This window comes from Lactobacillus sp. OTU4228 (genome assembly GCF_001006945.1).
Classification (GTDB): Bacteria; Bacillota; Bacilli; order Lactobacillales; family Lactobacillaceae; genus Lactobacillus; species Lactobacillus amylovorus.
In genome coordinates, this window is sequence record NZ_CDLD01000033.1 from 115,343 (window position 1) to 158,006 (window position 42,664).

Annotated in this window: 47 protein-coding genes and 3 pseudogenes (1 of these 50 only partly in view); 20 read left to right on the top strand and 30 right to left on the bottom strand. The window is 39.6% G+C overall.

Features of this window, described 5'->3' with window-relative positions; translation table 11 throughout:
• A protein-coding gene (locus BN1206_RS06405; RefSeq protein ID WP_052543081.1) for a Xaa-Pro dipeptidyl-peptidase crosses the window boundary here: on the top strand, window positions 1-924 show its 3' end. The gene continues 1,458 nt to the left of window position 1, outside the view; the window shows 924 of its 2,382 coding nt (coding positions 1,459-2,382); the start codon falls outside the window, past its left edge; the stop codon is at window positions 922-924.
• Between the two features lie 59 nt (window positions 925-983).
• On the opposite strand, the gene msrB is transcribed toward BN1206_RS06405, so the two are convergent.
• The 11 genes from msrB to BN1206_RS06460 all read right to left on the bottom strand — a co-directional run bounded on the left by msrB (window position 984) and on the right by BN1206_RS06460 (window position 12,465).
• Window positions 984-1,421, bottom strand: coding sequence for a peptide-methionine (R)-S-oxide reductase MsrB (msrB, locus tag BN1206_RS06410; RefSeq protein WP_013438288.1), 438 nt, complete (start codon window positions 1,419-1,421; stop codon window positions 984-986).
• A gap of 49 nt (window positions 1,422-1,470) precedes the next feature.
• Complete coding sequence (locus tag BN1206_RS06415; protein ID WP_013438289.1) at window positions 1,471-1,752, bottom strand: hypothetical protein; 282 nt, start codon at window positions 1,750-1,752, stop codon at window positions 1,471-1,473.
• Window positions 1,753-1,878: 126 nt separating this feature from the next.
• Entirely contained in the window at window positions 1,879-2,742 is an 864-nt protein-coding gene (locus BN1206_RS06420) for a GRP family sugar transporter (protein ID WP_022087367.1), read from the bottom strand.
• 374 nt (window positions 2,743-3,116) lie between these two features.
• Window positions 3,117-3,485 (bottom strand): hypothetical protein, encoded by a 369-nt coding sequence (locus BN1206_RS06425; RefSeq protein ID WP_052543082.1) that lies wholly within the window; start codon window positions 3,483-3,485, stop codon window positions 3,117-3,119.
• Complete coding sequence (locus BN1206_RS06430; protein ID WP_052543083.1) at window positions 3,482-4,048, bottom strand: hypothetical protein; 567 nt, start codon at window positions 4,046-4,048, stop codon at window positions 3,482-3,484. Before BN1206_RS06430 ends, BN1206_RS06425 begins: the two co-directional genes overlap by 4 nt.
• A gap of 118 nt (window positions 4,049-4,166) precedes the next feature.
• The gene (carB, locus tag BN1206_RS06435; protein WP_052543084.1) at window positions 4,167-7,355 is read right to left on the bottom strand and encodes a carbamoyl-phosphate synthase large subunit; all 3,189 of its coding nucleotides are present in this window, start codon (window positions 7,353-7,355) and stop codon (window positions 4,167-4,169) included.
• Window positions 7,348-8,439, bottom strand: a complete 1,092-nt coding sequence (locus tag BN1206_RS06440; protein ID WP_156172740.1) for a carbamoyl phosphate synthase small subunit — start codon at window positions 8,437-8,439, stop codon at window positions 7,348-7,350. The genes carB and BN1206_RS06440 overlap by 8 nt, the downstream gene beginning before the upstream one ends.
• 6 nt (window positions 8,440-8,445) lie before the next feature.
• Window positions 8,446-9,723 carry a dihydroorotase gene (locus tag BN1206_RS06445; RefSeq protein WP_013438296.1) on the bottom strand — a complete coding sequence of 426 codons (1,278 nt, stop codon included), beginning with the start codon at window positions 9,721-9,723 and terminating at the stop codon, window positions 8,446-8,448.
• On the bottom strand, window positions 9,723-10,679 hold the full coding sequence (locus BN1206_RS06450; RefSeq protein ID WP_052543086.1) for an aspartate carbamoyltransferase catalytic subunit: 957 nt from the start codon (window positions 10,677-10,679) through the stop codon (window positions 9,723-9,725). The genes BN1206_RS06445 and BN1206_RS06450 overlap by 1 nt, the downstream gene beginning before the upstream one ends.
• Before the next feature lie 145 nt (window positions 10,680-10,824).
• The gene (pyrR, locus tag BN1206_RS06455) at window positions 10,825-11,367 is read right to left on the bottom strand and encodes a bifunctional pyr operon transcriptional regulator/uracil phosphoribosyltransferase PyrR (RefSeq protein WP_013438298.1); all 543 of its coding nucleotides are present in this window, start codon (window positions 11,365-11,367) and stop codon (window positions 10,825-10,827) included.
• A gap of 174 nt (window positions 11,368-11,541) precedes the next feature.
• Entirely contained in the window at window positions 11,542-12,465 is a 924-nt protein-coding gene (locus BN1206_RS06460) for a dihydroorotate dehydrogenase (RefSeq protein WP_013438299.1), read from the bottom strand.
• Window positions 12,466-12,719: 254 nt separating this feature from the next.
• Between BN1206_RS06460 and pyrF the strand changes: the two genes are divergently transcribed.
• The 6 genes from pyrF to BN1206_RS09785 all read left to right on the top strand — a co-directional run bounded on the left by pyrF (window position 12,720) and on the right by BN1206_RS09785 (window position 19,044).
• On the top strand, window positions 12,720-13,427 hold the full coding sequence (gene pyrF, locus BN1206_RS06465) for an orotidine-5'-phosphate decarboxylase (RefSeq protein ID WP_013438300.1): 708 nt from the start codon (window positions 12,720-12,722) through the stop codon (window positions 13,425-13,427).
• 1 nt (window position 13,428) lies between these two features.
• A complete protein-coding gene (gene pyrE / locus BN1206_RS06470; protein WP_013642214.1) occupies window positions 13,429-14,067 on the top strand; it encodes an orotate phosphoribosyltransferase in 639 nt (212 codons plus the stop codon).
• Between the two features lie 522 nt (window positions 14,068-14,589).
• Window positions 14,590-17,211 (top strand): cation-translocating P-type ATPase, encoded by a 2,622-nt coding sequence (locus tag BN1206_RS06475; RefSeq protein ID WP_052543087.1) that lies wholly within the window; start codon window positions 14,590-14,592, stop codon window positions 17,209-17,211.
• A gap of 96 nt (window positions 17,212-17,307) precedes the next feature.
• On the top strand, window positions 17,308-18,642 hold the full coding sequence (locus tag BN1206_RS06480; RefSeq protein WP_013642217.1) for a ClC family H(+)/Cl(-) exchange transporter: 1,335 nt from the start codon (window positions 17,308-17,310) through the stop codon (window positions 18,640-18,642).
• 40 nt (window positions 18,643-18,682) lie between these two features.
• Window positions 18,683-18,961: a hypothetical protein gene (locus BN1206_RS06485; RefSeq protein WP_014565993.1), complete on the top strand. Its 279-nt coding sequence runs from the start codon at window positions 18,683-18,685 to the stop codon at window positions 18,959-18,961.
• Entirely contained in the window at window positions 18,928-19,044 is a 117-nt protein-coding gene (locus BN1206_RS09785; RefSeq protein ID WP_271885159.1) for a hypothetical protein, read from the top strand. Before BN1206_RS06485 ends, BN1206_RS09785 begins: the two co-directional genes overlap by 34 nt.
• Before the next feature lie 50 nt (window positions 19,045-19,094).
• Here the strand turns inward: BN1206_RS09785 and BN1206_RS06490 are convergent, their stop codons facing one another.
• The 3 genes from BN1206_RS06490 to BN1206_RS06500 all read right to left on the bottom strand — a co-directional run bounded on the left by BN1206_RS06490 (window position 19,095) and on the right by BN1206_RS06500 (window position 20,370).
• On the bottom strand, window positions 19,095-19,613 hold the full coding sequence (locus BN1206_RS06490) for a GNAT family N-acetyltransferase (RefSeq protein WP_013642219.1): 519 nt from the start codon (window positions 19,611-19,613) through the stop codon (window positions 19,095-19,097).
• Between the two features lie 65 nt (window positions 19,614-19,678).
• Complete coding sequence (locus BN1206_RS06495; protein ID WP_014565994.1) at window positions 19,679-19,975, bottom strand: hypothetical protein; 297 nt, start codon at window positions 19,973-19,975, stop codon at window positions 19,679-19,681.
• Window positions 19,976-20,076: 101 nt separating this feature from the next.
• Complete coding sequence (locus BN1206_RS06500; protein WP_013438308.1) at window positions 20,077-20,370, bottom strand: hypothetical protein; 294 nt, start codon at window positions 20,368-20,370, stop codon at window positions 20,077-20,079.
• Window positions 20,371-20,581: 211 nt separating this feature from the next.
• Here BN1206_RS06500 and BN1206_RS06505 point away from each other — a divergent pair, with 211 nt between their 5' ends.
• The 4 genes from BN1206_RS06505 to BN1206_RS09550 are packed head-to-tail and all read left to right on the top strand — an operon-like array spanning window position 20,582 to window position 22,710.
• Window positions 20,582-21,244 (top strand): serine dehydratase beta chain, encoded by a 663-nt coding sequence (locus BN1206_RS06505; RefSeq protein WP_013438309.1) that lies wholly within the window; start codon window positions 20,582-20,584, stop codon window positions 21,242-21,244.
• 13 nt (window positions 21,245-21,257) lie between these two features.
• Window positions 21,258-22,139, top strand: a complete 882-nt coding sequence (gene sdaAA, locus BN1206_RS06510; RefSeq protein ID WP_013438310.1) for an L-serine ammonia-lyase, iron-sulfur-dependent, subunit alpha — start codon at window positions 21,258-21,260, stop codon at window positions 22,137-22,139.
• Window positions 22,139-22,462, top strand: a complete 324-nt coding sequence (locus BN1206_RS06515) for a metal-sulfur cluster assembly factor (RefSeq protein ID WP_013642220.1) — start codon at window positions 22,139-22,141, stop codon at window positions 22,460-22,462. The genes sdaAA and BN1206_RS06515 overlap by 1 nt, the downstream gene beginning before the upstream one ends.
• Before the next feature lie 14 nt (window positions 22,463-22,476).
• The gene (locus tag BN1206_RS09550; protein WP_082104760.1) at window positions 22,477-22,710 is read left to right on the top strand and encodes a hypothetical protein; all 234 of its coding nucleotides are present in this window, start codon (window positions 22,477-22,479) and stop codon (window positions 22,708-22,710) included.
• A 94-nt stretch (window positions 22,711-22,804) separates the two neighbouring features.
• On the opposite strand, the gene BN1206_RS06520 is transcribed toward BN1206_RS09550, so the two are convergent.
• Window positions 22,805-23,614 carry an IS30 family transposase gene (locus tag BN1206_RS06520; RefSeq protein ID WP_052543088.1) on the bottom strand — a complete coding sequence of 270 codons (810 nt, stop codon included), beginning with the start codon at window positions 23,612-23,614 and terminating at the stop codon, window positions 22,805-22,807.
• Window positions 23,615-23,745: 131 nt separating this feature from the next.
• Here BN1206_RS06520 and BN1206_RS06525 point away from each other — a divergent pair.
• Window positions 23,746-23,850 (top strand): annotated as a pseudogene (locus BN1206_RS06525) (DNA methyltransferase); the annotation flags it as partial.
• A gap of 46 nt (window positions 23,851-23,896) precedes the next feature.
• Here BN1206_RS06525 and BN1206_RS06530 read toward each other — a convergent pair.
• From BN1206_RS06530 to BN1206_RS06545, 4 genes are read right to left on the bottom strand one after another with little or no spacing between them, the layout of a single operon-like run.
• On the bottom strand, window positions 23,897-24,757 hold the full coding sequence (locus BN1206_RS06530) for a transporter substrate-binding domain-containing protein (RefSeq protein WP_052543089.1): 861 nt from the start codon (window positions 24,755-24,757) through the stop codon (window positions 23,897-23,899).
• A 12-nt stretch (window positions 24,758-24,769) separates the two neighbouring features.
• A complete protein-coding gene (locus BN1206_RS06535; RefSeq protein ID WP_013642224.1) occupies window positions 24,770-25,510 on the bottom strand; it encodes an amino acid ABC transporter ATP-binding protein in 741 nt (246 codons plus the stop codon).
• A 9-nt stretch (window positions 25,511-25,519) separates the two neighbouring features.
• Entirely contained in the window at window positions 25,520-26,194 is a 675-nt protein-coding gene (locus BN1206_RS06540; RefSeq protein WP_014566016.1) for an amino acid ABC transporter permease, read from the bottom strand.
• Complete coding sequence (locus BN1206_RS06545) at window positions 26,175-26,834, bottom strand: amino acid ABC transporter permease (RefSeq protein ID WP_052543090.1); 660 nt, start codon at window positions 26,832-26,834, stop codon at window positions 26,175-26,177. The genes BN1206_RS06540 and BN1206_RS06545 overlap by 20 nt, the downstream gene beginning before the upstream one ends.
• Window positions 26,835-26,982: 148 nt before the next feature.
• Here BN1206_RS06545 and BN1206_RS06550 point away from each other — a divergent pair, with 148 nt between their 5' ends.
• A complete protein-coding gene (locus tag BN1206_RS06550) occupies window positions 26,983-27,213 on the top strand; it encodes a hypothetical protein (RefSeq protein WP_052543091.1) in 231 nt (76 codons plus the stop codon).
• 90 nt (window positions 27,214-27,303) lie between these two features.
• On the opposite strand, the gene BN1206_RS06555 is transcribed toward BN1206_RS06550, so the two are convergent.
• The 3 genes from BN1206_RS06555 to BN1206_RS06570 all read right to left on the bottom strand — a co-directional run bounded on the left by BN1206_RS06555 (window position 27,304) and on the right by BN1206_RS06570 (window position 30,582).
• Window positions 27,304-29,070, bottom strand: coding sequence for an oligopeptide ABC transporter substrate-binding protein (locus BN1206_RS06555; RefSeq protein WP_052543092.1), 1,767 nt, complete (start codon window positions 29,068-29,070; stop codon window positions 27,304-27,306).
• Window positions 29,071-29,391: 321 nt separating this feature from the next.
• The gene (locus BN1206_RS09555; RefSeq protein ID WP_082104761.1) at window positions 29,392-30,315 is read right to left on the bottom strand and encodes an SLAP domain-containing protein; all 924 of its coding nucleotides are present in this window, start codon (window positions 30,313-30,315) and stop codon (window positions 29,392-29,394) included.
• 6 nt (window positions 30,316-30,321) lie between these two features.
• Window positions 30,322-30,582 carry an SLAP domain-containing protein gene (locus tag BN1206_RS06570; protein WP_052543093.1) on the bottom strand — a complete coding sequence of 87 codons (261 nt, stop codon included), beginning with the start codon at window positions 30,580-30,582 and terminating at the stop codon, window positions 30,322-30,324.
• Window positions 30,583-30,802: 220 nt separating this feature from the next.
• Between BN1206_RS06570 and BN1206_RS06575 the strand changes: the two genes are divergently transcribed.
• From BN1206_RS06575 to BN1206_RS06585, 3 genes are all read left to right on the top strand, one after another.
• On the top strand, window positions 30,803-31,006 hold the full coding sequence (locus BN1206_RS06575; RefSeq protein WP_052543094.1) for a hypothetical protein: 204 nt from the start codon (window positions 30,803-30,805) through the stop codon (window positions 31,004-31,006).
• Window positions 31,007-31,130: 124 nt separating this feature from the next.
• On the top strand, window positions 31,131-31,439 hold the full coding sequence (locus BN1206_RS06580) for a hypothetical protein (RefSeq protein WP_014566022.1): 309 nt from the start codon (window positions 31,131-31,133) through the stop codon (window positions 31,437-31,439).
• 11 nt (window positions 31,440-31,450) lie between these two features.
• Window positions 31,451-31,867 (top strand): hypothetical protein, encoded by a 417-nt coding sequence (locus BN1206_RS06585; RefSeq protein ID WP_014566023.1) that lies wholly within the window; start codon window positions 31,451-31,453, stop codon window positions 31,865-31,867.
• Between the two features lie 39 nt (window positions 31,868-31,906).
• On the opposite strand, the gene BN1206_RS06590 is transcribed toward BN1206_RS06585, so the two are convergent.
• The 4 genes from BN1206_RS06590 to BN1206_RS06605 all read right to left on the bottom strand — a co-directional run bounded on the left by BN1206_RS06590 (window position 31,907) and on the right by BN1206_RS06605 (window position 34,865).
• Window positions 31,907-33,145 carry a protein NO VEIN domain-containing protein gene (locus tag BN1206_RS06590; RefSeq protein WP_014566024.1) on the bottom strand — a complete coding sequence of 413 codons (1,239 nt, stop codon included), beginning with the start codon at window positions 33,143-33,145 and terminating at the stop codon, window positions 31,907-31,909.
• 169 nt (window positions 33,146-33,314) lie between these two features.
• Entirely contained in the window at window positions 33,315-33,653 is a 339-nt protein-coding gene (locus BN1206_RS06595) for a hypothetical protein (RefSeq protein ID WP_014566025.1), read from the bottom strand.
• A gap of 58 nt (window positions 33,654-33,711) precedes the next feature.
• On the bottom strand, window positions 33,712-34,188 hold the full coding sequence (locus tag BN1206_RS06600; protein ID WP_231575988.1) for an SLAP domain-containing protein: 477 nt from the start codon (window positions 34,186-34,188) through the stop codon (window positions 33,712-33,714).
• Window positions 34,189-34,361: 173 nt separating this feature from the next.
• Window positions 34,362-34,865, bottom strand: coding sequence for a nucleoside 2-deoxyribosyltransferase (locus tag BN1206_RS06605; protein WP_014566027.1), 504 nt, complete (start codon window positions 34,863-34,865; stop codon window positions 34,362-34,364).
• A gap of 176 nt (window positions 34,866-35,041) precedes the next feature.
• On the opposite strand from BN1206_RS06605, the gene BN1206_RS06610 reads away from it, so the two are divergent.
• The 4 genes from BN1206_RS06610 to BN1206_RS06625 all read left to right on the top strand — a co-directional run bounded on the left by BN1206_RS06610 (window position 35,042) and on the right by BN1206_RS06625 (window position 39,812).
• On the top strand, window positions 35,042-36,127 hold the full coding sequence (locus BN1206_RS06610; RefSeq protein ID WP_052543095.1) for a BMP family lipoprotein: 1,086 nt from the start codon (window positions 35,042-35,044) through the stop codon (window positions 36,125-36,127).
• Window positions 36,128-36,188: 61 nt separating this feature from the next.
• Entirely contained in the window at window positions 36,189-37,736 is a 1,548-nt protein-coding gene (locus BN1206_RS06615) for an ABC transporter ATP-binding protein (RefSeq protein WP_052543096.1), read from the top strand.
• Entirely contained in the window at window positions 37,717-38,859 is a 1,143-nt protein-coding gene (locus BN1206_RS06620; RefSeq protein WP_013642238.1) for an ABC transporter permease, read from the top strand. Before BN1206_RS06615 ends, BN1206_RS06620 begins: the two co-directional genes overlap by 20 nt.
• Window positions 38,856-39,812: an ABC transporter permease gene (locus BN1206_RS06625; RefSeq protein ID WP_013642239.1), complete on the top strand. Its 957-nt coding sequence runs from the start codon at window positions 38,856-38,858 to the stop codon at window positions 39,810-39,812. Before BN1206_RS06620 ends, BN1206_RS06625 begins: the two co-directional genes overlap by 4 nt.
• A 67-nt stretch (window positions 39,813-39,879) precedes the next feature.
• On the opposite strand, the gene BN1206_RS06630 is transcribed toward BN1206_RS06625, so the two are convergent.
• The 4 genes and pseudogenes from BN1206_RS06630 to BN1206_RS09560 form a co-directional block, all read right to left on the bottom strand.
• Window positions 39,880-40,245, bottom strand: a complete 366-nt coding sequence (locus tag BN1206_RS06630; protein ID WP_013438333.1) for a pyridoxamine 5'-phosphate oxidase family protein — start codon at window positions 40,243-40,245, stop codon at window positions 39,880-39,882.
• 67 nt (window positions 40,246-40,312) lie between these two features.
• Window positions 40,313-41,812, bottom strand: coding sequence for a glutamate/gamma-aminobutyrate family transporter YjeM (yjeM, locus tag BN1206_RS06635; RefSeq protein ID WP_052543097.1), 1,500 nt, complete (start codon window positions 41,810-41,812; stop codon window positions 40,313-40,315).
• Window positions 41,813-41,946: 134 nt separating this feature from the next.
• Window positions 41,947-42,372: pseudogene (locus BN1206_RS06640) on the bottom strand (cysteine hydrolase family protein); the annotation flags it as partial.
• Between the two features lie 180 nt (window positions 42,373-42,552).
• A pseudogene (locus BN1206_RS09560) lies at window positions 42,553-42,664 on the bottom strand (RNA-guided endonuclease TnpB family protein); the annotation flags it as partial.

Consider the following 42,664-nt stretch of genomic DNA (forward strand, 5'->3'; position numbering starts at 1 on the left):
AAGCCAAAGAACGTCTACAAGATTTGGCAACTCGTTTCTAAGATGCCAATGAAGCACCACCTCTTCTTGCACCAAGGTCCGCACTATAACATGAACAACTTCGTTTCCATCGACTTTACTGACTTGATGAACCTCTGGTTTGTTCATGAACTCCTTGGCGTAGAAAACAATGCCTACAACCAATGGCCAACAGTCATGATTCAAGACAACTTGCAAGCTGACAAGTGGCATGAAGAAAAGGACTGGAACGACGATTTAGGTCAAGAAAAGAGCTACTACCCTACTGACGAAGGCGATCTTTACGCAGATGGCAATGGTCAAGCTAAGAAGTCATTCACTGACGTAGGTGGCATCGAATTCAAGAAGGCTGGTATTTCTGAAAGCGACTGGCAATACAAGTTTATCTGTGGTGATGAAAAGTGGGCTAAGCCAAGCTTACGCTTTGTCACAGATGAATTTATCCACCCAACTACAATCGTAGGTCGTCCTGAAGTTAAGGTCAGAGTCAAAGGTTCTCTTCCTAAGGGTCAAATTTCTGTTGCTTTGGTTGAACTTGGCGAAAGACAACGTTTGACTGCAACACCTAAGTTCTTGATGCGTGGTGGCCAAGAATTGGGTTATAGATTTGGCACTGACACTTTGCAAGAATTTGTTCCAGACAAGAAGACCAAGGCTAAGTTGATCACTAAGGCCCACATGAACATGCAAAACTACAAGGACATGAAGAAGCCTGAAGCAATTGAAGCTGACAAGTTCTACGATTTGGACTTCTTGCTTCAACCTACCTACTACACTATTCCATCAGGCAGCAAGTTAGCTTTGATCATTTACTCAACTGATGAAGGCATGACTAAGCGTCCACTTGAGGAAGAAACTTACACAGTTGATTTGGCTAATACTGAAATCAAGTTTTATGAAAAATAGAATTTAAACAAAACATCATCAAAAAAGACTACTAAGCGAAAACTTAGCAGTCTTATTTTTTACTCAAACAACTTCTTATACTCGCCATAACCTGCTTCATCTAGCTTCTCATATGGAATAAAACGCAATGCTGCAGAATTAATGCAATAGCGCAAACCGCCACGATCCACAGGCCCATCAGTAAAAACATGACCCAAATGTGACTGCGCCTCTGGACTTACCACTTCGGTACGCTCCATGCCATGTGACTGATCGCGGTGATACTTCAGTTTCTCAATCGGCTTAGTAAAACTAGGCCAGCCGCATCCCGCATCATACTTATCCTGGCTAGAAAACAACGGCTCACCTGACACCACATCAACGTAAATGCCTTTTTCATAAAAATCGTCGTACTTACCAGTGAAAGGATACTCCGTCGCCGCATTCTGAGTGACCTCGTATTCTTCCTTAGTCAACTTCTTCAAAGCTTCTTTTTTCTTATTTTCGTCTAAAACCATCTTTTCACCTCATCAAAAAAGAGCGACAGAATCTATCTGCCACCCCAATCTAGATATGTTCAGTCGTTTTTGGAAAGAAATTATCGATCTGTTTTTCATAGATGTCGAATTTATATTTCGTCACAAATTCATTCGTCGGATCGAATATTCTCACTTGCAACATTTCATTTTTACCATTCATGTGTACTTCTTTATTTGGCACTTTAAAAAATGACTCAAACGCTGCAATGACATTTTGATATGAACTATAAACGTGGACATTATGCTCTATTATTTCGCCATTACGAGAATATCTTCGTGCATCAATTACATATACAGTATTGTCATTCATAATTTCAATCTGCTCCTTTGATAGACTCTTCCTACTACTTATATTTTAATCCAAAATGGTCTAGAACATATTTCTTTTGCTTAAAAAAACAAAAAACGTCGGATGAAATTCATCCAACGTTCTCCATTAAAATACTGAAGTTAAGACTGCACCAGCGACGATTAATACCAAACCGATTGCAGTGTAAATGTAGCCCTTCTTGGTCTTTTGTTCGTGTAAGAATACGATACCACCAAGAGTTGAAATAACTACGCAAAGTTGTGACATAACGAAGGCCAAGTTAACACCGTTCATTTGAACTGAAATGATGTATGAAAGTGCGGCGATCGCAAAAATCACGCCGGCCGGAATAACTTGATAGCTCTCCTTTTCCTTCAAAACCTTAAGTTGCTTAGTGGCCACAATGTAAATAAAGGTGGCGATCATCATCCCGATTGTTTGACCCAAGAAAATCATGACGCCATCGCCCTTCAAAGCCTTAGGAATTGAGCTTGAAGTGATGTAACCCAAAGTGGTCAAAGCCAAGATGATCATTGTACTGGTTTGGTTTTGCTTGTTACCTTCGGCAGTACCCTTATCAGTCAAAGAGGTAAAGGCAACACCGACAACCAAAGCAAGAATGCCAAGGAAACCAAACAACTTAGCTTGTGTACTTGCCCATTCGCCAAAGATTAAAACCCCAACAAGTGGCACACCGATCAATTGTAAACCGGTTGAGAGTGGCATGGTTTCAGAAACACCGATCTTTGAGTAACTGTAGTATTGACCACACTGACCAACTACCCATGCGGCACCTGCAACCATAGCCAATAAAAATGAAGTCATATTAAATGCTGGACGCTTGATTAAAGTAACGACTACGCCGAACAAAAATGCACCTAATACTGAACCTACGATTTGGTGGTAAATATTACTCTTTTTAACCCCGGCAACGAATAGAGGCATAAGTCCCCATCCGATTGCAGGAATAAATAGAAATAAATAATTCATCAACAATTTCTCCCCTATTTTCTGTAAAAAAGTTACAAAAAGCATTCTATCAATGAAATCGCTTACGGTGCAAACAAAAAATAAGGAAAATTAAAAATGCTTTCATAGGCATAAGAAAAAGGATCAAACGATCCTGAAAAATGAATTGTTCGATCCTTTTTTCTCTATTTAATTATTTTTCTTTTTGCGGTCCACGCCAACAAATGAAGCCAAACCAGCAAATGCGAGAGCGATTAAGCCAAATGCGGCAGCATCTGATTACTTCTCGCCAGTTTGTGGCAAAGTGTTTACTTTGGTGCCATTCACAGTATCGCCATTAGCACCGACAGTTGTGTTGTCGACCAAACCTGCTGGCTTTCCACTAGTTTGATCGATTACTTCTGACTTTGCTTGGCTTGTTTAGTCTTATTGGACTTGGTTGGGCTCTTCTTAGTAGACTTCTTTGAAGGATTCTTCTTTTGAGGAGTCTTCTTGTTAGATTTCTTCTCTTCAGGTTTCTTGGTGTTGTCCTTCTTTGGCTCGTCAGGTTTATTTTCGTCTGGTTTGCCTGGAGTCTTAGAACCTTTATTACCTGGTTGACCTGATGGTTTACCACTTGGTTGGTCACCTGGTTCATCGCCGGTATCACCGCCCGGTTGTACTTCCTTCTCGTAAACCAATTGAACGTCCTTAGGATTTGAAGAACTTGGAGTTAAATCAATTGCGTCAGCCTTACCACTAACTAGCTTCCAAGTACCAATCATACTATCTGAAGTTGTGTATCTATCACCACTATTTGAGTAGTTGCATCCTTTAATGTGGCACCATCGGTAGTATTTGCCTTGTAGTAAATGGTATGAGTGAAGGTCTTACTCAAAGTATTCTTATCAACACTTGAGTTGGTTGGATTTGATGGATCCTTGGGAATATCACTATCTGAAGTCTCTGGAGTAATTTCTTCAACTGCGTGCTTCAAGTAAACGTATTGGTCATGGTCGTTATTATCACCCATGCCCTCAATAAACTCTTGTTTACCAAGTTTACTGATATCAACGTTACCATCTGCACCTTTAACATTACCTGATGCATCGACTAAAACATAACCATCATCGGTAAAGTTCCATAAATTCAACTTAGTAGGATCTGAACTTTCCCCTACATAACCACTGACATTACTAATTTCATGGTTAGTAAGTTCTGTACCATCATTAGCAGTAAATCCATTAGACTTAGTTGATCCATTAACATCAATATAGTGAAGCTTGTATGAAGCTGTCTCTCGGTTGTAAACAAGGTAAAAGAAAAATCGACGCAGAATTATCGGCAAAATTAGGCCAATACTTTAACATGTCTGAAGGATTTTTCTTCCGTCTTCAAAACAACGTAGATAAGCAAAAAGGAACTAGTCTTCTCATCTAGTTCCTTTTACTTTATCTTCCCATTTCCTACTTTAAAGCATCAGTCGCAAATGATCTATTCTCAAGTGCAGTAAGAAGTGCATCCGCAGTATCAAGTGCAGTAAGAAGTGGTACATTTTGCTGAATAGCCATCTGTCTGATAATAAAGCCATCAGAGTTCTTCTCAATATCATGACCCATCGTGTTGATTACCAAGTCGATCTTATCATCCCTCAATTCATTCAAGATGTTGTCATCCGCATTTTCATCTTCATGAACCTTAGTTACCAAGTCAACGTGTAAGTCATGCTTCTTCAAGAAGTCTGCCGTACCCTTCGTCGCAAAGATTCGGTAACCGATTCTGGCGAATCTCTTCGCAATTGGCAAGATCTTTTCCTTATCTCTATCTTCGATTGTGAGCAAGACGTTACCATTTTCTGGCAATTGCATCTTAGCCCCGGCAAAGGCTTTGTACAATGCCTTAGCAAAGGTATGGTCACTACCCATTACCTCACCAGTTGATTTCATTTCTGGTCCTAAGTATGAGTCAACATCAGCTAACTTACTGAAACTGAAGACTGGTGCCTTAACTGAAATCATGTCAGGTTCTGGTGCCAAACCGTCGCTGTAGCCTTGTTCAGCCAAACTTTCACCCATAATTACGCGTGTAGCCACTTGGGCCATTTCGATACCCGTAATCTTGCTCAAGAATGGGACAGTTCTACTTGCACGTGGGTTTACTTCGATGACATAAACTTCACCGTCACGCACGATGAACTGAATATTCATGATGCCGACACAGTGCAAGGTCAAAGCTAACTTTCTCGTGACGTCGGTAATCTTTTCCTTAACTTCTTCAGTAAAGGTTTGTGGTGGGTAAACAGCCATTGAGTCACCTGAGTGAACCCCAGCGTGTTCGATGTGTTCCATAATACCAGGTAAAAGAACATCCTTGCCGTCACAGATCGCATCGACATCACATTCACGACCATCCAAGTAATCATCAACCAAGATTGGGTGATCTGCCGCAATATCAACGTGGTCTTGCAAGTATTCTTCCAATTCGTCCTTGTTGTAGACAATCTCCATTGCCTTACCACCCAAGACGTAACTTGGACGAACCAAGACTGGGTAACCTAATTTATCTGCTGCTTCAAGCACGCCTTCGTGAGTCGTTGCAGTTAAGCCATTTGGTTGGTTAAGTTGCAAATTCTTGATAATTTCATCAAAGAGTTCACGGTCTTCTGCACGGTTAACATCCTTAACCTTAGTACCCAAAATCTTTACACCGTGCTTTTCAAGACCAGCTGCCAAGTTAATTGAAGTTTGGCCACCGAATTGGACAATTGCACCTACTGGCTTTTCCAAATCGCAGACGTTTAAAACATCTTCAAGGGTCAATGGTTCAAAGTAAAGCTTGTCAGAAACCGAGAAGTCAGTTGAAACAGTTTCTGGGTTTGAGTTAATGACGATTGCTTCATACCCCATCTTTTGCAAGGCCTTAACACAGTGCACAGTTGCGTAGTCGAATTCGACACCTTGACCAATTCTGATTGGGCCTGAACCAATTACAACCACTGATTTCTTACCTGACTTATGTGATTCGTTTTCTGTATCATAAGTTGAGTAGAAGTATGGCGTCTTTGATTCAAATTCGGCTGCACAGGTATCAACCATCTTGTAAACTGGTATGATGCCGTTGGCTTTTCTAAAGTTTCTTACTTCATCTTCGCTTTCACACCATAAATGAGCAATTGTTGGATCGCTGAAGCCATATTTCTTAGCAAGGTGCAATGTGTCGACATCGTACTTGTTTTCTTCAAGTGTCTTCTCCATTTCGACCATGTGCTTGACGATATCCAAGAAGTAGAAGTTGATCTTAGTTAATTCATGCACATCTTCTAAGCTGTACCCACGTCTGAATGCTTCTGCTAAGTAGAATAAGCGATCGTCTTGCGCCTTAACTAATTTTTGTTCAAGCTTATCATCGCTAGCTTCATGAGCTTCTTCAGAATAAAGATCCCTTTCATCGATTTCAAGTGATCTGACAGCCTTTTGCATTGCTTCTTCTGCAGTTCTACCGATCGCCATAACCTCACCGGTAGCCTTCATTTGCGTACCTAAAACTCTGTCCGCCTTAGGGAACTTATCGAATGGCCAGCGTGGAAGCTTGCAGACAACGTAGTCAAGAGCTGGTTCAAATTCGGCATAAGTCGTACCAGTTACTGGGTTCTTGATTTCATCCAAAGTCATGCCCACCGCAATCTTAGCGGCCATCTTGGCAATTGGATAACCAGTAGCCTTTGAAGCCAAGGCACTTGATCTAGAAACTCTTGGGTTAACTTCGATAACGTCGTAGTTAAAGCTGGTTGGATCAAGGGCAAGCTGTACGTTACATCCCCCTTCGATCTTAAGTGCTCTAATCAAACGCAGTGAACAGTCACGCAGCATTTGGTATTCCTTGTCTGACAAGGTTTGACTTGGTGAGAAAACGATTGAGTCACCGGTGTGGATACCAACTGGATCGAAGTTTTCCATACAGCAGACGATCATCGCATTATCGTCGTGGTCGCGCATTACTTCGAATTCGATTTCCTTGTAACCAGCAATGGATTTTTCAATCAAACATTCAGTTACGGGTGAAAGTTCCAAACCATTTTTGGCAATTTCAGCTAATTCTTCACGGTTGTGGCAGATACCACCACCGGTACCACCCATTGTGAAGGCAGGACGTACGATGATTGGATAGCCGATTTCATCACCAAAGGCCAAAGCATCTTCAACTGTATTAACCGTCTTGGATGGTGGCACAGGTTCGCCCAACTTTTTACATAATTCCTTGAACTTTTCACGGTCTTCAGCTTGTTCGATTGAATCAAGCTTAGTACCCAAAAGTTCAATGTGCAGTTCATCCAAGATACCAGTCTTTGCAAGAGCCAAAGCCATGTTCAAACCTACTTGGCCACCCAAGGTTGGCAAGATGGCATCTGGATATTCTTGACGAATGATTCTTGAAATTGATTCAACGGTCAAAGGTTCAATGTAGACCTTGTCAGCAATTGTCGTATCGGTCATGATGGTTGCTGGGTTGGAGTTAACCAACACAACTTCGTAACCTTCTTCGCGAAGAGCTAAACAAGCCTGAGTACCAGAATAGTCAAATTCTGCAGCCTGACCAATAATAATTGGACCAGAACCAATCACCATAATCTTATGAATATCTTTTCTCTTAGGCATGACGCTCTTCTTCCTTTCTTTGATCAATCATTGACATAAAGTCATCAAATAGTGAAACCTCATCGTGTGGTCCTGGAGTTGCATCTGGGTGGAACTGGACTGAGAAGGCTGGGTACTTCTTATGACGCAATCCTTCAACAGTGCCATCGTTTACTTCAACGTGGGTAATCATCAAGTTATCTTTATCAACTGAATCTGCATCTACAGCGTAGCCGTGGTTTTGTGAAGTAAAACCGATGTTGCCAGTAGCAATTTCACGGACTGGGTGGTTAAAACCACGGTGGCCGAACTTCATCTTGTGGGTCTTAGCACCGTTGGCTAAAGCAAAGACTTGGTGTCCCATACAAATACCCATCAATGGTACATGCTTTTCAACTTCACGAACCATGTCTGTAGCACCATTTGCGGCCATTTCTTCTGGGTCACCAGGGCCGTTTGAAAGAAGGACACCATCTGGATGAAGGTTTAACACTTCTTCAGCGGTTGCGGTATATGGCAAAACAATACAGTTGCAGTCACGCTCGGCGAGTTCACGCAAGATACTGTGCTTGATCCCGAAGTCGATAACCACAATGTTGCGCTTTGAACCGGGAACTGGGTATGGACTCTTAGTTGAGACGCAGCTGATCACGCCTTGAGTTACATTTTCAGTTTGTAAAATCTTGGCAATCTTGTCTGCATCTTCCTTTGAATCTGCGATCTTACCTCTTAAGGTACCGTGGACACGAAGCTTTTTAACTAAGGCACGGGTATCAATTCCTTGAATGCCTGGGATATCCAAATGCTCTAAGAACTTAGGCAAAGTCGTTTGCATTCTCCAGTTGTCCGGATGGCGGGCAACTTGGTGGCAAATCACGCCCTTGATCTTTGGTTCAAGTGATTCATAGTCAGCTAAAGTAATCCCGTAGTTACCAATCAATGGGTTAGTGAAAACCAAGATTTGATCTGCGTAACTTTGATCAGTGATTGCTTCTTGATAACCGGTCATCCCTGTTGTGAAAACAACTTCACCGGTTGTTTCGCGATCGGCGCCGAAGCCTTCACCGGCATAGATACTGCCGTCTTCTAAAATTAAATAGCGCATTGACATTTACTCTGCTCCTTCCTGGTAGACAACTTTACCGTCAACCATTGTCATCACTGTTGAACCATAAACCTTGTGGCCGGTAAATGGTGTATTGACACCCTTAGACTTAAAGTCTGCTTCCTTGATTTCTTTTTCATGCTCAAGATCAAAGATAGCAATATCAGCAGGCCTTCCTGGTTCGAGCACACCGGCGTTTTTAAGGCCGAAGGTCTTAGCTGGCTTATCGCTGAGCCATGATAATAATTGTTCAAGCGTAAAGACTTTTTCGTTTTTTACAAACTTGGTGTACAAGGTACTAAAAGCTGTTTCGCTGCCTGTGATTCCAAATGCGGCACCTTTCATCCCGCCTTGCTTTTCTTTCTTAGCGTGAGGCGCATGGTCAGTGGCAATCAAATCAATTGTGCCATCAAGTAACCCAACTAACAAAGCTGCTTGATCTTCCTTATTTCTCAAAGGTGGATTCATCTTGTAGTAGCCGTTGTCCTTTGGAATATCGTCATCAGTTAACAAAATGTGGTGCGGTGCGACTTCACAAGTGACGTTGATGCCGCGGGCCTTTGCCATACGGACCAGTTCAACGCTCGTTTTAGTTGAAACGTGGCAGATGTGGTAGTGCACGCCAGTCTTTTGCGCTAAGAGCAAGTCACGCGCAATCTGCGTAGTTTCCGCAAGCTCAGTAACAGGTGGCAAGTTCAACCTTTCTGCGGTTTTTCCGGCGTTGACGATGCCGTGATCAAACAATGAATCATCTTGAGCATGAGTTGCGACAATCAAGTTGTTTTCCTTAGCTTTTTGCATAGCCAGGTACATAGTTTGGGCGGTTTGCACACCGTGGCCGTCATTACTTAAGGCAAAAGCACCAGCTTTTTTCAAAGCGGCATAATCAGGAATGACATCAGTTGTTTCATCATTAGTGATTGGACCGTATTGGAAGACGTGAACGATGCCCTTCTTTTTGTTTTCTTCAACCATCTTTTCCATTAATTCTGGTGTGTTAGGTACAGGAGTGACATTTGGCATGGCACCGACTGTGGTAAAACCACCGCGGGCTGCAGCTTCGCTACCTGTTCTAATATCTTCCTTATAAGTTTGACCAGGATCGCGGTAGTGAACGTGGACATCAACTAAGCCGGGGCTGACTAACTTGCCTTTAGCATCAATTACTTTGTCGCCTGTTAAATCAGTACCGATTGCTTTAATTTTTTGACCGTCAATTAAAACATCTGCTTTAACTAAGCGACCATTTTGATAAGCGGTACCATTCTTAATTACTGTTGTCATTATTCGAGACCTCCGAGCTTTCTTCCGCGTAATACTGCTTCAATCATGGCCATTCTCATGAAGACGCCGTTTTGCATTTGACGGACAAACATACACTTGTCGCTTTCGACCAAGTCACCGCTAAGTTCAACGTCGTGGTTAATTGGACCTGGGTGCATGATGATTGTATCTGGCTTTAATTCATTGTAACGTTTGTGGTTGATGCCATATTTTTCATGGTATGCTTTTGCATCAAATTTCTTTTCATTAGGATCACCTGCATGACGTTCATGTTGTACTCTAAGCAGCATCATGACATCCATGTCAGGGATCACCTTGTCTAATTCTTCATACTTACCGTATTTATCAAATTCCTTTGAATACCAGTAGCTTGGACCTGAGAAGTAGACTTCTGCGCCTAATCTGGTAAGCAGTTCCATGTCACTTTTTGCGACTCTTGAGTTAGTGATGTCGCCGACGATGGCTACTTTTAAGCCTTTGAAGTGGCCGAAATGTTCGTGGATGGTCATCATGTCGAGCATACATTGACTAGGGTGTTGACCACTACCATCACCTGCGTTGATCACACCGATGTTTAAGTGTTGGTGATCTTTTAAGTTGATCAAATCGTTGTAGTACTCATTTTGTGAGTGGCGGATCACTTCAAGATCAACACCTAAGGCATTCATGATGAGTGAAGTGTCGTATAAAGTTTCACCTTTATTAACTGATGAGTGAGCTGGATCAAATGGGATAACTGTTAATCCCAACTTTCTTTCAGCCATTTCAAAACTCGTATGTGTTCTGCTTGAGTCTTCAAAGAACATGTTGGTCACGTATACCGGCTTGGTTAAGCGAGGCGTTGCACCGCCTTTTTTGAAGTATTCTGCTCGCTTGATCAAAGCCTCTACTTCATCAACATGCAAATTTTCAACACTAACAAAATGTGGTAAACTGACAAGATTTAAATTTTCCATTTTCGATTCTTTCTATCAAAAAAAGCCTGAAGCATTTAATTGCTCCAGGCTTTTTCTTCGCACTTTTGTATGCGAAAAACTAAGCAACCCTTCTGGCCCTCTCTGGAGTCAATTAAATGGTTGAATTATTTACTTTTTCTATTTTTTATTTTGGCAAAGCCTTCAGTTCAACTGAATCCTTGCCGTCCTTTTCAACTACATTAACAGCGACTTGTTCGTCGGCAGAAGTTGGAATGTTTTTACCAACAAAGTCTGCACGGATTGGCAATTCACGGTGACCACGGTCAACCAAAACTGCCACTCTGATCGAACTTGGTCGACCAACGTGCATCAAGGCATCCATCGCAGCTCTAATTGTTCGACCGGTGTAGATAACATCGTCGATCAAGACAACGTGCTTGTCATCGATGTCGACACTAACTTGATCAGAGTTAACAACTGGATCTTGCTTCAAGGATGCATCATGACGGTCATCACGGTAAAGGGTGATGTCAAGTTCACCGACCGGAACATCAACGCCTTCAAGTTTTTGAATTCTGTCATGGATGCGGTCAGCTAGGTAAACACCACGTGTCTTGATCCCAACTAATACTAGATCATCGGTACCCTTATTTTGTTCGATGATTTCGTAAGTAATACGCGTTAGCGCACGCTTCATTGCAAGCGCATCCTGAATTTCTTTTGCCAATTTAACAGCCTCCTAATTTTTGCCCATGAAAAAAGCTCCCAGTCTTCTCTGAGACTAGGAGCTTTCTGTAAAGTCGAAACTTAATTTAAGCCTGCCTTGCTAGCCTCACGGGACTAATTTTAAAGGACATTCATTGCTTTAAAGTTACTGTAAATGACAGCGTTTGTCAAGGAATTAATTGAATTTAACTTGACCGACTAAATCGTTGATATCGTCAACGCCTAATTTTTTAAGTTCGACTGGCAAACTATCTGCAATATGCTTGGAGGCGATGCTGTCGTGGAAATGAGCAGTCCCTACGGCAACAGCACTGGCACCGGCAAGCATGAATTTGACGACGTCTTCGGCTGAACTAATGCCGCCCATACCGATGATTGGTAAGTTCACACTTTGGTGAACTTGGGCAATCATGCGCAGAGCAACTGGTTTAACAGCTTCACCGGAGAGACCACCCATGTTGTGACCAAGCACTGGCTTTCTCGTTTTCACATCAATGTCCATACCAAGCAAAGTGTTGATCATGGAAAGACCATCAGCACCGCCCTTTTCGGCAGCTTTGGCGATAGTAACTACATCAGTGACGTTTGGTGTTAGTTTAACGTAGATTGGAACGTTGACCACGTTTTTGATTTTCTGGGTTAACTCTTCAACGACGTCAGGATGCACACCAAAGCTCATACCGCCGCGATCAACGTTAGGACAAGAAACGTTGATTTCGAGTGCATTAACTAAACCTGAGTCAGACAACTTCTTAGCGACTTCAACGTAGTCGTCTTCGCTATCGCCACCCACACTAGCCATAATTGGCAGGTCTGGATATTGTTTTCTAAGTGGAACAAGTTTCTCACTAATTACTACGTCAACACCTGGGTTAGTTAAACCAACTGAGTTTAAAACGCCGTCGTCTAAAACAGCGATCTGTGGTTGCGGATTACCGGTTGTCGCATGTGGCGTCGTGGTCTTGATCACCATCGCACCCAATTCGTTTAAATCGAACTTCTTAGCTGCTGGCACATCACCAAAGCCAAAGGTACCACTTGCTGGCATCACTGGGTTCTTCAAATCTAATCCTGGTAAACTTACGCGTGTATTTGTCATAATTTTCCTCCAAAAATGAATGCTCACGGACATTCGCTTATTTTTTAGAACAGATTGTACACGCCTTTTTCATTTTTTCAAAGTCCAAAATTTTATTTGTATTTTATTTTCGATGGTGTTAAACTTCGTTTTGATCAAACTTTAAACGGTACAGAGAGACCGCAAGTTCAAAATATTGACTTAAATTATCTGGGGAAAGTCTATACCTGGTGTCTCTCTGCGCCACGTATAGACTTTTTTTGTGGAGGAAAAAAATGAGTAGACCTGTAATTGTTGCCCTTGATTTGGACAATGAAGAAAAATTACACGAAATTCTGGCAAAACTTGGCAAACCGGAAAACGTCTTTATCAAAGTCGGCATGGAATTGTTTTACAACGCCGGCATTGGCGTAGTTAAAGAATTAACCGATCAAGGCTACAAGATCTTCTTAGACCTTAAGATGCATGATATTCCAAACACTGTTTATAACGGTGCTAAGGCTTTGGCAAAACTCGGCATTACCTTTACTACGGTGCACGCACTTGGCGGCAGTCAAATGATCAAGGCCGCTAAAGACGGTTTAATCGCTGGCACACCCGCTGGCAAGAGCGTACCTAAGCTTTTGGCTGTCACTGAATTGACTTCAATTTCAGACGATGTTTTAGCCCACGAACAAAACTGTTCTTTACCAATGGACAAACAAGTACTCAGCCTGGCCAAGATGGCAAAAGCTGCTGGTGCAGACGGCGTTATCTGTTCACCACTTGAAGTCAAAGAATTGCACGAAGCAATCGGCGACGATTTCTTATATGTCACTCCTGGCATTCGTCCAAAGGGAAACGCTAAAGATGACCAATCAAGAGTTGCAACACCAGCCGATGCTAAGGAATGGGGTTCAAGTGCCATCGTTGTTGGCCGTCCTATCACTTTAGCCAGTGATCCAGAAGCTGCTTATGAAGCAATCAAGAAGGAGTTTAATTAAAATGCATAAAGATCAAATTATTTCTCAACTTATCCAAGAAAAAATCATCACTATCTCACCTGACAAACCATTTACCTATGCAAGTGGGATGCTTTCACCAATCTACACTGACTTGCGTTTGACTGTTTCTTACCCAGAATTACGCGACATGATTGCCAGTGACTTAGCTAACTTAATTGCAAAAGAATTTCCTGAAGCAACCATTATCGGTGGTGTCGCTACTGCCGGTATCCCTCACGCAGCTTGGGTTGCTGACAAGCTTCATTTGCCAATGATCTACGTTCGTCCAAAACCAAAGGATCATGGCAAGGGTCGTCAAATCGAAGGTTGCTTTTCAAAAGACGACAAGATCGTTTTAATTGACGACTTAATCACTACTGGTGGCTCAGTTTTGAACGCTGTTAAGGCAACTGAAAAAGACGGTGGCAACGTAATCGGCGTATCTTCAATCTTCACCTACTACTTGCCAGACGCCAAGGAAAACTTTGCTAAGAGCGGCGTTAAGTATGCTCCACTTCTTTCCTACCCAGAACTTCTCAAGAAGGAAAACGAATCAGGCCATATCTCAAGCGAACAATACGATGTCTTGAAGACCTGGCACGAGGATCCATGGGCATGGGGCAAGAAATTTGAAAAGTAATAAATAATTACCCGTTGCTAACCAGACATCAATGAAATAACCGTTAAACAGCCAGAGATTTATCCAGCGAGTAATCTCATGATTAAGCTTGCTAGGATTTTTACGCTTAAATTGAACGTAAAAATTTAAACCAATGACTAAGCATAAGAATACTAACTGAAAAATATTACCTGCAGTGTGTCCTCGCTTAGGAATCATTTCTAAAATTGTTACGATTAGTGCAAAAATCATTTGCACGTTAAAGATCTGTTGCCAGCGTTTGCGCGGCAAAATCACCTCATTCATATTTTCCCCTCCAATCATGATTTTTAATTATATTATTTTTTTATTGCCAAGAACAATGTCGTATGATTTAATTTTAATATACATATAGGGAGTAACCGACAAATAATTGTATTTACGGCGTCATATCACGAAAGCAATTTCCGCTGTAAATTTAAATGGTGAGACTATGCATAAACTTTTTTAAGTTTGGGCATGGTCTCTTTTTTTGTCTAGACACTCCCAATTCTGGAGGATTATATGAAACAGTATTATTTACAGACCAAGGACGAGGTTTTAAAAGAGTTTAAAACCGGCAGCGGTGGTTTATCGACTAAGCAGGCTGAAGAAAACTTAGCCAAATACGGTAAAAACGCCTTAGTTGAAGGCAAAAAGAAAACGGCCTTTCAAGTTTTCTTAGAGCAGTTTAAAGATTTGATGGTCATCATCTTGATCATCGCCGCAGTTATTTCTGCCTTTACTGGTGATTTAGAAAGTACGCTGGTTATCATTGCCGTACTGATCTTAAACGCAATTTTAGGAACGGTGCAGCACGTTAAAGCAGAAAAATCGCTTGAATCGCTCAAGTCGCTGTCCTCACCTAGTGCCAAAGTTCTGCGCAATGGTGAAAAGATCGAAATCGATTCAAAAGACGTTGTACCTGGCGACATCATGCTTTTGGAAGCCGGCGACATGGTTACTGCCGATGGACGAATTTTGGATAACTATTCTCTGCAAGTTAACGAAAGTTCTTTAACCGGTGAATCAACCAATATCGATAAGGCCGACGTTGACTTCGATCATGAAATCCCATTGGGTGACCGTCTCAACATGGTTTACTCAAGTTCACTAGTTACTTACGGCCGCGCTAATGTGTTAGTTACCGGCACGGGGATGAACACCGAGATCGGTAAGATCGCTTCCTTGATGAATGAAACTAAGGAACGTCGTACCCCACTTCAAGTCTCACTTGATAAGTTCTCATCCAAACTGGCCACGGCAATTTTGATCATTTGTGCCATCGTACTTGGCTTGCAAATCTGGCGCGGTCAACCGATTATGGATGCACTTCTTTTTGCAGTTGCCTTAGCTGTAGCCGCAATTCCTGAAGCCTTGAGTTCAATCGTAACCATCGTGCAAGCTATGGGTACACAAAAGATGGCCAAAGAAAATGCCATTATCAAGAACTTGGCTGCCGTTGAATCTTTAGGTTCCGTTTCCGTTATTTGTTCCGATAAAACCGGTACTCTAACCCAAAACAAGATGACCGTTGAAGACATCTACATTGGTGGCGAAGTCTTAAAGCCTGATCAACTAGACTTAGGCAATCAATTACACCGCTACCTTTTATACGACGCAGTATTAAACAACGACTCAAGCTTAAAAGACGGCAAGAGCATCGGTGACCCAACCGAATCAGCCTTACTTGAAATGTACCGCAAGGTGCCAGGCATTGATTTAGGTAACAATCAACTTGGCTTGTCTGAAAGTGATCTTCGTGGTCTTTTAACTCGTCAGCAAGAAGTGCCATTCGACTCTGACCGTAAGTTGATGAGTACCAAGCACTTGATCCACACCGTACCTACTATCTTCGTTAAAGGTGCCATCGACGTCTTGCTTGACCGCTGTGACAACATCCGTATCGGCGATGAAGTTCGCCCAATAACTGATGAAGATAGAAAGAAGATTTTAGCTCAAAACGAACACTTCTCAGAAAATGGTTTGCGTGTTTTAACCTTTGCCTACAAGGAAAAAGACGAAGATCTTACTCCTGAGACAGAACACGGCTTTACCTTCATTGGTTTGGTTTCCGAAATGGACCCACCTCGTGAAGAAAGTATTGAAGCTGTTGCCCGTGCTAAAAAAGCCGGTATCCGTACTGTCATGATCACTGGTGACCACAAGGTTACTGCCGTTGCCATTGCCAAAAAGATCGGTATCTTTAGCGATGGCGACATTGCCGTTACTGGTCTCGAACTTGATAAGATGAGCGACGAAGAACTTGAACAAAAGATTGAAAAGATCGCCGTTTATGCCCGTGTATCGCCAGAAAACAAAATCCACATCGTTAACGCATGGCAAAAGAAGGACAAGATTGTTTCTATGACTGGTGATGGCGTCAACGACGCCCCTGCCTTGAAGAAAGCCGACATTGGTGTTGCTATGGGAATCACCGGTACCGAAGTATCAAAAGATGCAGCCAGCATGATCTTGGCCGACGACAACTTCGCTACAATAATCAAGGCTGTTGCCAATGGTCGGACCGTTTTTGAAAATATTAAGAACGCAATTATGTATCTTCTTTCAGGTAACTTATCTGCGATCATCACTGTTTTGTTTGCCTCAATTGGTGGCTTTCCAGTGCCATTTATCGCAGTTCAGCTTTTGTTCATCAACTTGGTAACCGACTCCCTTCCAGCTTTGGCAATCGGGATGGAGCCTGGTGCACCAGACATTCTTGATAGAAAACCACGTGATCCTAAAGTCGGCATCCTTGATAAGAGCTTAATAACCAAAGTAACTCTTCAGGGGATCATTATCTCAGTTGGCGTTATCGCTGCCTTCATGATTGGTCGTCAAACTAGTGCCGCTGTCGCATGTACCATGGCCTTCTCAACTTTGACTTTTGCTCGTTTGCTTCATGGTTTCAACTGCCGTTCACAGCACAGCATTTTCAAGATTGGCTTTAAGAACAACTGGTACAGCTTGGCTGCCTTTGCAGTTGGTACATTATTATTAGCTTTAATTTTATTTGTACCAGGTCTTCACAGTTTGTTCGCTGTAACTCCATTGACTAACACCCAACTTCTTTGGATTATCGGGTTAGCATTAATGCCTACTATCATCATTCAAATTGTTAAAGTAGTTCAAGAAAATAGATAATTTTTATTCAATATCACATGCAAACAGCCCTGAACAAGGGCTGTTTGCATGTGATAAGATAAAGTTGTACTAAACTTCAGCAATAAGGAAATGATTATGATAAAAACTGCAAAACAAATTTTAAGAAAACCGTTTTCCAGTGACATGTCTTATCACCTGTACCGGGCGATTCTTGTAGGCATCATCACCGGTCTAATCGTAAGCGTCTTTCGCTGGGTAATTGACCATACGATGCAGATCCTCAACTTTATTTACCCGAAGATGGCGGCACAACCAATGTGGCTTGTGCCCTATGTTATCTTGATGATCGTTATCTGCCTTGTACTAGGTCACATCACTAAACCATATTTGAATCAATTAGTCGGTTCTGGTGTACCGCAAATTGAAGCTGTTTTCTTAGGTGAAAACAAGATGCCATGGTGGTCAATCTTATGGCGTAAATTTGTTGGTGGTCTGCTGGCAATCTGCCCTGGCCTAATGCTGGGACGTGAAGGTCCATGTATTGAAATGGGTGCCATGGTTGGACAAGGGTTAGCCGAAAGCATCTTTGAATCAGACAAAGATCAAATTAAGGAACTGCAAGAATGTGGTGTTGCGGCAGGACTTGCGGCTGCCTTTAGTGCACCAATTGCCGGCGCAATGTTCTTAGTTGAAGAAATCTCCTTCAGCTTTAAACCCAAAAAGGTGGTCTCAATTTTAGCCGCCAGCTTCTCAGCTGACTTCATGACTATTCTGTTCTTCGGTAACAAGCCATGTTTATACTTGCCAGTTCGCGGCTACTTCCCAATCAATGCCTACTGGACTTTGCCAATTATCGGTATTGTATTAGGACTTTTAGCTTACGGCTACCAATATACATTGCTTAGCTTGAAGCCCATCTTCAGTAAACTTAAGAAGATTCCTGCTTACTACCACAGCATTATTCCTTTGATCTCGATTATTCCAGTTGGTCTTTGGAATTCTCACCTGCTCGGTGGTTCACACGTTTTGATCACTGATTTGTCCAACCATAAGCTCGACACACAATTACTGCTTGGACCATGGAGTTTGGTAATTATCCCTATCATTCTCTTCGTCATTCGTTTTGTCTTCTCAATGCTGTCTTATGGTTCATCAGTGCCTGGCGGTATCTTCATGCCGATCCTGGTTTTAGGTGCGATCTTAGGCATGATCTGTGCCAACGTCATGATTAAATTAGGCATCATTCCGTCAATGTGCTTCGTTCACATCTTGGTTATTTCAATGGCCGCCTACTTTGGCGCGATCGAAAAAGCACCCTTTACTGCGATCATGCTGTTAACCGAAATGGTCGGTACTGTCCAACAAGTCTTGCCATTAATCATCGTTACATTTATTTCTTACTACGTACTCGACTTGCTTGGCGGCAAGCCAATTTACGAGGCCTTACGCTTGCAAATGGGTTACAAATAGTTAGATAATGCAAAAAATTAAATAGAAAGCCGATGTATCAATGAATGCTTGGAACGATACTAAAGCCATCAACTTTAAGCAAGTTACTGATTATCGCAAAGCCAACATCATTGTGAACGCTGGTAACTACAGCAACACTGGTTGGGCTGGTATCACACAACTGCCTGCTGTACCACGTGGCTACCTCTACGGTTCAATCATTTCACTTAACAACTTCTTCTTGGATCAAGTAAATCCAGAAATTGCATTGTCTGTGCTGAACACGAATTGGGTCACGCTATTGGTTTGGAGCACAACGACAGTCAACCATCAGTTATGAATTCTGCAATTACTGATCAACGTGCTTACACCATCCAACAATGTGATATCGATGCTGTTAAAGCTCTTTATAACGAAAAGTAAAAAAGCCGCATAATTGTTACTTCTTGTAGCAATTATGGGCTTTTTATTTTCTACATATTTAATTCGTAAGCCAAGCGGTCTGGATCAACTTCATCATCGACTTGGATAATACCACGATATTCAAAACCGTTGCCGGTTGCCAGCTTTTGCATTGGCTTATTCAAACGATGGGTATCAACACGAAAGTTTCTGATACCGGTCGCATATTCCAAACTGATGATATCTGACATGAAGATCCTACTTAAGCCTTGACCTTGATAATTTGAACTCAAGCAAATGCGGTGGATCGTTGTATAAGGATCATCGTTGTCGCTCCAGCTGCCACCTTCAATTTTCAGATAATGGGGATCTACACCAGTAATTGCAGCAGTGTAGCCAGCCACCTTATCGCCAACTACTAAGACATATCCATCGCCATTCTTAATATCATCTAAAATTGATTCTTCATTTGGATAGCCATTTTGCCATTGCGTGCTGCCTGACTTTTTCAAAAATACCTTGGCATCCCCAATAATAGCCATAATCTCAGCCAAGTCATCTTTAGTTGCTAATCTTGTGTACTTTTGCATTCTGATCCCTTTCCCACAAATAAAAACGAATTTGTCACAATGGCAAATTCGTATTTTTTATGGATTTATTTTTTTATATAAGGCTTAATGATGTCAAGCAGTTCTTTCAAAGCTACCCAATCTGACATCTCTTGCACTGAGAAAGGCTTGCCAGGTTCTGCAGGTGTACCATTGTCCAAGAACAAGTAAGCATATCCTTTAAAGATATCGATGTTTACGCCGAAACTATTTGCACTTGTGTTAGTTTGACGCAACATCAATGCTGGATAACCTAACTTATCCTTTAAGTGGTGATATACACTCCAATTTTCTGATTCTTTGACGCCCTGTTCAATCTGTTGAACAATTTCTTTATCTTCCATCGTTCTCTTCCTTTTCTTTCTACGCCAAAAATATATATTTACTACTATATTAATGATACCATTCTTATCAACTAATAACCGACTTTAGGGGTTACTTTTTATTAAAATAAGCTAGTCATGTATTCGCTTACCGCACGCTGTTGCATTTCTTGCCAATTATTAAATTTCGTCTCTTTTTTGACAAAATCGTCGATTACTTTGTCATCAATCTTTTCGATCTCTTGGAAGTCCTTCAAGCCAAGTTCTCTTACAAACACATCAATCGTAGCAAAGCTGGTATTCTTTTGCATGAACATTGGACTGAACAAGTCTTGATAAGATACTGCTTGCTGGTCACCGCGTTCTTCAGCAACCTTCTCTAAATTTTGCTTCAATTTGTCTTTTTCGTTAGTCATAATTTATCCTTCTCTAAAAACGATCTTTATTATGCTACTAAATTATACTGAAAATGTATAAGAATAAAAAATTTTTATTTTAGTTAGATTTCAGTAATTACGATTACTCTATTTCTCAAAATATTGAAAATCATCGCAATCTTTACTTATCAATTTCCCATTATCCGTTATAATGAGAAACGAAAATTATAATACATTAGGGGATCTTACAATGGAGAATCGTTACAAGAGCGTCTTTGACATCATCGGACCTGTCATGGTCGGACCGTCAAGCTCACACACTGCCGGTGCCGTAGCCATTGGCCGTGAAGGAAACCGCTTGTTCGGCGGCGTACCTAAAAAAGTTACTGTTCATTATTATGGCTCTTTTGCGCAAACGCACCGCGGACATGGTACTGACTATGCCATCGCTGCAGGAATCTTGGGCTTTACTACAGAGGATTTGCGTGTGCCGCGAGCACCTGAGATTGCGCGCCAACGCGGAATCGATATTCGCTTTGTTGAAGAAGAAGGCCAAAGCCCCATCGGCCACCCTAACACTGCGATTTTAGACATGTCAGATGGTGAAAAGAAGGCCCAATTATCAGGCTGCTCTATCGGTGGCGGTGCCATCGAAGTGCGCGAGATCGTCTTACACGGCATCAACATCAAGCCAGCTGGTTCTCTACCAATCGTGATCTTAGTTGATTTTGAGAGAAAACTTAATCACGAGAGATCCTTATCTGACTTTTTGAAACTCAAGGCCCCTTTTAAGGAAAAAAGAATCTACAAGTCGCACGCTTGTTACATCTATGAGTACGATATCCAAAATTACTTCAAACCAGCCTTAACTGGTGAATTACGGAAGAAATATCCTCACATCATTTGTTTATAGATAGGAAGAAATCATGTACAACCATATTAAAGAAATTGTTGCCGACTCCGAAAAAACAGGCAAACCTATCTCTGAATTAATCATTGAGCAAGAATGCCAAATGTCAGGCTTACCTCGTGAAAAAGTCTGGAACAAAATGAAATACAATCTGGAAACCATGCGCGATGCGGTGAAAAAAGGTCGTAGCGGCAATGGTGTGTTTTCTAGCACTGGCTTAACTGGCGGTGAGGCCGTGAAGATCAAGAAATATATTGAGAAAGGCCACACCCTTTCTGGCGATACGATCATGACTGCCGTACAGAATGCTGTTGCAACTAACGAAGTTAATGCGGCAATGGGTGTCATTTGTGCTACGCCAACAGCGGGTTCATCCGGCACCTTACCTGGTGTCTTGTTTTTATTAGAAAAACGACTCAACTTAACTGAGGAGCAAATGATTCACTTCTTGTTCACTGCCGGTGGCTTTGGTATGGTGATCGCCAACAACGCCGAAATCGCTGGTGCTACTGGCGGCTGCCAAGCTGAAGTAGGCTCTGCCTCTGCCATGGGTGCGGCTGCGGCAGTTGAAGCAGCTGGCGGCACCGCCGAACAAAGCGCACAGGCTTTATCGATTGCAATGTCGAATTTGCTTGGCCTTGTTTGTGACCCTATTGCAGGACTGGTTGAAGTGCCTTGCGTGAAAAGAAATGCGATTGGTGCTGGGAACGCCTTGATTGCGGCAGATATGGCGCTGGCGGGATGCACTAGTGTAATTCCGGCTGACGAATGTATCGATGCCATGAAAAAAGTTGGCCACCAAATGCCAGCATCCCTACGCGAAACAGGAATCGGTGGCTTAGCTGGTACGCCAACCGGACAAGCAATCAAAGCAAAGATTTTTGGTGAGGATGCATAATGAGAGACGGCGAAACAATCAAAAACGACATCATTAACCACCTCGCTCAGGTGATCGACCCTGAATTAAACGTCGACGTGGTTAATTTAGGCTTAATCTATGGTATCGACTTGGACGAAGATGGCATCTGCTTAATCAACATGACTTTGACCACTCCAGCATGTCCCTTGACCGGCTTTTTAATCGATGCAATCACTAAAGAAGTTAAAAAAGTTGAAGAAGTAAAAAACGTGGATGTAGAATTTGTCTGGTATCCGGTTTGGTCGCCGGACCGTATGAGCGACGCCGCAAAGAAGTATTTTGGTTATGAAAAGAAGGATTAATTAAGGGAGTAGTAATGGATATTTGGTATCAAATCGGAATTTTTGTAGGTTTCTTTTTCGTGGGTCTTGCACTTTACATCTTCAGGGGATGTCGCAAAAGCAGCTACCCTGCCAATTTCACTAACTTCATCTTTTCCATTTCGATCTCAACGGCTGGCGTTTTAATCATTATCACCAGCCTGGCCGCAATTCAGCCGCATAACTGGTACACCAGTAGTCAATTCTGGAGAATGCTCATTATAGGCTAAACAAAAATGCTTAATACCAAGTAGGTACTAAGCATTTTTTATATTCTTTTTATTTAATTAGTGAGTTCGTAAATTGCAATAATAAATTGAACACTTATGCTGTTTGATAGATACGATCCAATTCCTTTTCAAAGATTTCATCTGGGGTATGATACGCTAAGATCTTTCTCAGCAGTGAATTGCACCGGGTTTCAATATTAATGATGTCTTGAAGAGAATAGTTATTGATGTAATCACCTTTAGGTATGAACCTACGAATAAGGCCGTTATGTCTTTCAACAGTGCCTTTATCGGGATGAGCATAGTAAACAAGCGTTTTAGAGACTTGCTCTAAATTAGCTAAATCCGCGAACTCCGAGCCATTATCAGTAGTGATTGTCTTGAAGATGTCGTTCCAGTGCTCGCTGTATTGTTTTTGAAGCGTTCTAAAAGCATGCATGACACTGGCAGCGGTCTTATCGGGAATCCGCAAGATTAAAAACTCGCGACTCATTCGCTCAGACAAAGTCAGCAGTACTTGATCATCTCTAGTCTTATGGCCTAAAACCAAACTGCGATTGACACATACATCAAGCGACCAGTTATCTTCAGAGAAATGCTTGTTAACATATTCGATAAAATCAGATTTCTTCAAGAAGTCTGATTTGCGGCCACAATGGTGTCGATTAGCCTGATAAACGCTTTGACCGTGATCAGCCTTGTACCGGCTCTGTTTGCCATGATAAAGAGAAACAGTACCGCGTTTGACTTCATAGCTGATGGTAGACGGGGAACAACCAAGTTCACGTGCAATAGCTCTAAGAGAGAAGCCGTCTTTGATACGAGTTTGGATAATAACCCGCTCTTCGAATGATAAGTGTTTACCTTTAATGCGCTGATTCATGGTAGAATATAAAGAGTCCATTTTTGACCTCCAATAGAAGTTTTTGTGGTTATTAACATTCTATCAAACAGGCCCAGATGGGCTTTTATTTTTTACAAAGTGTTCAATTTAATTTTACAATCGGCCTTGATAAAATCAAAGCAGAAGTAGAACAGGTCGAAGAAGTAAAAAACGTAGACGTAGAATTTGTCTGGTATCCGGTTTGGTCGCCGGACCGTATGAGCGACGCAGCTAAAAAATACTTTGGCATAGAATAAAGAGAAGTAATTCCAACTTTGAATTACTTCTCTTTTCATTTTTGATTTACTTTAATAAAATGTCGCTAGGCACAATTCCTTTACCAAAGTATGGTTTAAGTTCAATTTGGTAATCTTTCTTGAAGAAACCTTCAGCAGTCAAACGATTGATTTGTTTATTAGTCCACTTCAATAAAGATTTGTTACCCTTCTTAACAGCAGGTGCAATAAATTGGTGAGGACCAATTGATCTAATTCCTACTACATATTGCGGATTCTTTTTAATCCAGGCATATAAGTAGGAGTTATCATCAGCTAATGCAGCTCCTCGCTTATTTTTCATTGCATTAAATTGCTGGGTTTCTGAATCAAAACGTAAAAGCTTTATTCCAGGACGGTTAGCAAAGTAGTTTTCACCCGTTGATCCTTTCAAAAGAATCAATTGTTTCCCTCGCAATTGCTTTTCACTGGTAATCGGGTGACTCTTAGGTGAAACAACACCAGTTGATACTTTCATGTAAGGATGGGCAAAATCTACTACTTCTGCTCTTTCTGGAGTCTTGGTAAAGTTGGCTAAGACCATATCTACTTTATTAGAATTCAATGCGTCAACCCGGTTATTTCCGTTAAGTTGGGTAAATCGTGGTTTCACACCTAATTCTTTAGCTAATTCTCGTGCAAGTCGCAAATCAAAACCAACCCGTTTACCTTGAGAGTTAACCCAACCATATGGTGGTAAGTCGCCATAAACACCAATTCGAATATAACCTCGACGCTTAATTTGGGTCACACTATTATTGTTACTCCAACCGCCACCACCAGCAGAACGAGCTAGATATGGTTTAGTTAAACCCATATAAGCTGAAGCTAACACTACGACAGCGGCAATTACACTAATAATAGTGTTGAATATCTTTCGTCCACTCATAGTTTCATCCCCCTAGAAGTCCATATCAGTGAGGAATTGCTGAGCTCTTTCAGATTGTGGTTCAGTAAAGAACTGTTCACAAGGAGTTTTCTCAATAATCCTGCCTTTTTCCAAAAAGAGGACTTGATCAGCGACACGTTTAGCAAAGTTCATTTGGTGAGTAACTAAAATCATTGTCATATGATCATTTTCTGAAAGTTTTTTAACAATATCTTCAATACCACGAACCATTTCAGGGTCAAGAGATGCAGTAATTTCATCAAGTAGAATAACTTCAGGCTTCATAGCTAAAGTACGGACAATTGCCACTCTTTGTTGTTGACCACCAGATAATTCTCGAGGATACGTGTCAGCATATTGATCCATATTTACCCGTTTTAACAAATGATGTGCTTCTTGTTCTACTTCTGCTCGATCTCGTTTTTGGACCTTTGTAGGTGCCAAAAGAATATTTTGCATTACTGTTAGGTTTGGAAAAAGATCATATGATTGAAAAACCATGCCAATCTTTTGTCGAATAGCTTGCCATTCTTTTGGAGAGGACTGGACCTTTTTACCATGAAAGACAATCTCACCATTTTTATAATTTTCCAAACCATTCAGTGTTCTTAAGAGTGTTGATTTACCTGAACCTGAGGGACCCAGAATCGCCAAAACTTCACCCTTTTTCAAATTAAAGCTAATATCGTGAAGTGCTTGCCAGTCACCATAAAACTTGTTTAGATGTTCCACTTTTAAAATTTCTTCAGTCATTTTTCTCACCTATTTTTGCTTTGCCATTAAACTCTTTGCCCATACTGATAAAGGATAATCCAGGATAAAGTAAAAGAAGAAAATCAAACCATAAACCCAGAAAACACCTGTTGGGAATTTTTGATTATTTGCTTCAATAATTTGTTGTCCCACATTGATAACATCCATTACACTGATCAACATTAAAATAGAAGTTGTTTTAATTACTCTTGTTGCTAAGTTGATCGTAGCTGGTAACTCTAACTTGAATGCTTGAGGTAACAAAACATACAAGAAAAGCTGCGTCTTACTCAAACCCAATGCCAAGCCACTTTCCTTTTGAGCTAATGGCACGGATTGCAAAGCCCCACGAACAATATCGCTGAACTCTGCTGCTACCCAAAGCGAAAAAGCTAAGACTGCCATCCAAGTACCCGGCCAATTAATATGCAAGCTACGAGGCAAAATATAATAAACCAAATAAAGTAGAACCACACTAGGTAAAATCCTAAAGATCTCCATGTAGACTCTTAAAATGCAACGAATTATTTTATTCGGCATTGTCCGAAGAACACCGAATATAGTTCCAATAAGCAATCCAATGATAATTGACAAAGCAGCAATCCAAATAGAGGTCCATAAACCAACTAATAGCCGATCAAAGTTGCTACCGCTGAATAAGACATTAATCCCCGAATGCGCCATAACGAACTTTCCTTTCTAGCCAGTTTAAAAGTAAAATTACTGGAATCATAATAATTGCATAGCCGATAACCAACATTAATAAATATTCATTAGACCGGTAATACATTCCGATCAAATCCAATGCCGTATTAGTCAATTCAGGAATTGCAATCACTGTAAAAATAGATGTTTCCTTAATAAGAAAAATCACATTAGCTGCCAAAGCTGGCATACTTAAGGCAAATCCTTGCGGGAACACAATGTATCTTGCTAATTGAAAGCGATTCATTCCTAAAGCTTCACCAGAATTGATTTGACTATCCGTTACCCCTTGGAAGCCACCGGTGAATCCTTCAGCCATGTAGCCTCCCCCAAGGAAAATCAAACCGATAATTCCGGCAGTAATTGATGACATTCGCCAACCAATTACTGGAAATGCATAATACAAAAAGAAAAGTTGAATTAAAAGCGGTGTATTGCGTGCCAATTCGACATAAGCTGTTGCAATCTGACTTAAGATCGGTGTCTTAAAGTATTGCAGCAAACTTGCAATGACTCCAACAATGATTGAGCCAATAATCCCAACCAATGAAAGCCAAACAGTAAGAACGAAGCCATGCCCATATGCTGGCAATGCCTGCTGTATAATGGTCCAGTCCATTTATATACCTCTCATTCATGAAACATCATACTTTAGTGTGAATAATAATAGACTTATTAATATAAGTCAAATTTAACTTTAATTTTTGTTTATTATTCAAAAAAATCATATAATATTTAACAGATTTAAAAAGACTGGGGAAAAGTTGATGTATGTTTTTTACCAAATCGGTATCTCAATAGGGATGATTTTAGTTGCGCTTGCTATCTATATTTTGCGCCAATCTATTAATGAAAGTTCACAGTTCACCATGGTTAATTACATCTTTGCCTTATCTATTGCCATTGGTGGCATCTTCATCATTGTAGCTAGCTTAGCGCCTATTCAGCCCCAGAACTGGTACACTAGCAGTTCACTTTGGAAAATTTTGATTGCATGATTCAGTACCTTAAGTAGTATTGAATCATTTTCTTTTTATTCTATTCGACTATTACCAGTCTCATAATTCAGACGAACACCATCTTTAACGTTAAGAAATTAACCACTTACTAAAGCCTACTTTATACCAAACACTATTTGCAGCTGCTGGTTTTAACGAGTAGTTCACGATCTTATTATTAACAGCTTGAATCGCATAAGAGTTAGTCATTGGTACAATATAAGCTTCATCGTTCATATATTGTTGCCATTTATGAAAAGCTGCTACCCGGTACTTGTGATTGAACGCCTTAGTAGAATCAATTTCATCAAGCAATTTATTGTTTTCCTTGGTAACGAATCTAGAGTCATTCATTGGGTTAGTTTCGCTGTACATCCCTCTTGGTGAAGGCTCTGATGACAATGACCAAGCTGCCATAAACATATCGATATTTTTATCATCGTGGTCCAGTTTGTCGTAGAAGGAATTGAACTCAATTAATCTGCCACCAGTTAAGCTGACATGCAAGCCGATTTTATGCCACTGTTGAATATAATTCTGAATAATCGGCTCTTGCACTGCGGAACCTGTCATTGCGGCCAAGTGAATACTCAAAGGCTTGCCATTAGGCTGAGCCCTCCATTTACCTTTCTTCTTGTAGCCAGCTTTATCCAATAATTGGTTGGCTTTCTTTAAATTGTATGGAAAGCCTTTTGCATTTTTATCGAAGTAATCGCTAAATTGAGCAGGAATCAAAGTTGGCACTCTGAAAGTCAAACCTTGCGTGTATCTCTTTTCAACTTGATTAATATTCATGGCATAGGCAATTGCCTGACGCAAAGATTTATTATTCATCTTAGAATTCTTGTCCATGACATTCTTGCCATTCTCCCACTTCCCGACTTTGAAGCCTAAGTAACTATATGCAAGAGGGATCTTAGCAATAAAGTTAGTATTCTTAGCGTTCTTAGCGTTCTTAACGGCTTGCCAATCAGAGTTAACTACATCTGCAATATCAAACTTGTGACTCTTAATTGCTTGACTGGCTGATTTAGTCGAAACAACTTGCGCCACAATCTTATTCAACTTTGGTTTGCCTCTCCAATAATATTTATTGGGAACCCAAGTTACTGACTGACCTCTGACAACTTTGCTAACTTTATATGGTCCAAAGAATAATGGATCTTTTCTGATTTGATCTGATGAAACTAATTTACTGAAAGGTACATCCTTTAAATGATGATATGGAGCTGCCGTTTCAATAAAATAGTCATTACCAGATTGCAACATCCCTGGCTTCATTGCTAAAAAATGAATGACAATAGTTCTGCCATTTTCACCATCAGGATAAGTTATGCCTGAAATAGTTTTCGCTTTGCCATTGTGATAGGCTTTCATTCCTACGATATTAGCTAGAGAATCTGAGTACCGTAGACTGTTGGTAGCTTTATTGGCAGTCATTTCATATGGATATTCCAAATCCTTAGCAACCACTTGCTTGCCATCGGACCACTTAACTCCTTTCTTAACAGTAATTGTTACTGTCTTGGCTTTCTTGGCTAATTTAAAAGTAGCTGGGCCTTTATTAGTAATCTTATATTGATTATCAGTATCGAACAAAGCCTCATTACCAAATTGCATTACGTCTGAATCCACTTGATCAACTGATAACTGACTATCAAAAATTCCTTTAAAAGGAGTATCAGTTTCAATAGCATAGGTTAAAGTCCCACCCTGTTTTGCTATCTTTTGTGGGGTTTGTTCAGGAAACTTATTCGCAGGCTTGGCTGCATTCTTATTATTTTGACCACATGCAGTTAAACTTAAAGCTGCACCAATAAGTAAACTGGTAGTACTGATAAATTTAATAGCTTTCATAGTCGTTTCTCTTTTCTAAAAAATAAAAAGGCCCACATCCCAATTAAGGAATGTGAACCTTCATAGAATAATTAGTAAATCAATTATCTGAGATTAGGATCGCCGCACACCATAATTTAGGATCACAAATAAACCATCATTTTGGTGGCGGCGGCGTAATTCTACTGTTAATGCGCTTTGTGATTCTAACATGATATGTGACTCCTTTCTTAAATAAATTTAATGTTATATTGATCTTTCTTTTAGCTATTGTCAATAAATATTTTAGAATTTTTTATTGACATAAAAAGCACCGTCAAACGACAGCGCTTCAATATTTTTCTACTTTTTAGCTAACTTGGTAGCCTCTTCTGCAGTATTTTGAGTCTTAACTTTTAAACCTTTGAAAGTAACATCACTTGCCTTTACATAAACACTACCAATATTTTGCTTAACCCAAGTGTATTCATATTTACTATGTGGATCACGCATTGAAAAAGTAGTACCAATTAAGTGATAGAAAAGTTTTGCTTTCTTTTCACTAGGTACCCAAATGTAACGAGCATAATCAACCTGATAATTGTTCTCAGGCAAAAAGTTGCCACGAGCTGCCTTTTCCAAATATTTGCCACCTAAATCAACTAGCTGACCTTGATCATTGTAAAGTGGTGTAGTCTTTTCTAGGCCTTGTTTAAAAGTAACCAACGATTGAGTTGATTCCGCAAAATTATGATTATTATCCATGAAGAATCTAAAGCTAAAATTCCCCTCATCTTCATCTGGATAATCACCTGCATCAGTCCAGTACAAGAATTGGTCCTTGGTGCCAGCTATTCTGACGTACAATTGTGGGTCAGTGTAGTCAGTATCGATCAAAACCTGATCAATCTTAACTTTGCTACCAGCACGAACAACTTTAGAAGTTTCCTTTAAATCTTTGTTCAAAACATACATATCAGCACGGGGAATTACATAAGTTGGTTGCTTTGTGAAGACATATTGACCATTGATTTTACTTACATTCAGTGCCTTAACATAAGCACCGCTGCCAACGTAATAGTAAAGTTCACGTGAAGTTTCTGTCAATTTGCCAGCATATTTAATCTTTTGATTACGAGTTACAGTTACCTTGCCACCACGATATGATTTCAAACGCTTGCCGTTTTTGTCATAAACGTAACCTTTACGAGCAATATTAATTACACCCTTGTTGCTAATACTGCCTAAGCAATTAGACTTAATATAACCATTGTCACCAAGCCACACGTAATTTTAACCATTATTAATTCTGATTACTGGAAAACTATCGCTTGACAGAAGTGAAATGCGACTAGTAATCCAAACAGGCTTACCATAAGTCTTAATTGTGCTATTACTCTTAACTTTTTTCTTGCCAGTATAAAAATTACCCTTTTCGTTATAAAGCGTGATACCATTTGCACTAGTTTTAATTGTTTTTTTGATGGCTTTCTTGCTAGCTGCAAAAACCGGCTCATTGTTTTGAGTCAAAGCGATAGCTGGACTCAATGCCATTAAAGTTGCAGCTGAAACTAAGATGATTTTTTATTGAGTTTCATAATTTTATCTCGTAAAATATATACTTTTAATTTTTATTTTAGTTTTTCTTATGAATATAGTCTATCTTTATGCCCTCTACAAATTTTTATACATTCAATACCTAAAGAACTACAATAGTGATGTATAGAGGTACAGCCAAAGCACTCGCACTCTGAATAACAGAAAGGAAGATTTCATGAAATATCTATCAAGAAATCAAGCAGAACAATGGCTGAATCAACATACGCTTTATGGTCAAAAGAAAAAATTATTCACTAACAAGTTTATGAAGAGATTGAAGAACTCCTATCGTTTGTTTCCCGACAAACACACCATCTTCGGGAAAAAATACAGCTTGTTGGAACTAAAGGAATATGCTCATGATGTAAACCCTAGATAATTTGCTTAAGCAAAAAGGCACCACTTAAATGCGATGCCTCTTATTATACATATTTTTACTAAAATGACAGGTTGATACCTTTCATCAAATGATTCAAGATTATATTATATTTTAAGGAGAACTCATGAAAAAAGTAACAGACTTACCTGATAAAAATAAACGACCAAAGAATAAACCGCGAAAACAGATTAAAGTTAATAGTTTTGCAACGGCAATGTTGGCTAAGGCTGAACAAGATAAGTACAAAGGTCCACAAGCCGTTGATGAGAACGGTCATACAAAAGAAGATCCTAAAGAAAAATATGAAAATGATGCTGTTACGGAATTCTGGAATGCTCTCTTTCCTAAAATTGATTCTGAGATAGCGAAAAAGGATAAGCGTAGAACTAAAATTGATCCTTCTAAGGTGATTAATTTTAAGGATAAGAAATAAGACATTTAAAAATGAAGAGAAAAATTATTACTGTAGTTTTAAGCATACTCGCAGCTATTAGTTTTATCACTATATTCAACAACGGTCTTAATAATAAAAAGGTTGAAGCAACTCGGCTTCATCGTTATACCATACCTGCACGTTATTGTGGACATTGGCAGAATAAAAAACACAAATGGCAATGGATAAATATCACTAAACATACTATTTGTGGTGAATATCTGTCAAAGCATCCAATGACTACTTATCATGGTTCTAATGCTTTGAACATGAGAATGAAACCATCTACACATTACTATTTAGCTTGGCGAGGTGGAAAAAATCTTTGGTTCTGTTGTCCAGGTGGTGAAGAAAGTAATGTCTATCGTAGTGGATCTAAATTAAAATTTCGTGTTGATACATGGACAATGACTTTACAACGTCGTTAAACAATAGCATCCCCATTAACTAAAATGGGAATGCTATTTTTATTTTTTTATTTTCACATTAACCTGATACTTTACAGGAATTATCTCGGCCAAGTTATCCTTCAAAGGATTTTTTATCTTGTAAATAATAGGTTGCTTTTTTACATCAAATACTCGATAAATCCAATAATTAGAAAGAGATAATGCATGTTGTCTTTCATTTTCAGTCATAATAAAACTAAATTTATTACTTACTTTATCAGTGGTACTTTTAACTTCAATTTGTCTCGGAGTACCATCTTTTTCAAAAGAAAGAATATCATACCCAATAGTATCAGATTTCTTTGATTGCCATTGAATCTGCCTTTGAAGATTGCCAAATTCTGCTAGCCTTTTCTTTTCGTATTCAAATACTTCTCTCTCACCCAATTCTCCTACATCTAGGTTAGCTTTCTGTTTGGTTACATAGTCTACTTTAGAAATGAATCTCTTTTGAGATTGTGGATTTTTAGCTTTATATTTTACAGCTGTTTTATTAAAAGCAACTGGAAACTCTGGACTATCTTCTCTAGGAGGCAATGGTACTATTTGTTCAAGTTTGACTGCTTTATAGTTCTTGCTACCATTAAACTGATTTTCTTCACCTAATTTATATGCAGCTGGAAAAAGGTGATAAAAGTAATTACCAAATTTGATATTATTCCAATTTTTAGTAGCATTATCTTCATACTTCAATTTTAAAAGGAGTCGTTGTTTTTCAAAAAGTGAGATATTTCTTGAAACCGAATTCCCATAGAATTGAAATACAAAATAATCCAACATTCTTTTAGAAAAAATATTTAAGTACTTTTCTGGATAATATATCGACAGAATTTTCATTTTAACCATGGGTGCAAGAGGATGAGTTTCAATTACTTTCTGATTATTTGAATTCCCAGCTTCAATCAAATCTGCAATTGATTCTCTTAATTTTTTAAAGGACAATTTTAAATTTGGATTATCTTTAGGGGTCTGCCATACTTTATTAATTAAGTATTTTTGATATTTCTGACTATAATAAATACCAAATTTTGAAGCTGTTGCGCCTTTAATGCTTCCTAATCCACTAAGTTCTCTTTCAAGACGATTACAAAAACTATCTTTGTTACCTTTTCCTTCAATATATTCAGCTACAGTCATCTTGTTTCTGATGTAGTCTACTGGAAAAGTATTAATAAAATTGCTTCTTAAATCTTCTAAAATTTGATCCTGAGAATCATAGGAATCTAGCATATAGTCAAATTGTGTTAGGCTTCGCATAACATTTACCTCCGCGTTGCATCTTATCAAGAGTATTCAGTTTTAATACTGAATGTAATAATAGAATTATTTTATTCTAACTCCTTAATGTAAGACAAGTATAAGAAAGTTAAGTTTATACCATAAAAAAGCTCCGCTTTACACGGAGCTTTTTCATATCTAGTTCAAATTAAGGTCTCTTCCAACCAGTAATTTGGTTATATGGAACTTGGAATACATGGCCGTTATTACCTTCAACTTCAACTACATATTCACCATCACCATTGATCATCAAATCTGGATAATTAAGATTTACTTCTTTACCTGCCTTCAAAGTCATTCTAGGATAATCAAGATCAGGAATGGAAACCACATTAACTGTTGGGACGAATGAAATCTTTCCCTTAGAATTAGTGTATTTCTTGATATTTGCTAACTTATCTTTATAAGTGCCATCATAAGTCTTAAAGTCTAAGTCAATTGAATTTGGTATTACCTTCGTTACCACCAAATTCAATTTCAGGGCCATTATTACCACCATGAACAGAAACATCTATTTCATCATCTTCACTTGGAATTTTGATAGCTTAGCCCTTAAGAACTTTAGAATCTCCATCATCGTCATATGCTTTGGTATCACGAATAGCAACCAAGTTACCATTCTTTCTATTCTTCAACCAACCCTTGTATACAGCAAGCTTAGCTGGATCTACTGGTGCAATATCGTCATCAGTAGTATCTGAAGAATTGTTAGAAGTACTTTGATCAGTTTTTTTCACGGCTTTTTTCTTTGCCGAAGCCAAGTTAGAAACTAAAACGTACTTGTTCTTGCCAATACGCGCATATTTCTTACCCCTGATGGTCTTATAACCGTAAATCTTGATTTTCATGCCCTTCTTCAAATACTTCTTATGAGTGCGTTTACCATGGCTAGTGTAAATAGCGGCATTACGTTTCAACTTTCTAGAAACAGTTTTTGCTTCAACCACCTCTGCATTGCTATTAGCAGCAATTGCAGTTGTACCAACTGATAGCAAGGTAATTGCGGCCATGCTAGTAAACAAAGTCTTTTTTTAATTCATTTTCTAAATCCTTATTACTAAAAGATTTTCTCTTTTATATTTTAATATCTCAAGACTCAAAAACAGGCATATCTGCAATATTACAGGAGCAAATCATGAATTTAATTTTTATCTAATACAAAAAAGCATCCCCATCGGGATGCTTTTAACTTTTTCTAATAAATGCCATAACCTGTCACAGGAATATAAGGCGTCCAATTGAAATCATACTCAGCTAGTTTTTCTAACTCCGTATTACCATCAATAATCGCAGTAACGCCTTGCGCAATCATCAGGTTCATCTTCTTCGGTCTCTCCGGATGTTCAGTAAATGGCACCAACACTACTGGCTTATGATTTGCTCGCATGAAGCCAATTTCAAACGCACAACCATCATCTAGGATATCCATGTCATATAAAAACACGCCACAAGTAGCACTGTTGATCCCATTAAGGTCATTTTGAAAAGTACCAACTCGCCAAGTCATGCTTCTCTGACCACCAATTTCCGGATTCTTTTCTTCAGGATCAACAAAATCATAATCGAATGGAAAATGTACTTTGGCAATGGTTGGATTCTTAGCCAATATTTCTTTTGCCCTTTCCACTCGTTCATGATCTATCTCTCGATTGAATGATCCACCTAAATAGATCTTACCGGTTGCGATTTTCTTTTGCATTTAGTTTTTCCTCTCAGAATATTAATTTTAAAAGCAGTATATCACATATTATTCGTTTTTCGCACTATATATAGACATAATTTGTTTGTTTTAAATTTTATATTGACATAACACGTACATTAATTTATCATTTTAATCGAATCATTCTCAAAATAATATCAATTCTGGAGGTAGAAATGAACTCAAAGTTCAAAAAGATTTTATCAGTTGGTGCGATTGTATTTGCGGCAGGTTTAGCCTTAACCGCTTGTTCGGGCAAGAAGCAAGGTGCTTCAACTAACAAGGATACCAAACACGGTATTGCCTTAATCACCGACCAAAACGGTGTTGACGACCATTCCTTTAACCAAGCTGCGTGGGCTGGATTTAAAGCTTACGGTAAAGAACATGGCTTAAAGCAAGGCAAGGGCGGTTATCAATACTTCCAATCAAGTGGTCCTTCCGATTTCGTTCCCAACTTCGACCAAGCTTCTAAGGCTGGTTATCAAACCATCTTCGGTGTCGGTTTCGAATTACAACAAGCAGTTAGTCAGGCTGCCAAGAAGAATCCTAAGAAGAACTTCGTAATCATCGACAGTGTAGTTAATGGTCAAAAGAATGTTGCTTCTGTCACCTTCAAGAGTAATGAAGCTTCCTATCTCGGCGGTTTAGCTGCAGCTTACACAACTAAGACCAACAAAGTCGGCTTTATTGGCGGTGCTAAATCAGCCATCATTGATTTATTTGAAGCTGGCTTTAAGCAAGGTGTAGCCGACGGTGCTAAGGCGCTTCATAAAAAGATCACCGTTCAAACTCAATACATCGGTAACTTCACTGCTACTGATAAAGCTAAGTCAATTGCTCAATCAATGTACGCTAACAAGGCAGACATTATTTACCAAGCAGCAGGCAACGCTGGTAACGGTGTCTTCCAAGAAGCTAAGGATTACAACCAAACATTACCAGCCGACAAGAAAGTTTGGGTAATTGGGGTTGATGTTGATCAATCCGGATTAGGTAACTACACTGCTAAGAACGGTAAGAAAGCTAACTTTACTTTAACTTCTGTCTTAAAGGGCTTGAACGTTGCCACTAAGAGTATTGCCGATGATGCTTACAACGACAAGTTTCCAGGTGGCAAGCACCTTGTTTACGGCTTGAAAGACAACGGTGTTTCTATCACTAAAGGTCAATTAAGTGACAAGGCATGGCAAGCTGTTCAAAAGGCTCGTACTCAAATCCTCGATGGCAAGATCAAGGTTGCAACCAAGCCAAGTAAATAAATCTTAACAGTCAAAAACTCTTCGTCTTGGCGGAGAGTTTTTTAATAGAAAACTAAAAATTATGGAAAAACAAAATACAGTTATTGAAATGAAGCATATCGTTAAAGACTTTAACGGATTTAAAGCCAATAACGATATTAATCTAAAATTACATCAAGGTGAAATTCTAGCACTGCTCGGAGAAAATGGTGCGGGTAAATCAACTTTAATGAGTATCCTCTCCGGCCTGCTTGAACCAACTTCTGGTGAAATCATAGTCAACGGTAAAAAAGTTACTATTGATAACCCAACAGCTGCTAAAAAACTAGGTATTGGAATGGTGCATCAACACTTTATGCTCGCTCATTCTTTTACCGTTTTAGAAAACATCATCTTAGGTCACGAAACGACTAATGGTCCTTTCTTAGACATTAAAAAAGCACGTGAAAAAGTCTTAGCCCTTTCAGAGCGCTATCACCTGGCCATTGATCCTGATGAAAAAATAGCTAACATCACCGTTGCTCAACAACAAAGAGTAGAAATTCTTAAAGTCCTCTACTGTGGTGCTAATATTCTTATCTTTGATGAACCTACCGCAGTTTTAACGCCTCAAGAAATTACTGAATTTATGACTATTCTTAAAGGACTAGCTCATGAAGGCAAATCGATTATTTTGATCACTCATAAACTAGAGGAAATCAAACAGGTTGCTAATCAAGTAACTATCATTCGAGCAGGGCAAGACGTTGGAACTTATTCAGTTAAGAAAATTAGCGACCAACAAATGGCAGAGTTAATGGTTGGTCACTCTGTAGAAATGAAATTGACTAAAAAAGCAGAAAAGCTTGGCAAGGAAATTCTTAAAGTTAAAAATCTTCAAGTTAAAGAAAGCCGTGGCAGTTTAGCAGTTAAAGATCTTTCCTTCTCTATTCGTGCAGGCGAAATCTTAGGAATTGCTGGTATCGACGGCAATGGACAAGACGAATTAGTTGAGGCAATTACAGGATTGCGCCGAGTAGACAACGGTCACGTAATTATTAAAGATCAAGATATGACCAATAAATCTACTAGAAAGATTACAGAACAGGGCGTAGCTAACATCCCCGCCGATCGACAAAAATATGGTCTAATTTTACAAATGTCCATTGCGGATAACCTCGCTTTGCAAAGCTACTATCAGCAACCATTTTCTAGACATGGCATTATCAACTTTGCAGCAATCAAAGAACATGCTCAAAAAGCCATTAAAAAGTTTGATATTAGAACTACTAGCAGTGATCTTCCAGCTGGTGAACTTTCCGGTGGTAATCAGCAAAAAGTAATTATTGCCCGGGAACTTGAAAGAAACAGCGACTTAATCATCGCCTTCCAGCCCACCCGTGGCTTAGATGTCGGTGCAATTGAGTATATTCACAAACAATTATTAAAAGAACGAGACGCGGGTAAAGCTATTTTGCTTGTTTCTTATGAATTAAACGAAATCATGCAGTTATCTGACAGAATTCTGGTTTTACATCATGGTCAAAAATCTGGGATCGTTCAACCAGAACAAACCACCAAAACCGAATTAGGTCTTTTAATGACTGGCGTGAAGAAAGAAGGAAAAGATCTTGATCAAAGTTTCAGCTAAAGAAAAACGGTATCTGGTACCGCTTATCTCTGTAATTGCCGGTTTCTTAGTCGGTGCAATAATTATGCTTATTTGGAGCTACAATCCAATAACTGCTTATGCATCTATGTTTTCTAGTGCTTTAGGCAATATGAATGGCTTAGGAGAAACAATTCGTGAAGCCACTCCCCTTCTTTTTACCGCAGTTGGTTTTGCCATTGCTTCAAAAGCGGGATTCTTCAACATTGGTTTACCTGGACAAGCTCAAGCTGGCTGGTTAACTTCCGTTTGGTTTGTGTTAGCCAATCCCAATATGCCTAAGTACATCTTATTGCCATTAGCAATCATTACCGGGGCACTTGCCGGAGCAATCGTTGCTGGTATTGCCGGCTTTTTACGAGCATACTTTGGAACCAATGAAGTTATCACGACTATCATGCTAAATTACATCGTACTTTATGTTTGCCAATATCTTATGCAGCAAATCATGCCTGAAAACTTACGCAATGGCACAGATACTACAAAGAATATCTCTAGCAATGGCAGTCTTCATTTAGAATGGCTAAGTAAAATGTTCGGTGATTCTCGAATAAATGCAGGAATCTTTTTAGGGATTATTGCCATTATTGTTTACTGGTTCTTGATGAAAAAGACAACCGTCGGCTTTGAAATTAAAGCCGTGGGTCTCAATCCATTTGCCAGTCGTTATGCGGGGATGTCTGCTAAAAAGAATATCATTCTTTCCATGTTGCTTTCCGGTGCTTTTGCGGGAATTGGTGGCGTAGTTCAAGGTTTAGGGACTTACCAAAACTACTTTACACAAACCAGTAGTATTGATATTGGTTGGGACGGATTATCAGTCGCATTATTAGGCAACAGTACAGCTTTCGGAATTTTAATTGCTGCCTTTTTATTCTCCATTCTTAAAATTGGTGGTTTAGGGATGCAGACTGTTGCAGGCGTTCCTTACGAAATTGTCTCCATCGTTATCGCCGCCATCATCTTCTTTATCGCCATCAAATACGTCTTTGATCTGCTCTTCAAAGTTAAAAAGCACCCTCTCAAGAGAGGGCAAGAAATTGGTCCTAATAATGGCGTTGACGGACCAAATATCAAATTATCAAAAGAAGGAAATACTCTATGAACCTCACCTCACTTCTAGCATTAATCGTTTCTTCAACTTTAGTCTATTCAGCTCCTCTAATTTTGACATCCTTAGGTGGTGTCTACAGTGAAAACTCTGGTATCGTCAATATCGGGCTTGAAGGTATTATGACTGTTGGAGCTTTTACTTCAATTATTTTTAACCTAACCTTCGCCAAAACATTTGGCTCTGCAACTCCATGGTTGGGTGCCTTAGTTGGAGCAATCTTTGGCTTAATCTTTTCTATTCTGCATGCTTTTGCCACGATTAATCTTCATGCCGATCACATCATCAGTGGTACCGTACTAAATCTATTAGCTCCTCCTTTAGGCGTATTTTTAATCAAAGCAATTTACGAGAAAGGTCAAACTCCTAACATTACTGCTAATTTTGGTTATGCAGATATTCCAGTCCTTGCTCAAATTCCAGTTATTGGTAAGATTTTCTTCACTAATACTTCTGCACCAGCTTGGTTAGCCATCATTTTAACTATCATTCTTTGGTTCGTTCTTTACAAAACTAAATTAGGTTTGCGCCTGCGTTCAACTGGTGAAAATCCTCAGGCTGCAGATACTCTGGGCATCAACGTTTACAAAATGCGTTACATTGGTGTTTTGACTTCTGGTTTAATGGCTGGTCTAGGTGGTGCAGTTTTTGCTCAATCCATCTCTGGTAACTTCTCAATTTCTACCATTGTTGGTCAAGGATTTATGGCTTTAGCTGCTGTTATCTTTGGTAAATGGAATCCTGTTGGTGCAATGCTATCTTCTCTTTTCTTTGGTTTTGCTCAAAGTTTGAGCATCATTGGTAACCAATTACCAGGTATCGCTAAGATTCCAACAGTTTATATGCAAATTGCGCCGTACGTTATTACCATTCTTGTACTTGTTCTCTTCCTTGGTAAGTCGGTCGCTCCAGCTGCAGATGGTGTTAACTACATTAAATCTAAATAATTAATATTTATTTCAATCAAAAAAGGCATCCCAAATAGGGTGCCTTTTAACATAGAAAAATTTTCAATTAAGCATCAATTTCATCAATCTTGATATTGACTACAAATGCATTAGGAAACTTGGTGTCCTTTAAAATATTTTTGGCATAGTCATCATCTTCATGAATTTCAGCAAAGCCTCTAACACGTAATGCCTTGTGAGTTGGGACATCGGCAACTACGATAGCTGCTTCTGAACCATTCTTCAAGTTGGCAAAAGCTTCAGACTTAGTCTTTTCTAAATATTGAACAGTAGTTGCGTCAATGGCCTTAAGTGAAGCTTTAGGACCAACTGCTGGCTTGCCTTCCTTGTTGACAGTTGCCATGTATGGCAAGTGTTCATTAAAGAACTTGATTTGTTCATCAGTGAGTTTGTTTGTATCTAATTTTTTCATGATTAACTTAGCATCCTTTCTATATCTTTTTTCCATTATAAACATACTTGATAGAAATGTTTAGCGATTAGTTTAAAACTTTTTCCTTATGTTCGCGATATGAATAGTAAATCCACGCAACCAGACCGAATGCTACCGGACCAATAGCTGTCCAGAATGAAGTTTGATAATCACCAGTAAAGAGCGGTTCGATACAAGTAAAGATGATACCAATAGCCACAACCAACCAGACAATAATTGTCGTTGCCCATACTTTTTTCTTACCCTCAATAAAGACAAATGGACGATCTAAATCCTTCTTTGCCTTAAAGAAAGGATAAGCAGCAATCAAGAACAAATATGGTGCAGATGAAGATACGTTCATCATATCCATCAAGATCGTGTAGAATTGACTCGCTGCATTGCCACCAAATGAAATAAATAAGATGATTACACTAACGATGATTGCTTGCAACCACATTGAACGTTCAGGCATATTATGCTTATTTAGTTGAACAAGTTTCTTAGGCAAAAGACGCGGATCACAGCCTTCAATAAATGACTTAATTGGTGAATAAACCATTAGGAAGGCAGCAGCAATACCTGATAGAACATCGGCAATCCCAGCAAAGTGTGAGAAAGCTGAACCAATAGCCAAAGAAGCAGATTGTGATAAGCCTAAACTATGTCCAGTTACTACACCTAAGTTATTGATTAAAACATATTCAACATTAGCCAAGTCAACGCCCTTGGCTCCTAATTCCTTATTCCAGTTAACGGCAACACCACACATGAAAATGTTCACTACGTAGAGTGTAGTCATCATGATCATCGCAATGATCAAACCTTTGGGGTAAGTCTTTTCGGGTTTGTCTACTGAGTCAATCACACCGGAAGTTGTTTCCAAACCACCATATGCAAATAAGGCATAAACAATAAATGAAATAACCGCAATTGGAGATTGAAATGATGGATTAGGCGAATGAACTAAATTCTGCGCAGTAACTGGTTCAGCTAACTGGCCACGATTTAAAATAAAGACCAATAAAGAAACTACAGTGAAGCCAATAGCGATTGCCAAAGTAAAGATCCCACCAATATTATTGATGGCCTTTATTTTATCAATCCCTTTGGCTGCACAAAAAGTTACGATTGCTAGGAAAACAACTTCTAAGATTCCTAAAAGCTGGGTTGAGGTCAATGGCCCTAAATACCAGCTTTGTGTGGTATCATGTCCAAACATAGCAGTAGACACTGAAACCAAGAAGAATTGGGTTGATGAAACCAACCAGACTACCCAGGCGGATAGCCAAATAAAAGTTCCGATGAATGCTACTTTTTCATTAGTAGAACCCTCTAACCAGGAAAATATCCCACCTTTAATCCCTTTAAAGGCAGCACCATATTCCGCAAAGATCAATGCAGATGGCAAGAAGAACAAGATAGCTGACACGATATACCAAATGATACTTGCATAGCCCATTTGGTAAAAAGCGGTCAGCGAATTACTAAATCCAAAAATAGAAGAGAAAATCATCAAAACTAGACTGCCAAGTCTAATTTTGACCTGATTATCTTTCTTCTCCATAAATAAAAATACAACTCCTTTATAAAAACAAACATTACTTATTATGAACCATAAACGAACATTTTTCAAAAGAGCATTTAAAAGACACCCCTTTCATGGGATGTCTTGCGTAAATTTATTAGAAATAATTTGTCTTACTTCACAATTTCAGCACCCAAACAAGTCTTAAAGTGATTCAAGGCACACTTATGACCAGTTTGATCAAAACTTGCTACGCCATTTTCATGCACAACCAAGTTATAGCAACGATTATACGCGTCCATTGCCGTGTGCAGAACACAAATGTCGGTGCAGACACCTGTCAAGTGTAAGGTATCGATCTTCCGCTCACGCAAAATTAGATCAAGAGGCGTACCCGCAAAAGCAGAATAGCGTGTCTTATCCATCAAAATCACGTGATCATTATCTTTGTGATCTTCGTACCACTTACCTACCTTACCGTATAATTCACGACCCCAGGTATTAGGCAAATTATGTGGTGGGAAGAGCTTGGTTTCAGGATGATATGGATCGTCTTTGAAGTGCTTGTCTGTTGGGAAAATTACCCACTTGCCTTCTTGTCAACTACCCTAGACTGAAGTCTAGGGCTTAGTGGCTCGTTAGCTTGCGCTAACCAGAACACCAACTTGCTTAGATACGAACTTGACTTACCAGCAATAGTCTTTTGACTATTGCCGATAGAGGTCGTCTAATTACCAAAGCCTTTTAAGTCCGCGAGTTGCTAGCGGACTGCAGCCTTTCTAGGCTGCTTTTTTTATTTTAGGATTCTGCCAATTGCCTAATCCTTTTTCTAAGATGTTCACGGCCGCATTCCAATCACGAATATGGGGCATTCGACAAATTGGACAAGTC

What these genes read in the sequence shown, in the direction of transcription:
- msrB (WP_013438288.1), bottom strand. Translation starts at nt 1,421, where the DNA reads ATGGTTTTAGACGAAAATAAGAAAAAAGAAGCTTTGAAGAAGTTGACT.
- BN1206_RS06415 (WP_013438289.1), bottom strand. Translation starts at nt 1,752, where the DNA reads ATGAATGACAATACTGTATATGTAATTGATGCACGAAGATATTCTCGT.
- BN1206_RS06420 (WP_022087367.1), bottom strand. Translation starts at nt 2,742, where the DNA reads ATGAATTATTTATTTCTATTTATTCCTGCAATCGGATGGGGACTTATG.
- BN1206_RS06425 (WP_052543082.1), bottom strand. Translation starts at nt 3,485, where the DNA reads ATGATTGGTACTTGGAAGCTAGTTAGTGGTAAGGCTGACGCAATTGAT.
- carB (WP_052543084.1), bottom strand. Translation starts at nt 7,355, where the DNA reads ATGCCTAAGAGAAAAGATATTCATAAGATTATGGTGATTGGTTCTGGT.
- BN1206_RS06440 (WP_156172740.1), bottom strand. Translation starts at nt 8,439, where the DNA reads ATGCGCTATTTAATTTTAGAAGACGGCAGTATCTATGCCGGTGAAGGC.
- BN1206_RS06445 (WP_013438296.1), bottom strand. Translation starts at nt 9,723, where the DNA reads ATGACAACAGTAATTAAGAATGGTACCGCTTATCAAAATGGTCGCTTA.
- BN1206_RS06450 (WP_052543086.1), bottom strand. Translation starts at nt 10,679, where the DNA reads ATGGAAAATTTAAATCTTGTCAGTTTACCACATTTTGTTAGTGTTGAA.
- BN1206_RS06460 (WP_013438299.1), bottom strand. Translation starts at nt 12,465, where the DNA reads ATGACAAATACACGCGTAAGTTTACCAGGATTAGATTTGAAGAACCCA.
- pyrF (WP_013438300.1), top strand. Translation starts at nt 12,720, where the DNA reads ATGAGTAGACCTGTAATTGTTGCCCTTGATTTGGACAATGAAGAAAAA.
- pyrE (WP_013642214.1), top strand. Translation starts at nt 13,429, where the DNA reads ATGCATAAAGATCAAATTATTTCTCAACTTATCCAAGAAAAAATCATC.
- BN1206_RS06475 (WP_052543087.1), top strand. Translation starts at nt 14,590, where the DNA reads ATGAAACAGTATTATTTACAGACCAAGGACGAGGTTTTAAAAGAGTTT.
- BN1206_RS06480 (WP_013642217.1), top strand. Translation starts at nt 17,308, where the DNA reads ATGATAAAAACTGCAAAACAAATTTTAAGAAAACCGTTTTCCAGTGAC.
- BN1206_RS06485 (WP_014565993.1), top strand. Translation starts at nt 18,683, where the DNA reads ATGAATGCTTGGAACGATACTAAAGCCATCAACTTTAAGCAAGTTACT.
- BN1206_RS06490 (WP_013642219.1), bottom strand. Translation starts at nt 19,613, where the DNA reads ATGCAAAAGTACACAAGATTAGCAACTAAAGATGACTTGGCTGAGATT.
- BN1206_RS06495 (WP_014565994.1), bottom strand. Translation starts at nt 19,975, where the DNA reads ATGGAAGATAAAGAAATTGTTCAACAGATTGAACAGGGCGTCAAAGAA.
- BN1206_RS06500 (WP_013438308.1), bottom strand. Translation starts at nt 20,370, where the DNA reads ATGACTAACGAAAAAGACAAATTGAAGCAAAATTTAGAGAAGGTTGCT.
- BN1206_RS06505 (WP_013438309.1), top strand. Translation starts at nt 20,582, where the DNA reads ATGGAGAATCGTTACAAGAGCGTCTTTGACATCATCGGACCTGTCATG.
- sdaAA (WP_013438310.1), top strand. Translation starts at nt 21,258, where the DNA reads ATGTACAACCATATTAAAGAAATTGTTGCCGACTCCGAAAAAACAGGC.
- BN1206_RS06515 (WP_013642220.1), top strand. Translation starts at nt 22,139, where the DNA reads ATGAGAGACGGCGAAACAATCAAAAACGACATCATTAACCACCTCGCT.
- BN1206_RS09550 (WP_082104760.1), top strand. Translation starts at nt 22,477, where the DNA reads ATGGATATTTGGTATCAAATCGGAATTTTTGTAGGTTTCTTTTTCGTG.
- BN1206_RS06520 (WP_052543088.1), bottom strand. Translation starts at nt 23,614, where the DNA reads ATGGACTCTTTATATTCTACCATGAATCAGCGCATTAAAGGTAAACAC.
- BN1206_RS06530 (WP_052543089.1), bottom strand. Translation starts at nt 24,757, where the DNA reads ATGAGTGGACGAAAGATATTCAACACTATTATTAGTGTAATTGCCGCT.
- BN1206_RS06535 (WP_013642224.1), bottom strand. Translation starts at nt 25,510, where the DNA reads ATGACTGAAGAAATTTTAAAAGTGGAACATCTAAACAAGTTTTATGGT.
- BN1206_RS06540 (WP_014566016.1), bottom strand. Translation starts at nt 26,194, where the DNA reads ATGGCGCATTCGGGGATTAATGTCTTATTCAGCGGTAGCAACTTTGAT.
- BN1206_RS06545 (WP_052543090.1), bottom strand. Translation starts at nt 26,834, where the DNA reads ATGGACTGGACCATTATACAGCAGGCATTGCCAGCATATGGGCATGGC.
- BN1206_RS06550 (WP_052543091.1), top strand. Translation starts at nt 26,983, where the DNA reads ATGTATGTTTTTTACCAAATCGGTATCTCAATAGGGATGATTTTAGTT.
- BN1206_RS06555 (WP_052543092.1), bottom strand. Translation starts at nt 29,070, where the DNA reads ATGAAAGCTATTAAATTTATCAGTACTACCAGTTTACTTATTGGTGCA.
- BN1206_RS06570 (WP_052543093.1), bottom strand. Translation starts at nt 30,582, where the DNA reads ATGGCATTGAGTCCAGCTATCGCTTTGACTCAAAACAATGAGCCGGTT.
- BN1206_RS06575 (WP_052543094.1), top strand. Translation starts at nt 30,803, where the DNA reads ATGAAATATCTATCAAGAAATCAAGCAGAACAATGGCTGAATCAACAT.
- BN1206_RS06580 (WP_014566022.1), top strand. Translation starts at nt 31,131, where the DNA reads ATGAAAAAAGTAACAGACTTACCTGATAAAAATAAACGACCAAAGAAT.
- BN1206_RS06585 (WP_014566023.1), top strand. Translation starts at nt 31,451, where the DNA reads ATGAAGAGAAAAATTATTACTGTAGTTTTAAGCATACTCGCAGCTATT.
- BN1206_RS06590 (WP_014566024.1), bottom strand. Translation starts at nt 33,145, where the DNA reads ATGCGAAGCCTAACACAATTTGACTATATGCTAGATTCCTATGATTCT.
- BN1206_RS06595 (WP_014566025.1), bottom strand. Translation starts at nt 33,653, where the DNA reads ATGGCCCTGAAATTGAATTTGGTGGTAACGAAGGTAATACCAAATTCA.
- BN1206_RS06605 (WP_014566027.1), bottom strand. Translation starts at nt 34,865, where the DNA reads ATGCAAAAGAAAATCGCAACCGGTAAGATCTATTTAGGTGGATCATTC.
- BN1206_RS06610 (WP_052543095.1), top strand. Translation starts at nt 35,042, where the DNA reads ATGAACTCAAAGTTCAAAAAGATTTTATCAGTTGGTGCGATTGTATTT.
- BN1206_RS06615 (WP_052543096.1), top strand. Translation starts at nt 36,189, where the DNA reads ATGGAAAAACAAAATACAGTTATTGAAATGAAGCATATCGTTAAAGAC.
- BN1206_RS06625 (WP_013642239.1), top strand. Translation starts at nt 38,856, where the DNA reads ATGAACCTCACCTCACTTCTAGCATTAATCGTTTCTTCAACTTTAGTC.
- BN1206_RS06630 (WP_013438333.1), bottom strand. Translation starts at nt 40,245, where the DNA reads ATGAAAAAATTAGATACAAACAAACTCACTGATGAACAAATCAAGTTC.
- yjeM (WP_052543097.1), bottom strand. Translation starts at nt 41,812, where the DNA reads ATGGAGAAGAAAGATAATCAGGTCAAAATTAGACTTGGCAGTCTAGTT.